The sequence below is a fragment of the Snodgrassella sp. B3837 genome (assembly GCF_026535955.1).
GTDB classification, from domain to species: Bacteria; Pseudomonadota; Gammaproteobacteria; order Burkholderiales; family Neisseriaceae; genus Snodgrassella; species Snodgrassella alvi_E.
In genome coordinates this window covers 1-45,983 of sequence record NZ_JAFNPI010000010.1, presented here as the reverse complement: position 1 = coordinate 45,983, position 45,983 = coordinate 1, and the positions used below count along the sequence as shown (strand labels likewise).

Annotated in this window: 38 protein-coding genes; 19 read left to right on the top strand and 19 right to left on the bottom strand. The window is 43.2% G+C overall.

Translation table 11 applies throughout. From position 1 onward, the window contains the following. The 3 genes from J3U67_RS03650 to J3U67_RS03640 form a co-directional block, all read right to left on the bottom strand. On the bottom strand, nt 1-376 hold a 376-nt coding region (locus J3U67_RS03650), incomplete at its 3' end, for a contact-dependent growth inhibition system immunity protein (protein ID WP_267403859.1). 322 nt (nt 377-698) lie between these two features. Beyond that, nucleotides 699-878, bottom strand: coding sequence for a hypothetical protein (locus J3U67_RS03645; protein ID WP_267403857.1), 180 nt, complete (start codon nt 876-878; stop codon nt 699-701). A gap of 494 nt (nt 879-1,372) precedes the next feature. Then, entirely contained in the window at nt 1,373-2,335 is a 963-nt protein-coding gene (locus tag J3U67_RS03640) for an urea transporter (RefSeq protein WP_267403855.1), read from the bottom strand. Between the two features lie 1,157 nt (nt 2,336-3,492). Here J3U67_RS03640 and J3U67_RS03635 point away from each other — a divergent pair. Next, nucleotides 3,493-4,473: a TerC family protein gene (locus J3U67_RS03635; RefSeq protein ID WP_323811377.1), complete on the top strand. Its 981-nt coding sequence runs from the start codon at nt 3,493-3,495 to the stop codon at nt 4,471-4,473. 115 nt (nt 4,474-4,588) lie between these two features. Here the strand turns inward: J3U67_RS03635 and J3U67_RS03630 are convergent, their stop codons facing one another. Further along, the gene (locus J3U67_RS03630; RefSeq protein WP_100140719.1) at nt 4,589-5,140 is read right to left on the bottom strand and encodes a flavodoxin family protein; all 552 of its coding nucleotides are present in this window, start codon (nt 5,138-5,140) and stop codon (nt 4,589-4,591) included. Between the two features lie 473 nt (nt 5,141-5,613). Between J3U67_RS03630 and J3U67_RS03625 the strand changes: the two genes are divergently transcribed. From J3U67_RS03625 to J3U67_RS03615, 3 genes are all read left to right on the top strand, one after another. Then, nucleotides 5,614-7,005 carry an NAD-dependent succinate-semialdehyde dehydrogenase gene (locus tag J3U67_RS03625; protein ID WP_100140785.1) on the top strand — a complete coding sequence of 464 codons (1,392 nt, stop codon included), beginning with the start codon at nt 5,614-5,616 and terminating at the stop codon, nt 7,003-7,005. A 306-nt stretch (nt 7,006-7,311) separates the two neighbouring features. Continuing rightward, entirely contained in the window at nt 7,312-8,100 is a 789-nt protein-coding gene (locus J3U67_RS03620) for a YaaA family protein (RefSeq protein ID WP_267403853.1), read from the top strand. A 113-nt stretch (nt 8,101-8,213) separates the two neighbouring features. After that, complete coding sequence (locus tag J3U67_RS03615; protein WP_267403851.1) at nt 8,214-8,549, top strand: zinc ribbon domain-containing protein YjdM; 336 nt, start codon at nt 8,214-8,216, stop codon at nt 8,547-8,549. 108 nt (nt 8,550-8,657) lie between these two features. On the opposite strand, the gene J3U67_RS03610 is transcribed toward J3U67_RS03615, so the two are convergent. Genes J3U67_RS03610 through hutW form a run of 3 tightly spaced genes read right to left on the bottom strand, consistent with a single transcriptional unit; the run spans nt 8,658 to nt 11,239 of the window. Then, nucleotides 8,658-9,302, bottom strand: a complete 645-nt coding sequence (locus J3U67_RS03610; RefSeq protein ID WP_267403849.1) for an NAD(P)H-binding protein — start codon at nt 9,300-9,302, stop codon at nt 8,658-8,660. Then, a complete protein-coding gene (hutX, locus tag J3U67_RS03605) occupies nt 9,302-9,814 on the bottom strand; it encodes a heme utilization cystosolic carrier protein HutX (RefSeq protein WP_267403847.1) in 513 nt (170 codons plus the stop codon). Before hutX ends, J3U67_RS03610 begins: the two co-directional genes overlap by 1 nt. A gap of 42 nt (nt 9,815-9,856) precedes the next feature. Beyond that, nucleotides 9,857-11,239 (bottom strand): heme anaerobic degradation radical SAM methyltransferase ChuW/HutW, encoded by a 1,383-nt coding sequence (gene hutW, locus J3U67_RS03600; RefSeq protein WP_267403845.1) that lies wholly within the window; start codon nt 11,237-11,239, stop codon nt 9,857-9,859. Nucleotides 11,240-12,253: 1,014 nt separating this feature from the next. Here hutW and J3U67_RS03595 point away from each other — a divergent pair. Together J3U67_RS03595 and J3U67_RS03590 are read left to right on the top strand one after the other, a co-directional pair. After that, nucleotides 12,254-12,622: a hypothetical protein gene (locus J3U67_RS03595; RefSeq protein WP_267403843.1), complete on the top strand. Its 369-nt coding sequence runs from the start codon at nt 12,254-12,256 to the stop codon at nt 12,620-12,622. A 201-nt stretch (nt 12,623-12,823) separates the two neighbouring features. Continuing rightward, complete coding sequence (locus J3U67_RS03590) at nt 12,824-16,561, top strand: hypothetical protein (protein WP_267403841.1); 3,738 nt, start codon at nt 12,824-12,826, stop codon at nt 16,559-16,561. A gap of 123 nt (nt 16,562-16,684) precedes the next feature. On the opposite strand, the gene glmS is transcribed toward J3U67_RS03590, so the two are convergent. The 7 genes from glmS to J3U67_RS03555 form a co-directional block, all read right to left on the bottom strand. Continuing rightward, on the bottom strand, nt 16,685-18,526 hold the full coding sequence (gene glmS / locus J3U67_RS03585) for a glutamine--fructose-6-phosphate transaminase (isomerizing) (RefSeq protein ID WP_267403839.1): 1,842 nt from the start codon (nt 18,524-18,526) through the stop codon (nt 16,685-16,687). A gap of 401 nt (nt 18,527-18,927) precedes the next feature. Beyond that, nucleotides 18,928-19,209, bottom strand: coding sequence for a FeoC-like transcriptional regulator (locus tag J3U67_RS03580; protein WP_267403837.1), 282 nt, complete (start codon nt 19,207-19,209; stop codon nt 18,928-18,930). Between the two features lie 133 nt (nt 19,210-19,342). Beyond that, nucleotides 19,343-21,667 (bottom strand): Fe(2+) transporter permease subunit FeoB, encoded by a 2,325-nt coding sequence (feoB, locus tag J3U67_RS03575; protein WP_267403835.1) that lies wholly within the window; start codon nt 21,665-21,667, stop codon nt 19,343-19,345. Beyond that, a complete protein-coding gene (locus J3U67_RS03570; RefSeq protein ID WP_100140709.1) occupies nt 21,667-21,906 on the bottom strand; it encodes a FeoA family protein in 240 nt (79 codons plus the stop codon). The genes feoB and J3U67_RS03570 overlap by 1 nt, the downstream gene beginning before the upstream one ends. A 331-nt stretch (nt 21,907-22,237) precedes the next feature. Beyond that, entirely contained in the window at nt 22,238-23,608 is a 1,371-nt protein-coding gene (gene glmU / locus J3U67_RS03565; RefSeq protein ID WP_267403833.1) for a bifunctional UDP-N-acetylglucosamine diphosphorylase/glucosamine-1-phosphate N-acetyltransferase GlmU, read from the bottom strand. An 81-nt stretch (nt 23,609-23,689) separates the two neighbouring features. Continuing rightward, a complete protein-coding gene (locus tag J3U67_RS03560; RefSeq protein WP_100140707.1) occupies nt 23,690-23,959 on the bottom strand; it encodes a spore cortex protein in 270 nt (89 codons plus the stop codon). Nucleotides 23,960-24,029: 70 nt separating this feature from the next. Next, on the bottom strand, nt 24,030-24,674 hold the full coding sequence (locus tag J3U67_RS03555) for a pyrimidine 5'-nucleotidase (protein ID WP_267391594.1): 645 nt from the start codon (nt 24,672-24,674) through the stop codon (nt 24,030-24,032). Nucleotides 24,675-24,768: 94 nt separating this feature from the next. On the opposite strand from J3U67_RS03555, the gene J3U67_RS03550 reads away from it, so the two are divergent. The 4 genes from J3U67_RS03550 to fba all read left to right on the top strand — a co-directional run bounded on the left by J3U67_RS03550 (nt 24,769) and on the right by fba (nt 29,582). Further along, nucleotides 24,769-25,776 carry a thiamine ABC transporter substrate-binding protein gene (locus J3U67_RS03550; RefSeq protein ID WP_267403831.1) on the top strand — a complete coding sequence of 336 codons (1,008 nt, stop codon included), beginning with the start codon at nt 24,769-24,771 and terminating at the stop codon, nt 25,774-25,776. 117 nt (nt 25,777-25,893) lie between these two features. After that, nucleotides 25,894-27,462, top strand: a complete 1,569-nt coding sequence (locus J3U67_RS03545) for an ABC transporter permease (RefSeq protein ID WP_267403829.1) — start codon at nt 25,894-25,896, stop codon at nt 27,460-27,462. Next, the gene (locus J3U67_RS03540; RefSeq protein ID WP_267403827.1) at nt 27,456-28,391 is read left to right on the top strand and encodes an ABC transporter ATP-binding protein; all 936 of its coding nucleotides are present in this window, start codon (nt 27,456-27,458) and stop codon (nt 28,389-28,391) included. The genes J3U67_RS03545 and J3U67_RS03540 overlap by 7 nt, the downstream gene beginning before the upstream one ends. Nucleotides 28,392-28,517: 126 nt before the next feature. After that, nucleotides 28,518-29,582 carry a class II fructose-bisphosphate aldolase gene (gene fba / locus J3U67_RS03535; RefSeq protein WP_100140702.1) on the top strand — a complete coding sequence of 355 codons (1,065 nt, stop codon included), beginning with the start codon at nt 28,518-28,520 and terminating at the stop codon, nt 29,580-29,582. 98 nt (nt 29,583-29,680) lie between these two features. On the opposite strand, the gene hpaC is transcribed toward fba, so the two are convergent. The 5 genes from hpaC to ffh all read right to left on the bottom strand — a co-directional run bounded on the left by hpaC (nt 29,681) and on the right by ffh (nt 36,462). After that, nucleotides 29,681-30,211, bottom strand: a complete 531-nt coding sequence (gene hpaC, locus J3U67_RS03530; protein WP_257388722.1) for a 4-hydroxyphenylacetate 3-monooxygenase, reductase component — start codon at nt 30,209-30,211, stop codon at nt 29,681-29,683. Between the two features lie 4 nt (nt 30,212-30,215). Continuing rightward, nucleotides 30,216-30,665 carry a homoprotocatechuate degradation operon regulator HpaR gene (hpaR, locus tag J3U67_RS03525; protein WP_100140701.1) on the bottom strand — a complete coding sequence of 150 codons (450 nt, stop codon included), beginning with the start codon at nt 30,663-30,665 and terminating at the stop codon, nt 30,216-30,218. Nucleotides 30,666-30,985: 320 nt separating this feature from the next. After that, nucleotides 30,986-33,832, bottom strand: a complete 2,847-nt coding sequence (locus J3U67_RS03520) for a valine--tRNA ligase (protein ID WP_267403825.1) — start codon at nt 33,830-33,832, stop codon at nt 30,986-30,988. Nucleotides 33,833-34,783: 951 nt separating this feature from the next. Then, the gene (locus J3U67_RS03515; RefSeq protein WP_267403823.1) at nt 34,784-34,948 is read right to left on the bottom strand and encodes an SEC-C metal-binding domain-containing protein; all 165 of its coding nucleotides are present in this window, start codon (nt 34,946-34,948) and stop codon (nt 34,784-34,786) included. Between the two features lie 155 nt (nt 34,949-35,103). Then, entirely contained in the window at nt 35,104-36,462 is a 1,359-nt protein-coding gene (gene ffh / locus J3U67_RS03510) for a signal recognition particle protein (protein ID WP_267403821.1), read from the bottom strand. 224 nt (nt 36,463-36,686) lie between these two features. Here ffh and J3U67_RS03505 point away from each other — a divergent pair, with 224 nt between their 5' ends. The 9 genes from J3U67_RS03505 to J3U67_RS03465 all read left to right on the top strand — a co-directional run bounded on the left by J3U67_RS03505 (nt 36,687) and on the right by J3U67_RS03465 (nt 45,226). Further along, nucleotides 36,687-37,487 (top strand): cytochrome C assembly family protein, encoded by an 801-nt coding sequence (locus J3U67_RS03505; protein ID WP_100140783.1) that lies wholly within the window; start codon nt 36,687-36,689, stop codon nt 37,485-37,487. Nucleotides 37,488-37,538: 51 nt separating this feature from the next. Next, the gene (locus J3U67_RS03500) at nt 37,539-38,924 is read left to right on the top strand and encodes an MFS transporter (RefSeq protein WP_100156567.1); all 1,386 of its coding nucleotides are present in this window, start codon (nt 37,539-37,541) and stop codon (nt 38,922-38,924) included. Between the two features lie 80 nt (nt 38,925-39,004). Next, nucleotides 39,005-39,997 carry a nucleoside hydrolase gene (locus tag J3U67_RS03495; protein ID WP_267391601.1) on the top strand — a complete coding sequence of 331 codons (993 nt, stop codon included), beginning with the start codon at nt 39,005-39,007 and terminating at the stop codon, nt 39,995-39,997. 242 nt (nt 39,998-40,239) lie between these two features. Beyond that, nucleotides 40,240-41,079 (top strand): MurR/RpiR family transcriptional regulator, encoded by an 840-nt coding sequence (locus tag J3U67_RS03490; RefSeq protein WP_100140695.1) that lies wholly within the window; start codon nt 40,240-40,242, stop codon nt 41,077-41,079. A 203-nt stretch (nt 41,080-41,282) separates the two neighbouring features. Further along, entirely contained in the window at nt 41,283-41,744 is a 462-nt protein-coding gene (locus tag J3U67_RS03485) for a hypothetical protein (protein ID WP_267391604.1), read from the top strand. Between the two features lie 99 nt (nt 41,745-41,843). Then, nucleotides 41,844-42,503 (top strand): YiiX/YebB-like N1pC/P60 family cysteine hydrolase, encoded by a 660-nt coding sequence (locus J3U67_RS03480; RefSeq protein ID WP_267403819.1) that lies wholly within the window; start codon nt 41,844-41,846, stop codon nt 42,501-42,503. Between the two features lie 826 nt (nt 42,504-43,329). Then, nucleotides 43,330-43,968 carry an AzlC family ABC transporter permease gene (locus tag J3U67_RS03475; RefSeq protein ID WP_416384674.1) on the top strand — a complete coding sequence of 213 codons (639 nt, stop codon included), beginning with the start codon at nt 43,330-43,332 and terminating at the stop codon, nt 43,966-43,968. Next, entirely contained in the window at nt 43,961-44,263 is a 303-nt protein-coding gene (locus J3U67_RS03470; protein WP_100140690.1) for an AzlD family protein, read from the top strand. The genes J3U67_RS03475 and J3U67_RS03470 overlap by 8 nt, the downstream gene beginning before the upstream one ends. 363 nt (nt 44,264-44,626) lie before the next feature. Then, a complete protein-coding gene (locus J3U67_RS03465) occupies nt 44,627-45,226 on the top strand; it encodes a nitroreductase family protein (protein ID WP_267391609.1) in 600 nt (199 codons plus the stop codon). Nucleotides 45,227-45,983 lie beyond the last annotated feature (757 nt).

The following is a 45,983-nucleotide window of genomic DNA, read 5'->3' as shown; positions in this document are numbered from 1 at the left end:
GTGAAAATCCGCCATCTTTACGGTCATACTCTGTTGGCGTAATCGTGATCACATTATTCGCCAATTTAATTATCACACAGGCAGTCTCTTTTTCCAGCCTTCTAAAATTTTTATAGCCAGCAAAGCTCAGAAAGGCCTTGTTATATGAATCTTCATCTTTTACCCATTCTTGAACGTCAATAAACTTAGAAGTATTGGTTATCTTTAATACAAGTTTACCTAACAATACCGGTATCAGCTCTTTTGAAATACGCGCTCTGACGTGAGAATGGACAAGACCAGGACCGTAATTATCATGAAAGAATCCTTGTATAATCACAGAATCGTCAGGTAGTATATATAAATTACATCCCTTTGCTTTCGGTTCGTGCAGCATTTTTCTACTCCTTAATTTATGGTATGGATTGTACTATTACAGAAATTCCTGACCAACGAAAAGCAGCCTATCGCTGAATTTGCTCACATAGTTAAGCCTGTTCTACATTTGCCGCATCATTTTCAGTTACACTAAGTAATATTTTTTTGCAGTGCACTAAGCGCATAATATGAATACTATTTCCATAGTGTTATTTCACTATCATCTAAACTTCTTTTTATTATTTCCTCGCTCCCATTTATAAACCATATGATATGGAAAATCTTTATCTCAAAGCACTTTAATCTTTTCTATTTTAAAACCTATTGCTCCGCTATAAGCATCATTTTCCTTTAAAATCATAGTTAATCCTGAATAATTGACGATCTCCAGACATTTCCACACCTGTACCAAAAATAGCTCCTGTTTCATTTTTTCCTGGTCCACCAAAACCAAATGATAGTTTTACAGGATGTCCGTTGACTTTATCTAAACGAAACTGAGATTGTGCCTGAGGTAACATTGTTGATTTATATAATATATATAATTTCAAATATTTAACGTTCAATTTTTGATATATATCCAGCACCCAACCTTGGTTTTCCTATAAGTTAATGCTTATGTTTCATACCTTATAAATTGAGTACCTGCATCAGAAAAATCAAATCTCTTGGAGGATCCTGAACTGGGAATTGTATTTTCCAATAGAGCATAGTTCCTCCAACAACACCAAGAATCATTCGAACAGTAAAGAATACATCTAAAACAGCATTAATTTTATGGTATACGTTAAGTATTCTTTAGGCTGTATTAAATGAATTCAAATTTAATTAAATATTAAGCCATGTCATAACATCGCTCAACCCTATATATCCGCTTGGATCGATTTTATTTACCGGATCTAAACTAGTATGAATATACTTATGCAGAGTACTAGGTGTTTTATTTTTACCCTCAAAATCATTCCTACTAATGAATCTTTTTATCATAAGAGAATGTTTTTATTTTTGCATTTAACTAGCGTTGATTTAGTGTCTGGTTAATCAGCAGCCATAACCAGCTGACCAGTACAAAAGGCATTGTCAGTACCGGAAGTGAATAGGGTTTCACAAGAGTAGTAAGGGCAGACTGAGTAAATACGGTGAGAATTATAGCCAGTAAAATATAGAAATTGGTTTTACTGTCTGGTGAATTGCTGAAGGTAATCAATGTAATAGCAGTTAATACCGCATTGAATGAATAAAGCCCCAGTGTAATAAACTCAAGTTGACCTCCGTACAGTAGGGCGATGCCGATGGCAAGGATTGAACCGATTATGGCATATAGGGTGATTCGGAGGGAATTAACAGCCAGAGCGATTAAAAATGTTATTCCTACCAGTATACTGTTGAATAAAAATACTTCAGCAATGCCAAGAATGCTGTTTGGCAGCAGGTGCAACAGTGTAAAGCTGGAGATGTGTGCTGTAGCGGTATCTGCCTGTACTCGTGACAGTGCTGAAAAAGAGGGAATTGCCAACAGAAATACCCAGGTAATCAGGATGAAGGGCATGGTCAGACAGGGTAGATACCATTGCTGTAATATAGTGCTTAGGGCTTTGGTAATGAATACCGAAAGTATGGATGCCAGCACGATAGTGCACCATAAATAGGGTGAATTTTCACAAAACGTAGCCAATGCAATGCCTGTCAGACAGGCATTAAAGCCATAGATTCCTTGCTGCCATGCTTTTTCATTAAGCTGATACACATAGGCCATGATGTTGGCACTGATTACGGCAACTAAACTGGCTACTCCTATAATTGGTTTGCCCGTAAAACATCCCCCCATCAGTACCCCTAGCAGAAAAATCAGTCCAGATAATGCATTGTTTTGGAGCATGACCTGACCGTAGCTGCGGAGAATCACATCCGTAAAGCGGACACAGTAGTTGTGGTTGCATAATTGATGCCATTGCGCTGCTACAGACATTTTTTTCATCCGTTTTCTCCTTTATTAATATTTCGGCTCAGTAGGTTAGACTGCTTTTATACTGTTTCTGCGTAGGTAAATGTTCTGGTAATGCGGGATGGAAATAAATATACGATATTTAATGCTGGTTGGGCGGAAAATTTTATTTTTTATGAGCTTGAAATATTTGATGATGAAAAGGTTCCTGCCAAATTGAGAGTATGCTTTTTCAGTGCTGTTGTTTAACTTTAGTTCTTTATTGTTTAGTTTGTTTTTTAATTTTTCATGTTTATAAGGTTTTTATTTGGGCAGATAAGTTGTGCTGAAACGTTTAAGAATCTGGAATTCAAAGCAAGTAAACATTGATTGGTTGGTAAAATCAAATACAGCTTAGGAAAGTTGATGTTTGTACTAAGTTTTCATTTTGAATAATTTTTGTAATATAAAAGAAGAAATAATTAAAATATTATTTTTAAATTTAATTAAATAGGGTAAATATGTGACTATTCTAAATCTGTATCTGGCCGTCAGGCTAGCAGTGAAACAGTACAATCTGAAAACAATTTTGCTCTGAGTAACGTGCAAGTTAATTAAATAAGCTAAACCAAGCAATATCTGCTTTCTAAAGTTGCTCTTATACTGAATTAATTGATATTAATAAAGAAAGGGCTCTTTCAATTATAAGTATGTGATCAGTGAAATTAAAGACAATCTGAATTTAACCAAAAGTAAAAAATGACGGCTGATATCCGAAGATTGTAGTGTTAGAACTGTCATCCCAGTTTTATTTTTCCATATTAATGTAGCGATGATTTTGTATTCTGAAACTTTCAGCATTATGCTTGGTATTGAGGAAGGTTGATAATAATTGAAATGTGCTGAAATGAGCTTAAATCGTTCTCCGTGGTAGGAGTGGGCTTTATTGTCGCTGTTTTGGGATAATATTTAAAACGCGGTTTTATTTCATAATGCATGTATTAGTCAGACCCTGGTTTTCTGCTTTGATCGTTATTGCAATGAATTATCCGTTTAATTGGAACCGGAAGAGTGTTTGTATATGCACAACTGTTGCCAGTAGTAGTTGTATCTATGTTATTGTTTGATACTGGCTCGTTTCTGATTTTGTTTAGAAGAGTGGCTTCTAGCAACGGGAATTGAATGATAAAAATATTAAGAAGAAAGAATTTATGCAGCCTCATTTGAATTCAGTGGGCACACCTTTATTTTATGGCGTATTTATCGTCATCATAATTGTAATGATAGCGATAGATATGCTCACGCTGAAAAAAGAAGGCGTACATCGCGTTAGCACTAAAGAAGCGCTGCTGTGGACATGCGTCTGGATTGCTGTTTCACTTGGTTTTGCTGTCTGGCTCTATTTTGAGCTGCTGCATAATCCGGTGCTGGGCAGTGAGGTGGCTGCTGATTCGGTGATGGATTTTCTTACTGGCTATGTGCTGGAAAAATCGTTATCGGTGGACAATATTTTTGTCTTCGTGCTGATATTTAGTTATTTTAAGGTGCCGGCAGAGTATCAACACCGAGTGTTATTGTACGGAGTATTGGGGGCAATTGTCCTACGTGCTGTGATGGTGGCTTTGGGTGCAGTTCTGGTCAGCCGCTTTGAGTGGGTGCTGTATCTGTTTGGTATATTCCTGCTTTATAGCGGGATTAAGCTGATGCTGCCGGAAAAAGATGAGAATAAAAGTTTGGCTGATAACCCACTGATAGGTTGGCTGCACCGCCATATGCGTGTAAGTGAGCAATTTAACCGTGAGAAATTTTTTACCATCGAAAACGGTCAGCGCATGGCCACGCCATTATTGCTTACATTGGTAGTGATTGAATTGAGTGATGTGGTTTTTGCTGTAGACAGTATACCGGCTGTCTTTGCTGTGACCACTGATCCATTTATTGTGTTTACTTCGAATATTTTCGCGGTGCTTGGTTTGCGTGCGATGTATTTTTTATTGGCCAATGTGGTTGAAAAATTTGTTTATCTCAAATATGGGTTGGCAGTGGTCCTGACTTTTATCGGTGCCAAAATGCTGGTGGCAAAATGGTGGCACATTCCTTCTTTTGCTTCACTGGCTGTGGTATTTACTGCTTTACTGCTGGCGATTCTGGCTTCATGGTGGAAAACCAGAAAGCAGCCGCATAATCTGTAGACGACAAAGGAATTTTTTCCCAACAGCCCGCTTCAGCTTATTTTGAATGTTAATACACACAATAATGGCTGGCGGGCTGATACTCTGTAAGTAAGCTAAAAACAGAATGAAAAGCTCAGGCCAATTTGTCTACAATTTCACTTACTCGAGCTACGTAGATTTTTACAGTTTCGATATCACCGGCTGGAATCTCATCGACACTGGCATCGGCTGGTGTCTGAACCATTGCTCCGATGGAACCTCCGAGTACATTTACATCATTGCGCGCTGCTTCTTTGGAGTTAGCCGGCAGTAGTCCGAGACTTACCCAGATGCCGCCATGCTGTGCTGCCAGTGTCTGCATCCAGATTAAGGTTACTTGTTTGTCGCCACTAAAACTGGCACTGTTGGTGAAGCCGCCAAACACTTTATTTTGCCATGCCCGCTCTGCCCACAGGCCGGATGTGGCGTCGGCTACTTTCTTAAACTGCCAAGGTACATTGCCCATATAGGTAGGTGCGGCAAAGATAATACCTTTGGCCTGATGCAACTGCTGCCACTGATCATCATCCAGCTCTCCATTGGCATCGATTTCTACCAGTACAGCATCGGTATCGGCTGCAGCTGCCTGAGCAATTTTAAGTGTATGGCCATAACCGGAAAATACCAAAATAGCTAGTTTACTCATGTATCTGTTCCTTATGATTGATTACCAAAACAGCTTAAGCGGGTGGCGCTACTATCGCAAGTATGATTCAGGAAATAAAAACGAGGATTATTGCCTGACAGTAAACTATCAATGCTTGGGTATAAAATTCTTTACAACCCAGTAATTGATCCAGAAACGACCCTTTGCAGACTCAGATGAAAGACTATATTGCACAGTTTAGTTGCATACTTGATAACGCAGTAAATAATTGTTAAACTGAATTAAATACATAATCATGTCTGAAACGTTTCAGGTATGAAAAGAAAACCTCGCCTGATTTCATCTGAAATATTGGTGTACAGAAGCGCGGTAGCATTCACATCAGGCACACAACCATTTCCAGATAGTTAAACACAAAAGATTGTCTCAAAACCTGCCCGAACTGCAGCCATTCATTTGTATGCTTAAGGGCAGCAAACGTGGTGTAACTTCTATAAATGAAAGGTAAATATATGGCGTACGCAAGTACCAATCCCTACACCGAGCAACAGGTAAAAGCATTTTCTGATACCACCGATGTTGAACTGGAAACTGCTTTGAATCATGCAGATGCTGCTTTTAAACAGTGGAAAAACACTACGTTTGCCCAGCGTGCGCGTGTTTTACAAAATGCTGCTGATATTCTTCGAGCCAATATTGATGAATATGCCCAGTTACTGACACTGGAAATGGGTAAACTATTTAGCGAAGCTAAAGCTGAAACCGAGCTTTCTGCGCAGATTTTTGAGTATTATGCTGTTCATGCTGAGCGTCAGCTTCAGCCGGAAGTGTTGCCAGTTACTTCCAACAAGGGCAACCGTGCTCGCATTGAGTTTGCTCCACAAGGTATTATTTTGGCAGTTGAGCCGTGGAACTTCCCATATTATCAGATTGCCCGTATTGCAGCCCCGCAGCTTGCTGCCGGTAATGTGGTTGTGCTGAAACATGCGTCCAATGTGCCGCAATGTGCCGCCAAAATGGCTGCCATGCTGTTACAGGCTGGTTTACTGGATGGTGCGTTTCAGAACCTGTACCCAACGCATGCACAACTGGCAAAAATCATTGCTGACCCGCGCGTGCGTGGTGTGGCCTTAACCGGTTCAGAAGGTGCTGGTGCTATTGTGGCTGCACAGGCTGGAGCAGCATTAAAAAAATGTACTCTTGAGCTTGGTGGCGCCGATGCATTTATCGTTCTGAATGATGCCGATATCGAAAAAGCAGCCAAATGGGCTGTATTTGGCCGTCACTGGAATGCAGGGCAGGTGTGTGTGAGTGCCAAACGCATTATTGTAGAAGAAGGTGTTTACGATCGTTTCCTGAATCTGTACCGCGAAGGAGTGCGTCAGCTGCGCATGGGTGACCCGATGGATGCCGCTACCACACTGGCACCGCTATCTTCTCGTTCTGCGGTGACTGGTTTGCAACAACAATTGGATGAAGCGGTAAAACTGGGCGCTCATGCTGAAGAAATTGCATTGGATATGCCGGCTCAAGGCTGTTTTTTCCGACCGGTTATCCTGACCAATATTCAGCCGGATAATCCGGCACGTCACTGGGAATTTTTTGGTCCGGTTTCTTCTATTTATCGCGCCAAAGATGCAGCTCATGCCATTGAAATCGCCAACGATACCCCATATGGCTTAGGAGGTTCTATCTTTACGTCTGATGAAGAACGCGGTGCCAAACTGGCTCAGCAGATTGATACGGGTATGGTCTTTATTAATCATCCCACCATGGTTAAAGCTGATTTGCCGTTTGGTGGAGTGAAACGCTCCGGCTTCGGACGCGAATTGCTTGATTTAGGATTAAAAGAATTCGTGAATGCTAAACTGGTAAGTATTGCAGACATCGACGCTGAATTCTAAATTTGTTTGAAAACTAACGGGGCTGCTGGACAAATAGCAGCCCCGTTTTTTATTTTTAAGATAATTCTTTCACAAATATTTTGTCTGAATAACATTGGGCCAACAGCCATCCAAACAGAAGTGTTTAAAAGATGAGACAGATAAATTACTGAAATGTAATATAAATGTAGCATTGTGGTAAAAGTCAGCCAACTTATCCTGCTCCAATCATTTTTCAGCTAAAGTAGTTTAATCAACTTCATGTGTACCATCATGTTGATAATAATTAGCTTTTTAAAGCGTGCCAGCAAATAGACAGGAGGCAGTATGCTAACCATAATCGCCGCACCCACCACTCAGGACTTTGCTAATCCGCGCCTGAGCGACACTTATAGCCAGCCGCAATTTCTGACACAGAGTGAACAGCTGGTACAGATCTGCCGCAAACTTAGCCTCAAACAATTAGAAGAAATTATGCACATTAGCCCGCATCTGGCTGAAGTGAATCAGCAACGCTTTCGCGATTGGAAGCCGCCATTTACCCTCAATAATGCTTTACAGGCTATCTTTGCCTATGGCGGTGATATTTACAATAGCATGCGCGTCAGTGAATTATCATTGCACGAACTAGACTACATGCAGAAAACGGTATCCATTCTTTCTGGACTTTATGGTTTACTGCGGCCACTGGATTTAATTCAACCGTATCGTCTGAGTATGAATGTGCGACTGGAAAATCCAAAGGGAATCAATTTGTATCATTTCTGGCATGACATTCTCACCAACCATCTGAATCAGATTGAAACCGATACCATCATCGACTTAGCCTTTGACAATTATTTCAAAGTAATTGATAGCGATAAACTGAAAGCCAAAGTAATTAAACCTGTATTTCTTGATGAAAAATCCGGTAAATACATGAATGTCAACGCCTATGATAAAGAAGCGATGGGTTTGATGACTCGCTTTATTGTGCGAAACAAACTTGAGTCGTCTAAAATGCTGCATGAATTCAGCGACCATGGTTACCAGTATTGCGCAAAAGAATCGAATGAACACGAGCTGGTGTTTAAACGTTCTGAAAAAACAGCGCAGCAGTATCAAAATCGGAATTAATTTCAGCATCCGGATACTAACGGCTGAAAAAGCGCGTAAGTTACACATAAAAATGTGGTGCTTGCAGTAGATTTCGGTACAATCCCCGCTTTAAACCATATAGAGATCTGACCATGTCTGAAACAACGCCGATTTGCCCGCAATGCGCTAGTGAACAAAATTACTTTGATGGCAATTTTACTGTTTGCCTCGAATGCGGGCATGAATGGGATGCTAATAGTACACCAGCCACACAGGAGCTGGATGTCAAAGACAGTAATGGCAATCCGTTAGCCAACGGTGATGATGTGATTCTGATTAAAGATCTCAAGCTCAAAGGCAGTAGCACCGTATTGAAAAAAGGTGCCAAAGCCAAAGGAATCCGTCTGGTTGAAGGTGACCACGAGATAGACTGTAAAGTAGACGGAATGAAAATCATGCTCAAAGCATGCTTTGTTAAAAAAGCCTAATACTCTGAACGATTGAAATACCGCCAATCTAAGTGCCTAAACAAAGCATTGTAGACTGGCGGTTTTTATATGTGGATCATTTAATTATCCACAAACTGTTATTACAGCTTAGTTATCCACAGTATCAAGCCCCAGATCAACTACAGCATACACACGGTTATCAAGCTTATCCGCACTGATTCTTTGTAAAATTATCCGCGCTAACTCTGCTCTATGAATATAACCCTGTACCTGCTGCTGATAAAAACACTTGCCAGTGCCAGTAGCTTCACCTTGCGCCAGACCACCCGGACGCAAAATCTCATAATTTAGCGTACTGGTTTGCAGCCACACCTCTGCTAGAGATTTTTCTCGCACTGCATGTCCGAAAGCTTTTTTTGCACGCTCTGACATTGTTGCCCAAGTATCACCACAGCCCAATGATGTCACCAGCAGCATCTGGCCGATACCACATAGCTCTGCCGTATCCATAATCAACCGCTGTGCCAGATAGTGCGCGCCTGCCGAACCACCCAAGGTAGATACAATCACAGTATCCTGACCAGCTAGCTTGCACACTTCGCGCACACTGGATTCATTCGTGGCATCTCCAACTATTGTTTCCACTCCTTGCTGTTGTAACTGGCGGGCAAAATCCTCATCCCGTACCAGTGCCACACAGCGCCAGCGACCGGTCTGCATTAAAGCCTGCTGCAATACCTGATAAGCTGTGCCCATTTTTGGGCTTACCCCGAACAACAGTAATGTTTTCATCATTGCTCCTGTGTGGTGGCAAAACGCTGTGTCAGTCTGCGGAACTTAGTTAATTGCTCCGCTTTCAGCTGCCGCTGCTCATCTCGCCCCACAAAAATTTTAAACATTGCGTCACCATGCTGGTTGAGAAAAATAATCGACGCCGTAGCCATTTGCATAAAACTGCGTTCTACAAAAGCAATCTGCGCACAGTTTTCTGCGCGAATATGGCCGCCGAACCCCTGCTGATGTTGCAGATTGAAATAACCGGCACCATATTTACCTGCTGGTAGTAAACCCGAAAATTCCGCAATAATATCTGCTGTATGCACCAGAAAAGTAATTTCTCCCCATGATTGCACATCTTGCCACACTGCATCAAAGTGGTTGCCAGCGGTTATCACCACATCCGGTATTGCCTTAATCACCTCAGCCAGTGTCACCTGATATTGTTGCGCAATCTGTTCCAGCGTCCCTTCTGGATTGCTACGCATAAATAGTTGCAGATTATTGTTTTGTGAATGTTTTGTCATCGTTTTCCCTTAATCAAGTCAATTGGACTAAACGTATTTTTGTCACGACGTTGTGGCAAAACGCTGTATTGGTTTGCCGGTGGGGTGGCGTTGCATCATTTTTTCCTGCCACTCAATATGTTCAGGATTATTTAAAGCCAGCAGTAACTGCTGCAATGCTTGCAACAGATTACTTGACCAAAAACGGCCAGACGGCGTTAAACGCACGTAGCCCCTTTCATTGACCAGCAGACCAGCCTGCTGCCACTGCATAAGTAGCGGTTCCAACAACTCCGCCTGAGACGTTAGCGCGGGTAAATTCACCCGTCCCACTTCAATCCCCGCCTGAAGCTGATGTAACCAGCTACCCAACAATGATTTATCCGTTAGCATCATCAAAGGCTTTTTACCTGACTGCATCTGTGTATAGTATTCAGTCAGATCACGATGCAGCATAAACGAATGCCCATTTAAACGCCCGCCTGCGCCGGAGCCAAAAGCAAAAAAATCTGCTCCCTGCTTAATCAACAGGTTATATAAATTTCGTTCACGTGTGGTTTTTGCCCAATGGCTGTTACTTAATTGCATCCAGCCCTGCTGGCGTAAAAACGCCGCACCTTGTAAATAAAATTCACATTTAGCTGCCACGGCAGGCAATTCAAGCTGTCCTTTATCTACTCGTCTAGCCAAAGGCGTAGTTGGCAGCAGATTCAATGCATACAAATCTAACCCGTCCAGCGGCAAAGCGGCTGCCAGCTCCAGATCAGGCTGCCAGCTTTGCACAGTTTGCCCCGGCAAACCGAACATCAAATCACACACCAGTGCTACACAGTCTAGCCTCCCAATACGCTCAAATGTCTCAACAATCTGCTCACGGCTGGATAACCGTCCCAGCTTCTGCCGGATATCCGTATCAAAAGTTTGCACACCGATAGAAAACCGATTCGCACCGGCGGCAATATAACTTTCTGTACGTGCCTCATCAAAATCGGAAATTCGCCCCTCAATCGTAATTTCACAATCTGGCGCCAGTGGCAAAGATTGTCTGAGTAGGCTGATAACCCGCGCCAGTTGACCTGCGGGTAGAGCAGATGGTGTACCGCCCCCAAAATAAATAGCGTGAATCGGTGCAGACTGCATCACTGGATTATTCATTTCCAGAGCAATCTCAGCTAGTAAAGTCGTTATATACTTATCCGTATCAAATCTGCGCAGCAGATTCTGGTAAAAACCACAAAACTGACAATGCGTTTCACAAAAAGGAATATGAATATAAATCAGCCTTTTATTGCCAGATATTGGCGATTGCTGCAATAAAGTCCATTGCTTTTCTATCTTTTCAGCTGCTAAAGGCAAACTGGCACGTAATGGCATCACCGCCCATCTATCCTGAAACGGCACCCCAGAAGAGGCGGCGTAAAAACGGCTTAAATCCAAAGAGTTCATAACACAGACATCAAATCAAAGTGTCAGGATTAAATAATAATTATTCTCATATGGCAATGGTTTTAAGCCAGCAAAATGCTACAACTTCCGCTTTATTGACACACATCAACTGACATAAAAAATGCCGGCAGAAAGGCCGATTTAGAACACACCAGTAGCGAAAAACCAGTTTAACCAAAGCAGCAACAGGCAAAAAACAGCAGCCAAATCAACCGACGTAACCCAAATGAAATCCACCACCAAATGCAATCTTCATCTACTAAAATAGCTTCAGAACCGCCATCTGAACAAACAAAGCAGCTCAACAAAAATTTGCTATAATCAATCTTCATATACGCAGCGTGCAGCCAGCTAGCGTCAGCACCTTAACGAATCGGTTTGTGACCTAATTTGCAGCTCACAGACCAACAGCAGCACAAACCAGCTTAGCGTCACCGATTAGCCAAGAACTATTACTACCCACATCTGCCCAGCCAGAGTACAGAAAGCCGTCTTATCTTTATTGCGCGTTGTGCTTTCCTGCGCTAGCTCAAATCAATCAGCATGCCCAGCTAAATAGAATAACTAAATCATCCGCAAAAAAAACTATAAAAAGTAGCAAGTGGACAGCAAGCTGAAATTTTGCCCAACACAAGCCACATGGTAGAGAGTAAAAAACTAGCGGCCACTAACACGACTTGGCCACACAACTACTAAACACAGCGCGGCTGAATTGACAAACACAACCACCCTTAGCATGATAAGCGCATGAGGTGTCGAAGTCTTCACAAAATAAAAATCGCAGCAAAATTGCAGTTTTTGAACATAAAAATTTATTTATGACAAATGAATATTTTTTTATGGACAAGAGGGCGTAAAATACATTACCAGCGAAAGAAATAATTTTAGCCTGCTTTGTTAAGTCTTCTAACCTCAGGGAATTTACAAGCTTAAAACAATCACACAACCAAGCGCAAATCAACGCGCTCAAGTTCGCAGCTGCACCTGCATCTGACATAGCCAAGGAGGTGCACTATGACCCGCGAACAGATCCTCACCACCGGCCTAAGCAATAGCATCGGCTTATTACTCGAACAGATAGCCGAACTGGCGAGTATTCAGCATCTACAGCTCAGCACAGAAGAAAAAGCGCAGCAGCTCAGCTGCCTTCACCTAAGCAGCATCATCGAATATTGCCAAGCCATCAACAGCCTCAGCAAACAAATAAACCAAACCCTGAGTAAACTGATGCTCGAACGCCAGTACGTATTCGCCAATACCCAACTGGTAAACGACGACGAAATGCTTCAGTTCAGCGGCATTTTCTCCACCCAGCTCGAAAGCCTCACCAGCAGCATCAAGCGCATCTACCAGCAAAGCTTAGCCATCAAACAAATTAACTAAGCAAAACTCATCGTTCACACAACCCGCCTTAGCCAACAGACTAGGGCAGGTTTTAGGTGTTTTATCATTTTCGTAACAGAATTATTTAAAAAATATATTATTGTCTTCTAATAAAAAAATTGATAATCTTATCTACACTTATTTATGTAAATTAATAATAAATTATATTTGTTAGAATAGTTTTATTAAAAGGAATAAATAATGGGAAGAAAAGCTCGATTAAAAAGAGAAAAAAGAGAAAATCAAAAAAAAATTTTTAATTCATTGGATTATCAAAATGATAATAGTAAATTCGAATCAAGTGTAAATCGTATTAAATTATTATTTAAAGAATATAAATTTTTAGATATAGCTTTGACGATTTGTGTTTCCGAATTGTGGCCGATGAATGTAGCTAGCCATGCTAAACATGCATTAGCCTGGTCAATTTTACTTGGTTTGTCAGAAGAAGATGAAAAGGCAAAATCTATCTCAAATTATAAAGAATTTAGCCTTTTTCTGAATAAACTATATTGTCTATGGCCTGAATTACCTTGCTTAGAAGATTATTCACCAGTTGCTGATTGGGGACAAATTAAGGTAGGACTTGACTCGGAATTTGTGCCTATATTTTATGGAAGTAATCTTGATCGTGTACCAGATTTTATTGAATCATTTCGAATCAAATATGCATCTAATCCTGTAGCGTTAGCTGATATGGATCTTATTATCGATATTCAAAGAAATATTATTAATTCTTTTGATGGTTTTGATAAAGAAAATATTTCAAATCCAACAAATGGATATGTAGAAGTTCCAACTGAAAAATTTTGGATTGCATGTATAAAAACTTTGATAAAAACTAAAGATTTGATATTTAAAAGATTGGATAAAAATAAAGAAAAATTAATTACACCAATTGGAGTTGGGAATAGTATCTATACACACAAGGAATTCATTAATAAATATCTAGAAAGTTATATTACTCCTCATGTATTTTTGTCTAAGAATGATTTACTAATTCCGATATCTGTACGTGAATTACCAGGAAAAATTATTAATTATTGGGCAAATAATAAAAATTTATATAATGAAAATATACCACATGCAAAAATAGCTGAATTTTTAAACAAACATTTTGAAAATGTATGTGGTTCTGGAGAACCTATTTATTTAGAAATTAATAATTCTATTTTTTCTAATTTAAGAATCACATGTTCAATAGCTGGAAAAGAGAGATTTCATTTAATTTGCTATTGTCAACTTGATTCATATAAAAATGCTCTAAATGAAACCAACTTGATTTATACACACTTACAGAAAGAATCTGAAATAGCTCTTTTATCACCATGTGGAAAAAAAAGGTTAGGGAGAAAAGATAAATCCAAGTTATGTAAAAATGATATACGTATTACACTTGTATTAGAAAATAATGCACTAGCCACTTCCTTATTAGAAATCCCTGAAGAGCCGGCACAATTTCTCACTTTAGCTGATTTTATTTCAATCTTTGATTCGATGGAAAATATAGATGAAATAGAAGAATTTGATCAGTATATGCAAGATGTAAATGATGAAACAAATCAGCATGATTTATTTTTTAATTTATATGCCTCTCCAGTAGATTGGTATGCTAGCTTTTGTGATTCAAAAGGTGTTTTATTTAATGGTTATTCTTCCCATGAAAAGATGGTATTTATTGATCCGCATTGGGGGGATATCTATCGTTTTAAGAAATTAAAAGAATTTTGGCATGATGCACCAGAAATATTTCCTGATAATGAAAAAACATGGAAAATTATTAAAACAGGTGCAATACAACATATGTATTCTATATGGAAGCCAATTAAAGCTTATTCAACAAAAGTTGGTAACTGTACCATACAGGCATTATACGATTATCAAGAAATACCAAATGAAGATAAAAATATTTTTGATAGTATGGTACAAATGATAATTGATTTAATTAATGAAAATAAACATTTATTGGTTAATATTCCTTTTATGAAAGAAAAGCATATTATATTTAATTGCACAATCAACAAAAATACCAAAATTGGATCAGAATCAAAAGGAATATTTATATCGAATATTTATTGCACAGAAAAAAATCATTATCATTTAACTTTAAATTATGAAAAAATTTTTGATTCATGTTCAAATAATAAGGACAATACTTATGAAAAAAAATTTTTATCGGAATTATTAATACTTTGCCATAGTATTAATAATGTGGAATTACCGAAAAACTTTATTAAATTGTTTACCGAACAAATCCCTTCTAAAAAACCAAGATTTTTATTTTACAAAGAAAAAAATTATGTAGACAGTCCTAAAACAGCAATGCCAATAATGGTTACTGAAAATGATTCTAAATTAGTTATTAAAGAAATCGCAATAGCTTTACATGATAGGAATATATATCCTGGAAAATATACTGTTGATGAAGCTAAATCTATAATAAAAGAAATTTCTTGTTTTTTTAAAATAAAGATTGAGTCGTTTTTAATTTCTTATAATAAAGAACAATTAATTGTTAGTTGTATTGAACAAATTAATGCTGCTTTGGTTAAGGAATATATCGACAATTTAAATATAAAACATAGTTTGGCACATGATGTAGATTATGATCGAGAGGAAGAAGTTAAAAATAGTAAAGAAAAAAACTCAATGATTATAAAATATTATCAATATTTATTAGAAAAAATAATAACTTTATCAATAAAAGGAGAGAATTCAGTTAATGATAAAGTATTAAGAAAACTATATTTTTATGTAAAATATTATTTTGATTTTAATAATGCAAGCGATATATTGCACTACGGAATTGCTATCGGAGGATTAGATATAAGTGAAAACTACATTCCACAAGTTTTTTATAATGATGAATTCGAAAATAATATTTCACGTTTTCAAAATAAATATTCAAAAAATATTTTAGGTATTGGTATAAATAAAGAAGATGAAATAAATAGTTTAAGTATTGGAATAAATTTATTAGAGAACAAACATTTTAATAATCTATTTCGAAAAGATTTAAATTTTGATTTTGTGCAACTAATAGATGCATTTCGAATTTTATACCAGCCAGTAGAATATGGTTTATCTAATAATATTTCATTATGCTATAGTGTAACTGAGGAAAAATTATTATCAGCTTTTTTAAATTTTATTAAATTCACTACAAAAGAAGAGGCAACTTATCTTTTAAAATTTTTGACTTTATCAGAATCTGGAATTCTTTGTTTAAGTGGTAAAGAACAAATTGAAACTGAAGTTCCTTATTGGGATCATTATAAGAGAATTTACCGATACAATTTGCGTCCGTTAATCAAATATAATAATAAATATTTTTGGGGCGCTGAACAAGCTTTTCGGAGCATGTTTATATGGCTAAGACAATTAAATAATGGTTATTTGCCAGCAGATTTTAACTGGCCTAATGTTGAACCTTATATTAAAAATATCAAGAAAGATTTAGAAGAAAAACTTGAAAAACAATCTCTTGATATATTCAAGAGATATACACCATATGTCGATAGTTTAGATTTTTACGATAAATATAAAAAGTATGAAAAATTTGATGATGTTGGTGACTTTGATGGGTTGGCATACTGGCCAGAAATAAATACTTTGATTTATGCTGAATGTAAATATAATAAACCAGCGTTTGTAATAAAAGATAGCCGCCGCTTACGTGATACAATATTTGGAAATAATCCTGAAGCGCATATGAAAAAGATTGCCAAAAGACGCGATTTTGTACTGAAAAATCGTCAACGTATGTTAGAAGTACTTGGATGGCCGCCCTCTGATAAACCAGAAATTAATTTAGAATTATATATTACAAAAGATTTACATTATTGGATGGTAGCACCTCCAAAAGATGTGCCAACCCAATTTGTCTGTATTGATAATTTAGATAACTGGTTGAAAAGTCATGTTCTAAAACAAGATTAAATCAGCAGATTATAAATTTAGACTATACTTATTATTTAAATATTTACAGGAAAAAATTAAAAAACCAGTGATGTTTCAAAGGCATCACTGGATATTTTTAATCAGTTTAGTTAAAAAGCTTATTTACTCCACCGTCACCGATTTTGCCAGATTACGCGGTTTATCCACATCGGTACCGCGTGCCAGTGCGGTGTGATACGCCAGTAGCTGTACCGGTATGGTGTGAACAATTGGCGACAGTACACCCATATGTCGCGGCGTGCGGATGACGTGTACGCCTTCGCCGGCGGTGAATTCGCTGTCTAAATCGGTAAATACAAACAGTTCGCCGCCGCGTGCTGCAACTTCCTGCATATTGGCTTTGACTTTCTCAAGTAAGCTGTCGTTGGGCGCGATAACCACTACCGGCATATTCTGGTCTACCAGTGCCAATGGCCCGTGTTTGAGTTCGCCGGCAGGATAAGCCTCTGCATGAATATAGGTGATTTCTTTCAGTTTCAGTGCACCTTCAAGGGCGATGGGGTAGTGGATGCCGCGGCCTAGAAACAGGGCGTTGTTTTTGGCGGCAAACTGGTTTGCCCAGCCGGCTATTTGCGGTTCCAGATTAAGTACATGCTGGATGCTGCCCGGTAGCAGGCGCAGTTCGCTGGTGTATTGCTCTTCTTCCTCAGGGGTAACCAGTCCGCGCATTTTGCCTAGGGTAACCGCCAGACCAAACAAGGCCACTAGCTGGGTGGTGAAGGCTTTAGTGGAAGCAACGCCGATTTCGGCACCGGCACGGGTATACAGTACCAGCTCGCTTTCGCGCGGCAGCGCAGATTCCATTACGTTGCAGATAGAGAGGCTGTGCTGCATGCCCAGTGATTGGGCATATTTGAGCGCCTCCATGGTGTCGAGGGTTTCGCCGGACTGGGAAATAGTAATCACCAGTTGTTCGGGGTCAGCAATCACTTTGCGGTAGCGGTATTCGCTGGCAATTTCCACATCGGTGGGTATCTGGGCGATGGCTTCGAGCCAGTAGCGTGCGGTTAGTGCGGCGTAGTAGGAGGTGCCGCAGGCAAGAATTTTGATGCTGCGAATGCGCTCAAAGATGGCGGCAGCATTAATGCCGAAGTTGGCCGGTTCGAAGCCGCCAACTAAAAATACTTCGGCGGTGTCGGTGATGGCTTTGGGCTGTTCGTGGATTTCTTTCTGCATAAAGTGGCTGTACAGGCCAAGTTCGAGCGAAGCGAGTGACAGTTCGGACATTTTGATTTCGCGTTCCACCGGTTGCTGGTGTTTGTCGAGCAGCAGGTCGATGCCGTCTGTGGATAACTGTACGATATCGCCATCTTCCAAGAATACCACGCGGCGTGTATAGGCAATTACAGCGGAGACATCCGAGGCGATAAAGCTTTCGTTTTCGCCCAGTGCCACTAAGAGCGGGCAGCCCATGCGGGCGGCTACCAGTTTTTCGGGGTTATCGCGAGCGATAACGCCGATGGCGTAGGCTCCTTGGAAACGCTGGCAGGCGTGTTGTACTGCTTGAAAAAGGTTGCCATTGCTGCTGTGGGTGTATTCGTAATGAATGCTGTGGGCAATCACTTCGGTATCGGTTTGTGAGGTGAACTGATAGCCCAGTGCTTCGAGGCGGTTGCGTTCGCTTTCGAAGTTTTCGATGATGCCGTTATGGACGATGGCTATCAGGTTATTGGAAATATGGGGATGGGCATTGGGTTCGGTAACACCGCCGTGTGTTGCCCATCGGGTATGGCCGATGCCAAGGCTGCCTTTTAGACCTGCGGCTTGTGCGGCTTCTTCCATCAGTTTAACGCGGCCGACGCGACGTACGCGCTCTATGCCATTGGATGTCCAGACGGCGATACCAGAGGAGTCGTAACCGCGATATTCCAGTCGTTCCAGACCGCTGGTGAGAAATTCTACTACGTTATTCTGAGCGCGAATGGCGCCAACTATGCCACACATGTTTTATCCTTTTGCTACAGGCTGGTTGCTGGTGTGGCTGCGCGTCTGAAAGGTAAGACTGGCCGCGGCTGTTGTGCATGAGAGATGAATGCAGCGGTTGATGTCTATTTGGTGCGCAGTGCCATGCCTGTTTATGCTGTTTTCAATTGTTTAAGAAGACGATTGTAATGGAAATAGGCGTTTTGCACAGTAATGTTTGCTGATGCAGGCAGCTGAGTGTTTGTTTATTCGGTAGGGATGTGGTTGGGATGTGTTAATGATTGAGAAAAATTTATTTTTATTTATCAATAATGTTGATTTTTTATACGCTGGTCGACGGCGGTTGTATTTACATGCGGTATGTTGCTGGTATTGATTTATACTGTCACTTTGCTAATCAATTTTGACTGAATCTGGCTTTTTTAGATGCTGTGTTGTGCGGAGGTGATGGGGATGGTTTTGCGGGGGCTGCTGATTACCTGATAAATTTTTTTGGCACCATCGGGACAGGCGAAGCAGTTGCTGCATTGGTTTGGACTACAACCGGGCTGAGTAAGACTAATTTGGCGTATGGTTCCTTTACGCAGCCAAAAGCTGAGCATTTGTTCCATAGCGCTTTCCTGTACTTGGAAATGGCGTGCTAAATCTTGCAGGCTGGCCTGTCCGATGCTGATAAGGTAATCGCGAATGGCAGTGATGAGCATTTTTTGTCTATCCTGTGCTGTTATGGTTCCTGTTGGTTAGGTATTTGAACGCAAACAGATAGTGACGATAGGGCAGATATCACTATCTGTTTGGGTAAATCTGTTTTAGCGGTTGGTAAAAATGTGCATCTGGTCAGTGGCAGCAGCTGCCTTTGCTATGTGGACAGGTTTTCATGGCTATCTGGCAGGTTTGGCGCCGGCTACCGATAATTTTCATGGCACAGATTACGAGGATCAGTAAAATAGCTACACCACCAATCCAGTAGGAGGCACTGGCCGAACGGCTGAGCTGGTGATACTGGTAGTAGACGGTGGCACAGCTCCAGCCAGTGAGGAATGTCCAGCCAGCAACAAATAGCATCCAGCGCCAGCCGGCTTCGCGGTAGATGGTACCAAGCGCAGCGGCACAGGGGGTGTAGAGCAAAATGAATATCAAATATGCCATGGCAGCGGCGCTGCCACCAAAGGAACTTTCAAGTTTAGTTATGGTACGGCTGCTGATGTCCATGTCCTGCTGGACGCTGGCTGTATTTTCGTCAAGGGCTCTGAAGCCGAGCGGGTCGAGAAATGAGCCTGCCATTTCGCTAAGGTTGGCAGGAATGGTTTTCAAAGCTTTGATGATGCCGGCTTGCAGATTGAATTCTTCCTCGCCACCGTCTTCTTCTGCTTTCATTGAGTAGAGGGAATTAAGCGTGGCGATAACGGCCTCTTTGGCAAAGATGCCGGTAAAGATGCCAACGGTGGCTGGCCAGTTTTGCTCGCTGATACCCATTGGGGTAAACACGGGTGTGATTTTTTGGCTGGCTACAGATAGTACAGACTGGCTGCTATCGGGGTGGCCAAATGAACCGTCGCTACCAAGGGAGTTGAGCAGGCTAAGAATAGTCACCATCAGCACGATGGCCTGTCCGGCACGGAAAATAAACCCTTTTAAGCGTGACCATGTGAGGTAGAGCATGCCACGTAGTGTTGGTAGGCGATAGGCGGGCATTTCCATGATAAATGGTGTGGTATCACCCGGTAGCAAAGTGTGTTTGAGTATCAGGCCGGTAAAGATGGCGACACCGATACCGAGTAAATACAAGATAAATACGACACTGGAAGCATTATTAGGAAAGAAGATAACGGCAAATAAGGTATAGACGGGTAATCTGGCGCCACAAGACATAAACGGAATCATGCTGATGGACATCAGACGGTCACGTGCGCAGTCTAGGGTGCGTGTGCCCATAATGGCTGGCACACCGCAGCCGAAACCAACGAGCATGGGAACGAACGCTTTACCCGGTAAACCGATGGCACGCATGCCTCTGTCTACAACCATGGCTGCTCGTGCCAGATAGCCGGAATCCTCGAGAAACGACAAACACAGAAACATGGCGGCAATGACAGGGATAAAGGTGGCTACAGTTTGGATGCCGCTACCGATGCCGTTAGCCAGTATAGCTATCAGCCATTCTGGTGAACCAATATGGGTAAGTAAGGTAGAAAAGCCATCAACAAATATTGTGCCAAAAAGAACATCGAAAAAGTCGATGAATACGGAGCCGAATTTTACTGCCAGCATAAACATAAGGTACATGACAAACAGAAAAAACGGTATGCCGGTATATCGGCCTAGGGTAAAACGGTCGATTTTGTCGGATAATGACTGGTTTGCTTCACGTGGTTTTTCGATAACCGTACGGCTTAGCTGGTCAATGGCATCGTAACGAGAGCTAGCCAGTGCGATGTCGATTTCATAGTTACACCAACTAGATAGTTCGTCACGACATTGCTGAACAATGTGCTCTTCGTCACTGCTAAGAGAAATAGAACTTTGTTTTAGCAGCAGTTCAATTAATGACCATTGATCGATTTGGTTTACTACACTGTCTGCCGGCAGTTGCGACAGATAGTGGCGGATGATATCACTTTGTTTTTTTCCGAGGGTGTCCAGTTGCGGGTCAGCAGCTACAGGCTGGCTGAAAGCTTTGCTGATTGCTTGCTGCAATTGTATTAAACCCATCTTTTTCGCTGCGGATATAGCTATGACAGGACAGCCAAGCTGCTGGGTAAGGGTACTGATATTGATGTTTTCGCCCATGTTTTGCAGGGCATCCATCATGTTGAGTACGACCAGCATTGGCTTTTTCAGATCAAGCAGCTGAAAGGTAAGGTACAGGCTGCGTTGCAGGTTGGTAGCATCGATTATATTGATAATTAGGGTGTCAGGTTCGTTGAGCACGAACTCGCGCGCTATCATTTCGTCCTGTGAGGCTGCCATGTCGAGGTTTTCGATGGCATAGGTACCGGGCAGGTCGACGATTTCTACTGACTGCCCATTTATCTGGGTACTGCCAATTTTGCGCTCTACAGTAACACCTGGCCAGTTGCCTACTTGCTGGCGAGAGCCGGTAAGGGCGTTAAATAATGTGCTTTTGCCGCTGTTGGGGTTGCCGATTAATGCTATTTTCATTACTCAGCCTCAACTACGCCAATAGCCTGTGCTTCGCTGCGGCGCAGGCACAGGTAAAAACCACGGGTTTTGATTTCCAGCGGGTCGCCCATGGGGGCGGTGCGGATAACAGTAACGTGGCTGCCGGGAGTGATGCCCATGGCTAACAAGCGGCGGCGAAATGGCATAGATTCGGGCAACAGTCGGGTAATAACTGCCGGTTGCCCGAACGGTAGTTGATCGAGAGTTAGTGTTGACACTGCGCTAAACCTTAGGTGGTAGATTTGGTTTGTTGTTTTTATTGGGAATCATTTTTATTGTGCATGATATTACTTTTACTTGTTAATTTGCATGCAAGGTTTGCTAAGGGAGTCGCTGTCGTTAAACAGTAATGTCAAGAAAGCGCTAGTATATGTGATGGTTTTGCAGATTATAATTCCGATGTGTTGAATTTACTGTTGCTTGTGTAAGGATATATACAGATTTTTAGTCAGTTTTGGGAAAGGTGCAAAAAGGAAGATAGGTGGTAGCGCTAGTTTCTCAGCACATCTGACTAAGCGAGATGTGCTGAGGCTGACAATGATGGCAGGATTATTCCTGTGGTTTTTTTTCAGGGCGCTGCCATTCGTTCAAGGTAGTTTGCCGGCTGCGGGCCAGAGTGAGCTTATCTGGCGGGCAGTTTCTGCTCAAAGTACTGCCGGCACCGGTGGTGGCACGGTCGCCAATGGTGATTGGCGCTACCAGCATGTTGCCGGAACCGATGCGTACTTGGTTGCCGATGACAGTACGGTATTTATTGACGCCGTCGTAGTTGCAAGTGATGGTGCCGGCACCGATATTGGTTTGTTCGCCAATGGTGGCATCGCCCAGATAGGTAAGGTGGTTAGCTTTGCTGCCATAGCCAATGGTGCTGTTTTTGACTTCAACAAAGTTGCCGATGTGTACGGCATCACCAATCTGTGCCTGTGGTCGCAGACGAGCAAACGGACCAATTTGCGCGTTGCTGCCGATAACGCAGTTGTCTAGGTGCGAGTTGGCTTGGATTACAGTACCTGCGCCGATGGTGGCGTTTTTTATGACGCAGTTGGCACCAATGCTGACGTTGTCGCCCAGTTCTATGTTGCCTTCAAGTACGACGTTTACATCGATGATGACGTCCTGTCCGTGTTTTAACTGGCCACGTAAGTCGAAGCGTGCCGGATCACGCAGGGTTACGCCGGCCTGAAGCAGGGCGTTGGCCTGTTGCTGTTGCAAAATCCTTTCTAGCTGCGCCAGTTGAAGCTTATTGTTGACACCCGCCGCTAGCCATGAGGCACGTACCTGTAGAGGGTGTACAGGGATTTTATCGTGTTGTGCTCGTGCGATTACGTCGGTTAGGTAGTATTCCTGCTGAGCGTTGTGGTTTTGCAAGGCATTGAGCCATTGAGCCAGTTTGCGGTTGGGCAAAACAAAGATGCCGGTGTTGGTTTCGCAAATGGCTTTTTCGGCAGCGCTGGCATCTTTTTCTTCAACAATGGCGACTACGTTGCCTTGCTGGCGGATGATGCGGCCATAGCCGGTGGGGTTGTCGAGAACGTCGGTAAGTAGAGCGACATCTTCACCAGCGATACTGAGTAAATCCGCTAATGTCTGCTGGTCTATTAAGGGCACGTCGCCATAGAGTATCAGGGTACGTCCGCTGTCAGCCAGATTGGGTAACGCCATTTTAACTGCATGGCCAGTGCCAAGCTGTTGGTCCTGTTCGACCCAGTGTACGTTCGCCTGAATGCGTTGCCTTACTAGCTCTTTACCATGGCCGATAACCACGCTTATGCTGTCAGGGTTCAGACTCTGTGCTGTGTGGATCACCCGTTCCAACATGCTGATGCCACCTATTTCATGCAGAACTTTAGGCAGACGTGAATACATGCGGGTGCCTTTACCAGCAGCGAGGATAACGATATTAAGGGATGAAGTAGCCATATATCTATATGTGTATGGATGTGAAAAGGGGCTGCAGGTAATCAAGTCTGATTCCGGCAGCCCTGTGTGTTTAAACGCAGTTTATTCAGCACTGCTTTCTGGCTGATCCCACTTGGTGTGAGCCGGCAGTTTTTCATTAACGTCGCCCACCCCGGGTTTCATAGCATGTGGTTCGGGGCGCATTTTGTTGTACAGCATGTTGTGGGAATAAGTGCCATCCTGATACACCACGCGTGTACCCGGTTCGTATTTCTGGCGCAATCTGGTCTGGCCGGTGGCATCCTGATAAGTTTCCCATGTACAGCCGCTGAGTGCCAGTATTGTGCATATCAAGCAGATTCCCGCACGCATGGTGTCATCCTTTGTGGTTGGTGATTTGTAGTCTGTTATTGTAGAGAATTTGTGTGCTGACGTATAGCTTTCACAATAAGGTAAGCGCAATGTCGCGCAGGCCTGCCATATCAGTAACTGCAGCATCAATATTTGCTCTTGGATAACTCTGTGGACCATACCATACAGTACGCATGCCCAGCATATGTGCAGTGTGCAGATTGGCTGGGCTGTCATCAACCATAATGCATTGCTGAGGATGAATATGTAGCTGCCGGCATAGGCTGTGATATGCATGGGGATGGGGTTTACAGTGCATTTCTACATTATCCGTTCCAATTACTGCATGAAAATATTGCTGGATTCCCATTGCTTTGATTAGTGCCTGTACATAGTGGCTGGGACCATTGGAAAAAACTATCTTGTGCCCATGTAGATAGGTCAGTGTCTGTGATAGCTCAGGCATGGGTTTAAGCAAAGGCAGAAGCTTTTCAAGTGGGTGGCAGGCAAGCAGAAATTCGTGCAGATTAATTTCAGGATGATTCAGCCCGATTCCGATAAGTGTAGCACCGTAATCGTCCCAATATTGCTGGCGTAGTTGTGAAGCGGCAATTTGATCAATGTGCAGTTGAGAAGCCAGAAAGTGTGTCATATTCTGATTAATGACGTTGAAGATGCCGGCATCTGCATAATGCAAGGTGTTGTCTAGGTCGAAAATCCAGTAATGAGTTGTCATGGTTTGTAAGATGGCGTCAGGTTTTTACTATATACGCGTAAAACAGGTATGATTGCAGGCACGATATAGATAATTTTAACAACTGGAGGCTGGAATGAAAGCGGGTAAGTGGTTAATCGGTACGTTGTGCATGCTGGCTGCGATATGGGCACATGCACAGACTGAGGTGCGTCTCGCGGTACATGATTCTTTTGCTTTACCGAAAAATGTTCTAGCCGGATTTGAGCAACAAAATCAGGTTAAGTTAACCTTAATTAAGGTAGGCAGCGGTAATGAGATGCTGAATAAGCTCATTCTTACCCGCGGCAAACCGATTGCCGATGCCGTATATGGTCTAGACAACAGCAATATCAGCAAGGCGCAACAATATCAGCTCTTTGCCACCACTCAGCCGGCCAGCCGTGCAGTGAATGTTGATTTGCCTCAGGCACTGGCTATCGATTACGGCTACATTACCATTAATTATGATAAGTCTTGGTTTCAGAAACATAAAAAACCCTTGCCTCGGTCTTTAGAAGATCTTGCCAGTCCGGCTTACAAAGATTTGCTGGTGATGCCGAGCCCTGCTACATCAACGGTGGGATTGGGGTTTTTGCTGGCGAATATCGGCGGTCTAGGGGAGCAGGCTACATGGCAGTGGTGGGCAAAAATGCGTCAAAATGGTGTCAAAGTGACTAAGGGCTGGAGTGAAGCCTACTACACTGATTTCACGCTGAATGGTGGCAGCCGACCGCTGGTCGTAAGCTATGCTTCCAGTCCCGTAGCTGAAGTATATTACGGTAAAGGGAAATATACTACGCCACCAACCGGAGATCTGCGCTTTAAAGGAGCGGTATTCCGCCAAATAGAAGGTGCGGCGGTATTGAATCATGCTAGCCAGCCGGCATTGGCGGCAAAATTGGTGCAGTATCTGCAAAGTAATCAGGTGCAAAGTGCCATACCGACATCTATGTGGGTTTATCCGGCCGTGAAGGGGGTGTCATTGCCACCGGTATACGCACACATCAGTATTCCCACTAAAGTTGTGCAGCCAACGATGGCAGATATGGCCGCCAAACAGCAAAGCTGGGTGAAACAATGGGTAAAGGTAGTGCAACGCTAAGAAGTTAGACCTGCGGTTAGGTCTGTGTGACATCAGACAGAACTTAATTAAACGGGGCATGCTAATGCCCTGTTTGATTTTGGTAAGCGTTAAGGTAAAGGTAATAAAACAGTGCATATGAAGCTGAACAGCCTGAAAGTCGGCGCCGGCAGAGTGGGAGGAAAGCTGCCATACTTGCTGTTATTGCTGCCGCTGGGGTTTTTGCTGGCTGTAGTAGTGTTGCCTCTGGGGGCGATGCTGCAACAAACTAATGCAACCAGTTTTCACATGGTGTGGCAGGACGAATATATGCGCCGTCTGCTCGGGTGGACAACTTTGCAGGCTGCCGGCAGTAGTTTGCTGACTTTGCTGTTGGGAGTGCCGGTGGCATGGGCGATTACGCGGTGGCAGTTTGCTGGCCGCAATCTGGTACTGCGGTTGGTCATGCTTCCGTTTGTAATGCCAACACTTGTGGCTGGTGTAGGAATTTTGTCGTTATTTGGGTCACAAGGTTTGCTTTGGCGTGGCTGGGAGGGTACGCCTTGGTTATTGTTGTACGGCAATGTGTTTTTTAATTTACCAGTAATGGTGCGTGCAGTCTATCAAGGCTTATGTCAAGTGCCGGCATCGCGTCTTTATGCAGCGCAAACGCTTGGTAGCAGTGTGTGGCAGCGCTTTATTCAAGTGGAGTTGCCGCAGTTGCTGCCATGGCTAGCTGGCGGTATGTGCATGGTGTTTTTATATTGTTTTTCGGGTTTTGGTCTAGCCTTATTGCTAGGCGGTGAGCATTACATTACGCTGGAAGTACAGATTTATCAGCTGATTGCCTATGAGCTGGATATGGCGCAGGCCGGTGTGCTGGTACTGTGGGTGCTGGCCAGTACGTTTGTATCGGGTATGGTATATGCGCTTGTAAGCCGGTTGAGCACACAGGCCAATATGGTACGGATGCTGCCACCACGGATACCAGTCAGATGGCAGAAATGGGCGCTGTTACTGGCTTTGTTGCTACTGCTAGGTTGCTGTGTACTGCCGCTTATGGCTGTTGCTTGGCGTGCCGTACTTGCTGGCAGCTCTTGGTTAGTGCTGTTGGATGGTAGTACATGGCAGGCACTGCTTAATACAGTACGATTTACTGTAATGGCCATGCTACTGGCACTGCTGCTGGGTATGACACATGCGGCGCTGGCTCATCGCTGGACATGGGTACGTAGTCTGACTTTTTTACCGTTCATGGTCTCACCTGTATGTGTGTCGTTCGGGCTGTTGTTATGCTATCCGGAATGGGCGGCTTCGCTGACCATGTTGATATGTACATATGCATTGCTTGCCTATCCGTTTATTACCAAAGATGTACTGTCCGCATGGGACAGCTTACCGCTCAGTTATATTCAGGCTGCGCGTACGTTGGGTGCCAGTAGCTTGCAGGTGATGCTGTATGTGATTTTGCCTTTGTTACGGCCGGCCTTGCAGCGGGGGCTGGCACTGGCGGCAGCAACCTGTGTGGGTGAATTCGCAGCCACACTTTTTCTATCACGGCCGGAATGGCAGACCCTAACTACCCTGATTTACCATTATCTAAGTACGGCCGGCCGGGATAATTATGACAGAGCAATGGTGCTGACCTTGCTGCTGATGTTGCTGGCCATGCTTTTTTTTGGGTTGCTAGAATGGAGTAAGAGCAAAAAGGAACAACACTTATGCTGAGTTGGCAGCAGGTTAACAAACAATTTGGTCACAAAGTAGTGGCTGCTGATTTAAGCCTGCACGTAGCTGATGGTGAGCTGGTGGCGGTACTGGGTGAGAGCGGCAGTGGTAAATCAACGTTGCTGAATATGGCAGCCGGTCTTGTGCAGCCGGATAGCGGACAAATCCTGATTGATGAAGCGGATATTACGTTTTTGCCAGCAGAGCAGCGCCGTATCGGGCTCATGTTTCAGGACTACGCTTTATTACCGCATTTGAATGTATGGCAGAACGTGGCTTTTGGTTTGCGCATGCATGGGGTCAGCAAGGCACAGGCAAAGCAGCAGGCGCAAGAGTTTCTGGCTGAAGTGGGTTTGGCTGACATGGCAATGCAGTCAGTTGAGTTGTTGTCTGGAGGTGAGCAGCAACGAGTAGCACTCATAAGGGCACTGATTTTGCAACCGCGGGCTTTGCTGCTGGATGAGCCTTTCTCTGCACTGGATACAACCTTGCGAGGTAGTTTGCAGCAATTAACCTTACGCCTATTGCGCCAGCAGCAATGTCCGGCCGTACTGGTCACTCACAGCCCGCAGGAAGCATTTGCGCTGGCCGACCGTATCTGCCTGTTGCGGCAAGGACGCTGGGTGCAGGAAGGCAATGCAGCAACACTGCTAGCGCGACCAACAGATGCATGGGCAGCACGTCTGTTAGGCTGTGATAATGTGACAGACCATTGCTATATTCCGCAGCAGGCTTTGTGTTATGACCTTGAAAACGGCGTGCAGGTACAGGTAACTGACGTTTGTCTGACCGCCAGAGCTTATGATGTACAGTTGCTGCATCCGCAATATGGATTATTACGCTGGTGGCTACCGCTGCATCGGACGGTGAATCGGGGAGACCAACTACCTTTAACTGTGCTGCAAGATCAAATCGTTTTTTTTCACTGACTCTTTCTTTCAGACCATATGCACACGCTGACACAACTCTGCATGTGATGCCTACAAACCAAGCGCAAGGTGGTATAATTGCGCCGAATTTTTACCCATTATTGCCAAGTACACACGGAGAACCTCATGGCTTTAGTTTCTATGCGCCAACTGCTCGACCATGCTGCTGAGAACAGTTATGGCTTGCCGGCGTTTAATGTCAATAATCTTGAACAAATGCGTGCGATTATGGAAGCGGCCGATGAAGTTAACGCTCCGGTGATTGTGCAGGCCAGCGCCGGTGCGCGTAAATATGCCGGTGCACCATTTTTGCGCCATCTGATTTTGGCAGCTGTAGAAGAATTTCCACATATTCCGGTAGTGATGCATCAGGATCATGGCGCTTCTCCGGAAGTGTGCCAGCGTTCTATTCAGCTGGGATTTTCATCTGTAATGATGGATGGTTCTTTGTTGAGCGATGCTAAAACACCTTCTACTTATGAATACAATGTAGATGTGACGCGTAAAACTGTATATATGGCGCATGCGTGCGGGGTGTCGGTTGAGGGAGAAATCGGTTGTCTGGGTAATCTGGAAACCGGTGATGCTGGTGAAGAAGATGGGGTCGGCGCCGCAGGCAAGCTCAGCCATGAACAGATGCTGACCAGTGTGGATGAAGCGGCACGTTTTGTCCAGGATACCGGTGTGGATGCATTGGCAATTGCCATTGGTACCAGCCACGGCGCTTATAAATTTACCCGCAAACCGACAGGCGATGTTTTGCGTATCGACCGCATCCGTGAAATCCACGAACGCCTGCCCAATACCCATCTGGTGATGCATGGTTCCAGCTCAGTGCCACAGGAATGGTTGCAGGTGATTAATGAGTATGGCGGCAAGATTCCGGAAACATATGGTGTACCGGTAGAAGAGATTGTCGAAGGGATTAAATACGGTGTGCGCAAGGTCAATATTGACACCGATTTGCGTTTGGCCAGCACCGGTGCCATTCGCCGTTTTCTGGCTACTCATCCGGCAGAATTTGACCCGCGCAAATACTTCACCGAAACCATTAAAGCAATGAAACAGGTGTGTATTGATCGTTATGTAGCGTTTGGTGCTGCTGGCCACGCTGGACAGATTAAACCGGTGTCACTGGAAAAAATGGCTAACCGTTATGCCGCTGGTGAGCTAGTACAGATTGTAAAATAAGTTTATCCGCTAGTGAAAACGGACTGTTCCTATAAGGGGCAGTCCGTTATTGTTTATCTGACGCGCTCTTTAATGCAGCAAAAGTGTGAAATATCTGCTTAGACGCAGCCTGCCTCACAAACGGGTACAGCGGTTTGCGTAAACTGGCGCTGAAAATACAGCAAACCCTGATTGTCCTGTTCATTAACATTGATGTACTCAATGGCCACATAAAATACACTGTGACTGCCCATATCATGGCTGTCAATAATACGGCCATGCAGATGAGCCAGTGCCCCCACCAATTGTGGCTGGGTTGTATGCTGGTGATTCTGCCAATCGTGTTGCAAAAACCGCTCATGAGCCGGAATTGAGGTCATACCTGCAAAATGTTCCGCCACATCTTGCTGAGAGGCTGCCAGAACATTTACGCATAATTGTCCGTTGGCGCGCAAAATCGGTTGAATACGAGCATTGCGATTGATGCAGAGTAATAGTGTAGGGGGAGAGTCGGTTACCGAAGCGACTGCGGTGAGGGTAATACCATAGCGTCCGGCTTCCCCTTCTGTAGTGATGACATGCACTGCTGCGGCAACTTTCGACATGGCTTCGCGATACAGTAAAGCCATGGCTGAAGGTGATTGGTTCATGTTGTCAGGGTTCTTTTTCTTCTTTATCAACAGCGATATTAGTAAATTCTTTCAGCAGAGTACCCAGTTGCTGTAGTTTTTCCTGAGTAAAACGCTGTTCCAACACTTTATAACGGGCATCTACCGCTACACAGAAATCTTCATATAGTTTCTCGCCTACTGGCGTTAGCTTCAGAAACACCCTGCGCTGGTCGTTGGACGGTTTCAGGCGTACTACATAATTGAGCCTTTCCAGTCGTGTCAGGATACCGGTGAGGCTGGGGCGCAGAATGCATGCCTGTCTAGCCAGCTCCTGAAAGTCCATAATACCATTTTCTGCCAGTAAGCGGATAATACGCCATTGCTGATCTGTAATTCCGATATCGTTCAGCATGGGGCGGAAATGGGAAAGTAATGCTTCACGAGTCTGAATCAAAATGATGTTGAGGGATGAGTATTTAGATGTGTTTGCCATCTGTTTGCTCCAATCTTTCAGTATATCTAGTTCATATGGCGTATGAATAATGAACCAAGGTATAAGACATTGTTCAGGAATTTTACAGAAGATTATTATAAAATTGAATAATTATGTGTAAATCAAATACAAAATAAAGACATTGTAGTTGTTTAATGGATTGTTTAATAATTAAATATTCTGATTTTGAAATTATGCACTATTCACAACAGCTATGAAGAAGCCACCAGATTTACAGTATAAGCACATTGTGGCGGATACCTATTTATGCTAATTATGCTGCCGGACTGGTGGCTATCGTAAGAATATAAATAATTTAATTAACGATATTTTTGCAATTGTAAGTGGATTTTGGCCATTCTGTCCTGCAATTGCGCCAGCTCACTGCGGTCTTTTTCAACCAGATGTGCCGGTGCCTTATCGGTATAGCCAGGTTTGGCCAGTTTGGCAGCTATCTTGTCGATGTTTTTCTGAAGTTTTTCAGCTTCTTTTTGCAGGCGTGCTGTTTCAGCTGCTTTATCGACTTCCACTTTCAGCATGAGGCGTGCGCCCTGACACACTGCTACGGGAGCATCGTCACTTTCTGGCAGATGTGACACCTGTGTGGCTTCACTCAGACGTGCCATCAGTGGCAAATAGGGCAGTAACGTGCTTAAATCAGCAGCACTTTCAAGTAACAGTGGCACTTTCACACTCATCGCCAGCCCCATTTCGCCGCGTAGATTGCGAACGGAATTAACCAGTTCCTGCAAATAATGCATCTGGTCTACAGCTTCGCTGTTAATCAAGCTACTATCAGGTTGTGGCCAATCTGCCAGCATAATGCTGTCGGTGTTTTTAGCATTAGCCAATGGTGCGATGGTTTGCCATAGCTCTTCTGTAATAAACGGCATAATCGGATGCAATAAGCGCAATACTGTTTCCAGTACCCGTACCAGGGTGCGTCGTGTAGCACGCTGCTGTGCTTCGTCACCGCGCTGAAGTTGAGTTTTAGCTAACTCCACGTACCAGTCGCAGTATTCATTCCAGATAAATTCATATAAAGTCTGTGCCGCCATGTCGAAGCGATATGTATCTAGTTCCTCGCTAACGGCAGAAATGGTTTGTTGCAAACGAGTCAGCAACCATTTATCCACAAAACTGTAGCTTAACGGCAGACTTTCATCCTGTCCGCAGTCGTGGTTTTCAATATTCATTAGCACAAAGCGGCTGGCATTCCACAATTTATTGCAGAAATTGCGATAGCCTTCAGCGCGTTTGAAATCAAAGTTGATACTGCGGCCAAGACTAGCATAGCTTGCCATGGTAAAGCGCAGTGCGTCGGCACCAAATACCGGTATGCCGTCTGGAAACAGCTTTTGAGTCGCTTTAATGACCTGAGGTGCTTTTTCCGGCCGGCGTAAACCAGTCGTGCGTTTAATGAGCAGGTTTTCCAAATCGATACCATCAATCAAATCCACTGGATCAATGACATTGCCTTCGGATTTGGACATTTTCTTGCCTTCATTGTCGCGCACGATACCGTGAATATACACATCGTGAAACGGCACTTTACCGGTAAAGTGAGTAGTCATCATAATCATGCGTGCTACCCAGAAGAAAATGATTTCATAGCCGGTTACCAGCACCTGAGAGGGCAGGAACGCCTTTAATTCATGTGTGTCTTCCGGCCAGCCCAGCGTAGAGAAAGGCACCAGTGCCGAAGAAAACCATGTATCCAGCACATCTTCATCACGTGTTAATACCGCATCCGTACCGGCCTGTGCCTGTGCTTCGGCGGCATTGCGTGCCACATACACGTGGCCGTTCTGGTCATACCATGCCGGTATCTGATGTCCCCACCATAGTTGGCGTGAGATACACCAATCCTGAATGTTATTCATCCATTGGTTATAGGTGTTGACCCAGTTTTCTGGAATAAAGCGTATTTGTCCGCTTTCCACTGCATGAATACATTTTTCGGTTAAGGATTTGCCTTTAAATTCCGATTCTGGTTCTGGATGCGCTACATCGTTGTTGGCGCTACGCGTCATGGCCACAAACCATTGGTTGGTCAGCATCGGTTCAATCACACTGCCAGTGCGGTCACCCTTAGGCGTCATCAGTTTGTGTTCTTCAACCTTAAGAAGTAGACCTTCTGCTTCTAAGTCGGCCACCATTTGTTTGCGCGCAGCAAAGCGGTCCAGACCAGCATATTTAGCTGGCAGCTCGATACCAGCTTGTTCTTGTCCCTGAAAATCAAATACTTCAGCCTGAGGAAGGATTTTTGCTTCCAGACTGAGGACATTAATCAGTGCCGTCTGATGGCGTTTGCCTACTTCATAGTCATTGAAGTCGTGTGCTGGTGTGATTTTCACACAGCCGGTACCAAATTCTTTATCCACATATTCATCGGCAATCACTGGAATAGTACGGCCGGATAAAGGCAATATCAGTTGTTTCCCGATAAAACCAGCATAACGTTCATCGTCAGGATGGACGGCTACTGCTACATCACCGAGCAAGGTTTCTGGGCGGGTAGTGGCCACAATCAAGCCATTATCTGGATCATCAGCCAGTGGATAACGGATGTGCCACATATGGCCGTTTTCTTCGATATTTTCCACTTCCAAATCAGATACCGCAGTACCCAATACTGGATCCCAGTTCACCAGCCGTTTACCACGGTAAATCAGCCCCTGCTCAAACAGCCGTACAAATACTTCGGTCACGACTTTTGCACGCTCATCATCCATGGTGAAATATTCACGGCTCCAGTCTACCGAACATCCTACACGGCGCATTTGTTCGGCCATGGTGCCGCCGGAAAATTTTTTCCAGTCCCATATTTTGGCGATAAATGCTTCTCGACCCAACTCATGACGGGAAATATTTTCCACAGCCAGCTGTCGTTCCACCACTATTTGCGTTGCAATACCAGCATGGTCTGAGCCAGGAATCCAGCACACATTTTCACCTTTCATGCGGTGATAACGGGTGAGTCCATCCATAATGGTCTGGTTGAATGCATGCCCCATATGCAGCGTACCAGTTACGTTCGGCGGGGGGAGCTGAATAGAGAACGACGGTTTGCTTAAATCCATTGACGGGGCAAAATAGCCGCGTTCTTCCCATTGCTGATACAAGCGGGTTTCAATTTCACTGGGAGAATATTGGGTGTTTAACATGGTTAATGAGTAGCAAAAAATCAAAAAATAAGAGTCTGATTATAACCCATGCGTAGAAGCATGGTTTAAGACGATGCACTTTTATCAGATTGTGAACAGAAACAATTAGCTTCTAAATTTTAATAGAATAATATTTAGCCATATGCTTCGTTACTTCTATAAGCTTTTCTAACCAGGACAGTATGCCTTACAAGCCTATGCGCTGAATACAGGCTGGCCAGCACAATTAGAACAGCAAGCAAAAAAGGTATTTTAGTGTCAAAATATTTATCTGATGCTGACATCAAATAAAATATTAGCACAGCCTCAATAAGTTGTTTTTTATGGCATATGTGCCAGCATTAAGCCGACGTAGCTGGGAAGGAAATTAAGTTTGTGGTTAAAAATAAATTTTGTTGAACATTGTACCGGAAAAGGTGACATATTTTGGCTGAGAAGAGGTAGGAGCATATATCTGTGCATGTAGTTTATAGTATGTCGTGATTGTGGGCTCGTTGCCTTCTGGTACTGTTGATAACATATTATTTCTATTTTTTTTTGTCATTCTAGAGATAGTGGCAGAACTAAGTTGAAACCATGTTTATAGTTGTTTTAGTTTAAGAATGGTACAAGCAGTAATTAAATTAATTTCATTAATGTCTAAAGTATTACAGCTTAAGGTGTGAACATAAGGAGTAATATTTTGCTAATGTATTAATTGGCTTGTGAAGTAGCCATAGTGCAAATGGCTTAGAATAGATAAATTAAAATCTGGAAATAGCTAAAAACAAAAATTTATGTCTGAATCTAAGTATAAATAATTCCCGCTGAATAATAGTGATTTACAGGCTTATTCAGGGGAAAGTTTTTAAAGGGTGATTAAATAATGTGTCCGTTTATCTGAGGATAATCAACGGTAATAATCATGTCTGTTACTGCCATCGAAAGCAGCCTGATTTCAGGCAACATTTCCTAAAAGCTGCGGCCAGAACCGCACGGGCAACGGTCATTGCGCCCGAGCTTTTCATGCAGAACTTTATCGCCATGCACAATCCGCACCAGACCACGCTTTACACTGGTTTCAGACGGGTAGCCTTTGCGGCGTTTGTTGGTTGGCTCAAAAAAAGCCTTTATCATTAATTTTACGCATCATTGTACTCCTTATTTTATATCGAAGTAATCAAGACAAATTTAATTGCCATAATCATTTTAGACTAAATGCATAATAATGTGCAGTGTCAGATAAAAAAACTGCCTGAATTAAAATTCAGGCAGTGCGTTAGGAGGAGAAATTATTGCGGCATAATACCTTTCATGCCTTTAGCTAGACGCATTAGCTTGCCCATGCCGCCTTTGGTAAATGATTTCATCATTTTCTGCGATTGTTCAAACTGGCGAAGCATTTTATTCACTTCCTGCACACTGACACCGGAGCCATTGGCAATACGGCGTTTGCGGCTGGCCTTAATCAACTGAGGGTTGGCGCGCTCTTTGGCCGTCATCGAATTAATAATGGCCTCCACTCGACCCATGGCTTTTTCAGCGGTGCCTTCCGGCACTTGCTTGGCCATTTGTCCCATGTCACCTGGCAGTTTGGACATAATCGATTCAATACCGCCCATTTTGCGCATCTGCTGAATCTGTGCTTTAAAGTCATTCAGGTCAAAACCTTTGCCTTTGTGCAGCTTTTTTGCCATCTGCTGCGCGGTTTTTTCATCAATGCCTTTCTGCACGTCTTCAATCAAAGACAGTACATCACCCATCCCCAGAATGCGCGAGGCTAGGCGGTCAGGATAGAATGGTTCAAGACCATTGATTTTTTCGCCTACACCGATAAATTTAATCGGCTTACCTGTTACATGGCGTACCGACAGCGCCGCACCGCCACGGGCATCACCGTCCATTTTGGTTAACACTACACCAGTCAGGGGTAGGGTATCATTAAATGCCTGTGCCGTATTTACCGCGTCCTGACCCTGCATGGCATCAACCACAAACAAAGTTTCCACCGGATGAATTGCGGCATGAATCTGTTGGATTTCATCCATCATTTTCTGGTCGATAGCCAGCCGGCCGGCGGTATCCACCATCAGCACATCATAAAAATGCTTTTTAGCGTGATCCAATGCATTCAAGGCTATGTTTACTGGTTGTTCACCTTCGTGTGACGGAAAAAAGTCCACTTCAACCTGCTGAGCCAGTAATTTTAATTGCTCAATCGCAGCTGGCCGGTACACGTCTGCAGAAACTACCAGCACTTTTTTCTTCTGGTCATTTTTCAGCAAGCGTGCCAGCTTACCGACAGTGGTGGTTTTACCGGCCCCCTGTAAACCGGCCATCAGAATTACTGCCGGAGGCACTGCTGCCAGATTCAGACTACTGTTCTGTGTGCCCATCAGCTCGGTGAGCGCATCATTTACCACCCCGATAAATGCTTGTCCGGGTGTCAGGCTGCCAATGACTTCTTGGCCCACCGCACGTTCTTTTACTGAAGCCATAAATTTTTTTACAACTGGCAGGGCAACATCGGCTTCTAATAATGCCATGCGTACTTCACGCAAAGCATCTTTGATATTGTCTTCATTCAAACGCGCTTGTCCGCGCAGGGTTTTCGCAATTTTACTAAAGCGATCTGATAGATTATCTAACATCGGAACCATCTCCGGCTAATTGTAAGCAGCCTGTATCTGTCGGGTGAAAATTGCCAGTTTCTGGTCAATTCACACAGTAAATGGGTAGGATAAGAAGCAATTTGGTTATAAAATGGCAACCTGTTGTGATGCCTGCTCAGTTTCTGAGCAGGCATCACAATAAATAAATGCCTATTTTACACTACGCGCGCCAAAATTTGGCGCGCTATTGCTGCGGAAAAATCATGAGCTTATTGCTGCTGGTGCTTATTTTTGCCTATGCCGCACTTTCGGTGCTGGCCTGGCGGTGTTGGCAACGTCATACTGCTGTGCCCTATCCGTTGCGAGGTGAGCAGCTCTTGTTGCTGTCAGTATTGCTGCTGCATACTTTTACAGTATGGCAGCCAATGTTGCAGCAACGGGTACTGTTGGTGGGATTTGGTCACGCACTCAATCTGATTACCTGGTTAATGGTGCTGCTGTATTGGGTGGGTAGTTTTCGCTATCGTTTACAGGGATTGCAGCTGGCGCTGTTTCCTTGTTCGGCAGCGGTGCTGCTGTTGGCCTGGCTGCTGCCTGGTCAGCCTACCGCTTATCCCATGCATAATAGCGCATTCATGATACATGTTTTGTCGGCATTGTTGGCGTATGCCCTATTTGGCATCACCACATTGCTGGCGGTGCTGATGCTGGTGCGTAACCATTATCTGCATCGACGCAAAACAGTACCTCAGCAATCTTTTCTGCCGCCATTGCTGTCCATTGAGAAATTAATGTTTCAGGGTCTGCAAGCAGGATTTGTGCTGCTGACTATTGCGGCAGTTAGTGGCACGGTGTTTTCCGAGGCCGTGTTTGGCGAGCCGGCACGCTTAACCCATAAAACGGTGTTTGGCGTGCTGTCGTGGCTAATCTATTTGGTTATCCTGCTCCGACACCATACACAGGCTTGGCGCGGAAAAAAAGTGGCATGGTGGGTCATTGTGTCATTTGTCAGCCTAATGCTGGCTTATTTTGGCAGCAAGTTTGTGCTGGAAATTTTGTTTTAGTCTTTTTGTTTTAACTAGTAACACCCTGATTTGTAACCATAGGATATTTGAATGAGTGACTTACAATCGTCAGTTGACAGCCATAAGAAGAGCGCAGCTGAACAACGTTTAGCCACACCTGAAGGACGACGAGAATTTATTAAGGCAACACTTTCCTGCTGGCTTGGTACCACCATGGAATATGTGGATTTTGCTTTATACGGCCTCGCCGCAGGCCTAGTATTTGGAGATGTGTTTTTCCCAGAATTAACCCAGACAATTGCTTTGCTTTCAAGTTTTGCCACTTATTCAGTAGGCTTTATTGCACGCCCAATTGGTGCCGTTTTCTTCGGGCGCATGGGTGACCGCAAAGGAAGAAAATTTGTACTGGTCACCACCATCGCTCTGATGGGCATTTCCACCACTCTGATTGGTTTTATTCCCAGCTATGCCACTATCGGACTATGGGCACCTCTGATGCTGGTGATATTGCGTTTTGTGCAAGGCTTTGGTGCCGGTGCTGAGCTTTCTGGTGCTACAGTTATGCTCGGAGAATATGCTCCGCCCAGACACCGCGGCCTGATTGCGTCTATTATTGGCATTGGTTCCAACAGTGGCACATTGGTGGCTTCTGCGGTATGGTTATTGGTGTTAATGCTTGATCCAGAAGATGTGAATAGCTGGGGCTGGCGTATTCCGTTTATTCTCAGTGCCCTGATTGCGGTTGCTGCCACACTTATCCGCCGCCATGTACGCGAAACACCCGTGTTTGAGCAGGAACAGAACGAATCAAAACAATCTGATTCACAAACTACTAATGCCAAACCGGCACCAGCTGCCAAAACTTCATTCCTGGCACGTAATAAAGCATTTTTTGTAATGCTAGGCTTGCGAATCGGCGAAAATGGCCCATCTTACCTCGCGCAAGGTTTCGTAATCGGCTATGTAGTTAAAATTCTGCATGTGAATAAAACTGTGGCTACCACTGCGGTATTTGTCGCCTCATTGCTAGGATTCTTTGTGATTCCTTTTGCTGGTTGGTTGTCTGACCGCTACGGACGCCGTATCGTTTATCGCTGGTTCTGCTTTCTGCTGATGCTGTATGCCGTGCCAGCTTATATGTTTTTGGAAACGCGGGATCCTTTTATCGTAGCTAGCATTATTGTTGTGGGTATGTGTCTGGCTTCATTGGGTATTTTTGGTGTGCAGGCAGCCTATGGCGTAGAATTGTTTGGCGTGCGCAACCGCTATTCCAAAATGGCATTGGCCAAAGAACTGGGTGGCATTCTATCTGGCGGTACCGCAGCCTTAGTTGCTTCAGCCTTGTTTGATCATTATAAAACTTGGTGGCCGATTGCCATATACTTTGTTTTAATGGCTGGTATTGGCTTTATCACTACATTCTTCGCTCCTGAAACTCGTGGTCGCGATCTGAATGCAGTGGAAGACGCCATTTAGAGCTTATACAATCTGATTGAAACATCTATAACGGAGTCAGAGCTACTGACTCCGTTGCAATTGAGGCATAGGTAATCCTTATGAAGCGCATCGTGATTGACTGTGATCCGGGTAATGGCATTGCAGGCGCAAATGTAGATGATGGTTTGGCATTGGCACTGGCACTGGCTGCAGACTCAATCAAACTCGAACTCATTACCATCGTAGCCGGTAATACTCCGCGCGACACCGGCTATCAGGTCGCTCGCCAACTGATGCAGGAACTAAATCAGAGTATTCCTGTCGTTAAAGGTGCCGCACAGGCACTGATAGAGCCTGCTGCTCCTTGGCGCGAACAGCTGGATAATAATGTACGTAAACAAGGATTGCTGTCACTGTGGGATAGTTTACCTCCGGTACTGCCACTCAATGATAACAGTGCACCACATGCAGCACAGGCGATTGGCGAGCTAGTGTGCAGCAATCCTGGTGAAATTACTGTGGTTGCAATCGGTCCGTTAACCAATATCGCTCACACAATTCAGCTTTATCCCGATTTTGCTCGTTCTGTGGCCGAAATTGTTATCATGGGTGGTGTTTTTAAAGTAGAAGGCTATTTGAAAGATACCAATTTTGCCGTTGATCCTGAAGCCGCCAAAATTGTGATTGAAAGTGGAGCCAATATCACCCTGGCACCACTGGATGCCACCACACAGACTATGCTCACACATCAGGATCTGGATAGGCTAGAAAAATTTGCTAATCCGCTTACTGACTTTATCGTCCGCACCTCACGTCCGTGGATGGACTATTCCATTCAAACTCGCCATCTGGCTGGTTGCTGGATTCACGACGTATTATGCGTTGCTAAACTGATAGACAGTAATGTTGCTACCTCGTCACCTTATATTGTAGATGTATCCACCACCCGCGACTGTACCCGTGCCAGCAGCCGGCGCTGGAAAGAAGGCACACTGCGACTCACTGTAGGCATGCCTGAAGTGAAACATAGTCCAATCAATGTAATGGAACACGTCGATAACCAGCGTTTACTGGAGATAATTTTCAACGCATTGGGTCAGTTCCGCTGCTGAAAAGCAAAGACAAGCCATACCAGTAGCTTAAAATTTTCATAAAGTCATTAATCACAATAAATCGGTTCTAATTAACCTGCCGTTGCCAGAACGCTAAATTGCAGTACAGATATTGCAATTGTTTAAGCGTATCGTTAGGATAAACGCGTAATACAAGAGAAATCAGCAGGTATTTATTGTGAACGTAATCATTACACATTATTCTTTTCCTGTTTTGTTGCGACACAAAACAGGAGAGTAGTATGTTAACCAAAATCAGCCAGAAGCTGCCTGAGTTATCAGCGGCTGAAAAACGCGTAGCCGAATGCGTACTGGCACAAACCAAATGGTTTGTGCATGCAGCCGTGGCTAATATTGCTAAAGAAGCACGTGTCAGCCAGCCTACCGTCATCCGTTTTTGCCGCAGCATGGGTTACAGCGGTCTACCCGAATTCAAGCTTAATCTCTCTGCTAGCATTGGCCACGAAGGCATGCCTTATGTGCATGAAGAACTCAACAGCACTGATTCCATGCAGGATGTGCTGAACAAGGTTATTGCCAATACGGCTGCTACTGTGCTCGGTAGCCGCAAATCTCTGAACGCTTCCGAACTGGATACCGCTGTCAGAATGATGGCTACAGCACGGCGCATCGAATTTTATGGCGCTGGCAATTCCGGTATCGTGGCTATGGATGCACAGCACAAACTGTTTCGCTTTGGACTTTCCACCGTGGCGTATACCGACAGTCACGTACAACTGATGGCAGCAGCTGTATTGTCACCGCAGGATGTGCTGGTGGTGATTTCCCATTCCGGTTCTTCACGTGATTTATTAGACGCCATTAAAATTGCCAAAGGCAATGGTGCCCGAATTATCGGCCTTACCCGTGCCGGTTCACCGGTAGCGCAGGTCTGCGACTGCGTTATTAGCGTGGTTACTCCTGAAGACAGTGAAAAATACACTCCCATGATTTCACGCTTGTTGCAGCTAATGGTTATCGACATGCTTACCATCGGGCTGGCATTACATCTGGGTGAGAACGTTAGTGAAATGCTGGCCAAAACCAAAGCCGGCGTTAAGCTGAAATTTCTGCAACACTGATGACAATAGTGGCATAAGTACCCGTCTGATTTATCTGAAGCATTACAACAATTAACCGTATTGAAGCAGCTTCAGGTATGATTCAACCTCAAAATCTTTGGTAATCCTGCTATTCAAACCGAAACTAAACTGGCTGCACGATACAGCCACTTGGATTATAGCCGGATTAAAAACTTAAATTGGTCGCCATGGAATAAGCGCAAGTGAGTAATAAAACCCGACAAATCAAACGTCAAGCCGAACAACAATCTGCCAAAAAAAACACTACTGCAACAGCCGCTGAGCAAAAACGAGGTTCTGCTGTACTGGTAGGCATAGTAGGTGCCTGTCTGCTGGCTGGTGGTCTTTATATTGGCGGCTGGTTTAATCTGGTAACACCAGCACAAATTCAGCGGTGCGAAACTGAAGTGAGACAAACTTATCCACAGTTAGCTGACCAGCAGGCTTTGCTGCCCAAATGTAATAACCGCCATATGATTGAAGGTATGAGTAGTCCGGCTAGCCAGAAACTGAGTGCCAAACAAGTATTAGACAGTCTGGATGTAGGCAAAACTGTTGATCTGGTTTCTATGTTTATCGGAGGTGCGCTGATTGGAGCCGCCATCGCCGCCTTTGCTGCCAGCTACCGCATTTTTCAGCGCAAGCGTGGCAAAAGCGTGGACTGACACAGCTTAATTTATTTCAACCCAGCATGTAAATTCTTACTGGGCTAAATAAATACTGTATCATTAACCATTATTTACCAATTATTCTAAAATGCAGACATGAGTAAAAAACTTATCCGAACATGGTTTACCGCTGTTGTTTTCCTGTTGTTCAGCCTGAATGCCTATGCACAGAAACCTTTTCATCTGCAAAACGGCGACCTGATATTTATAGAAGAATGTGATGGCGGTATGAATAGCGCCATCAAAGCGGCTACAAGTGGGCTTGATGGCTATAACTTTACCCATGTTGGCATCGTCTGGCAGAAAAAAAATGGTCAGAATAGCATCATTGAGGCCACTCCGCCTAAAGTCAGAATTACCCCAGTGCAAACCTATTTGCATCCGAAAAACCAACAATGTACACCACGTGCAGTGGTTGGCAGATTAAAAGCCCAATATCAGCCTCTGATCCCTTCTGCCATTACTTTTGCCAAACAGAAAGTGGGCAAACTGTACGATAATGCCTTTAATATTCACAACGACCAATATTACTGCTCCGAATTAATCTATCAGATTTTCAAAGAAGCCAATCATGGTAAAGAAGTATTTCCATTGCGCGCCATGACCTTCAAATCAAAGGAAACCGGCGAATTTCCAGTTTACTGGGTAGAACATTTCAAAAAAATGGGCATTCCTATTCCTGAAGGAGAACAAGGAAACAATCCCGGAGATATGTCTCGTTCAGATTTAATTGATATTGTGCATTTTTATCAGTAATTAACGTATAAAACAGGACTTCTTTATTCTGCCTATCTGGCAAATTGGATAAAAAGTCCTGATATAAAATCAGCTATTTATATTGTAATCATTAACTCACTGTATTCTATTTAGTCCGTTTAAATAAAACACAGCTCTTGCTTTTAAAAAATCCAGTAGAGAAAAAATGTAATCTCTCTAATCAATCTAAGAGAGATTTGTTTTCCAATTGCTGAAAATAATTATTAATTTATATGATATTGTCTCGGATTTTCCGATATCAGATAATCGATAAAGTGGAAATAAATTCTGCAACAGTCTCTTAGGCTAAACAATGGCAAAAACTTGCCAAATAGAAGCTATGGATATTAGTTTTGAATGAAGGCAAATCGAAAGTAAAACATAGCTTACTATCAGCATCATTACTGACTTGGTGCTAAATATTTTATTTTTGACCCGAATAATAAATATAGGTAATTAGTCGTTTAAAAAATCAATTAAAATTTTTCGCCGCATGAGCAAGAAGCTTGGGCTAACCTGATACCTGTTTTACTGGCATGGCAACGCTGTTGAGTCTCAAGCATTTTAAGCTATTTTTATTATTTCACTGTTGAATATACTTAGATTATTATTGAATAAGCTTACATTTCTCAATTATAATGTTGCTTTCATTATTATCTGTAAAGATATGCTATTTACTGTTCTGAAATCGGTTTTTGGCGTGAATAAAAATATATTCTGTCTCTAATTTATTGTGTTAAATCGGAATTTTTGATAAGTGTCTACAGCTAGCGTACCCTCACCAGTACAGGAAATCAAAAGGGGGCTTATTACCGCTCTGCCTCTTATGCTCAGCTTTATTCCATTCGCAATGGTATTGGGTGCACAGGCTATCCAAAAGGGCATGAGTACAGGCGAAATATCACTGCTTACTGCTCTGAACTTTGCTGGTGGTTCTGAATTCGTTGCCGTAAATTTATGGACATCCCCGCCGCATATGCTCCTCATTGCTCTGATGACTTTACTCGTCAATAGCCGTCATATTCTTATGAGTGCAGCACTTACCCCTTACCTAAGCGCATTGAGTAAACGTAAAGTACTTGCCTCCCTCTTTTTTATGTGTGATGAAAGCTGGGCACTGACTTTTACCGATATTAGAAAATCTCCAGCGCAGACATTCAGTTATTACTTTTTTCTTGGTAGTGGCGTTGGCCTCTATCTGTCCTGGGTGGGTTTCACTACCTTAGGTGCTCTGATAGGACCGCTTATTGGAGATGTCTCCCATTATGGTTTTGATATGGCCTTTGTTGCCGTCTTTCTGGTTTTAATCAAGGGCATGTGGAAAGGGATTAAAGCTGCTATCCCATGGGTAGTAAGTTTGTTAGTAGCGATCGTTACTTACAATTTGCTGCCAGGTGCTTGGTATGTATTGCTGGGTACACTGGCAGGTCTGGCACTGGCATTTATTATGGCGGCGTATGATTGATTTATCGGCTTTATGTACCATTTTGGCCATGGCGGCAGTAACGTACATTACAAGAATAAGTGGCTATCTATTACTCCGTAGACGAAAACTGAGTCCCCGTCTCACTCGCGTACTGGAATCCATTCCTGGCTGTGTACTGATCGCGGTGATTGCACCGGCTTTTGCTACAACTCAGCCAGCCAATCTATTAGCAGTAATCATCACCCTACTGCTGGCGTGGCGATTTTCTCTATTGCCCACCGTTATTTTAAGTGTCGGCATTACTGCTGTATTGCGCCATTTACTGCTTTATTAAATCAGACTGTTTCATCCGATAATCGCCCTATATTGGATGAAATTATATTTCTATAAATAAAAAATAATGTAAAAACAATTTGTTTGTTCATATCATTCAGTTGCCCCAATCAGAATAAATAAATCAATTCCTGATAAGAAATGCTGAGTAACCAGCACTTAAACACACTGTTTTTCAGGCAAATTAAAATTGTTTTTAGTTGTTAATTATTGTTTTACAAATAATAAAATTATTTTTAACCATCATTTAAATTAAACTTGTATTCGCCGCAAGGGGTGGGAATACTGTTTTTTTTCCGTTAACATGGTAATAGATGTTGTTTCGCAATTCATAATTTAATTACAGAATGATAAAGGAACTAAAATGAGCAATGCATTGATTGAAGCCATTGAAAAACGTCGTACCCAATATGCACTTGGCAAGAATATTACTCAGGAGCAGGAAGAAATCACAGCATTGGTAGAACAAGCTGTAAAGCTGTCACCATCTGCTTTTAATTCACAAAGTTCACGCGTTGTGATTCTATTTAATCAGCAAAGTGAAAAGTTTTGGCATATCGTTATGAATGAATTGCGTGCCATCGTACCTACCGACAAATTTGCGCCTACCGAAGCCAAAATCAACGGCTTTGCCGCAGGTATTGGTACCATATTGTTTTACGAAGATCAGCAAACCATTGCCGGCCTGCAACAGCAATATCCGAGTTATGCTGAGCAGTTCCCGATTTGGTCAGAGCAGGGAAGCGGTATAGCTCAGTTTGCGGTATGGACAGCACTAGCCAATGCCGGAATCGGTGCCAGCCTGCAACATTATAACCCGTTGCCAGATGCAGCTGCCGCCAAAGAATGGCAAATACCCGATAGTTGGAAACTACGCGCAATGATGCCTTTTGGTTCCAATGAAGCACCTTTCCCTGAGAAAACCTTTATAGACGATACCGAACGCTTCAAAGTTTTTTATTAAATAAAATGCTAAATATTTGCCGTGAATGAAAAGAGAAATTATCCGGCCGGATTGATTATCAATCCGGCTTTCTTTTAATGAGTGACAGAGATGCAATATCTTATTTAATTATTCAGAAAAATAGCTTAACTTTCTCAAAAAATGCGATAAGCAGCAAAATATGTGTAAGTTATTTCAAAATATTGATTCTAAACAAAAATATTATTTTTTTACTAATTAAAAACCTTTAATTTATATTGGTATTTATATTATTTAAATAAAAATACCAAATAAATACATAAAATAGCAATTTATCATTAATAAGTATTGATAATCGCAATAAAATGCTAATATAGAGTTTATTAATTTTTAATGTATACTGATTTAGGAATATATTCAATATCAGTAATTTTATTTTATATTTATCTTAAAATCAATTAGATATATCATAATAATGATATTTTTTTGTACCTAAATTTCTTAAAATATAAACACTATTTTTCTTGATATGATGTTCCATTTCATTATCTGATAATAATCAACTCAGTTGTAATTATCGCAATCTAACTTTAGAATTAACCAACTTTAACATTCAATAAGCATTAAATGAAATGCGTTTAAAAAAAATTGTCGTGCTTGTATGGCTGCTGAGCAATGGAATGGCAACTGCTTACGCCTCGCCGGTAACAGAAGTAACTTCCCAGCTAGACCGTCAGCAGCAACAGCAAATCATTCGCGAACAGCAGCGTCAGCAGCAGTTTCAACAGCAAATGCAGCC

Excerpts from the sequence above, each read along its gene's own strand:
- J3U67_RS03645 (WP_267403857.1), bottom strand. The coding sequence starts at position 878 with ATGTTACCTCAGGCACAATCTCAGTTTCGTTTAGATAAAGTCAACGGA.
- J3U67_RS03640 (WP_267403855.1), bottom strand. The coding sequence starts at position 2,335 with ATGAAAAAAATGTCTGTAGCAGCGCAATGGCATCAATTATGCAACCAC.
- J3U67_RS03635 (WP_323811377.1), top strand. The coding sequence starts at position 3,493 with ATGCAGCCTCATTTGAATTCAGTGGGCACACCTTTATTTTATGGCGTA.
- J3U67_RS03630 (WP_100140719.1), bottom strand. The coding sequence starts at position 5,140 with ATGAGTAAACTAGCTATTTTGGTATTTTCCGGTTATGGCCATACACTT.
- J3U67_RS03625 (WP_100140785.1), top strand. The coding sequence starts at position 5,614 with ATGGCGTACGCAAGTACCAATCCCTACACCGAGCAACAGGTAAAAGCA.
- J3U67_RS03620 (WP_267403853.1), top strand. The coding sequence starts at position 7,312 with ATGCTAACCATAATCGCCGCACCCACCACTCAGGACTTTGCTAATCCG.
- J3U67_RS03615 (WP_267403851.1), top strand. The coding sequence starts at position 8,214 with ATGTCTGAAACAACGCCGATTTGCCCGCAATGCGCTAGTGAACAAAAT.
- J3U67_RS03610 (WP_267403849.1), bottom strand. The coding sequence starts at position 9,302 with ATGAAAACATTACTGTTGTTCGGGGTAAGCCCAAAAATGGGCACAGCT.
- hutX (WP_267403847.1), bottom strand. The coding sequence starts at position 9,814 with ATGACAAAACATTCACAAAACAATAATCTGCAACTATTTATGCGTAGC.
- hutW (WP_267403845.1), bottom strand. The coding sequence starts at position 11,239 with ATGAACTCTTTGGATTTAAGCCGTTTTTACGCCGCCTCTTCTGGGGTG.
- J3U67_RS03595 (WP_267403843.1), top strand. The coding sequence starts at position 12,254 with ATGACCCGCGAACAGATCCTCACCACCGGCCTAAGCAATAGCATCGGC.
- J3U67_RS03590 (WP_267403841.1), top strand. The coding sequence starts at position 12,824 with ATGGGAAGAAAAGCTCGATTAAAAAGAGAAAAAAGAGAAAATCAAAAA.
- glmS (WP_267403839.1), bottom strand. The coding sequence starts at position 18,526 with ATGTGTGGCATAGTTGGCGCCATTCGCGCTCAGAATAACGTAGTAGAA.
- J3U67_RS03580 (WP_267403837.1), bottom strand. The coding sequence starts at position 19,209 with ATGCTCATCACTGCCATTCGCGATTACCTTATCAGCATCGGACAGGCC.
- feoB (WP_267403835.1), bottom strand. The coding sequence starts at position 21,667 with ATGAAAATAGCATTAATCGGCAACCCCAACAGCGGCAAAAGCACATTA.
- glmU (WP_267403833.1), bottom strand. The coding sequence starts at position 23,608 with ATGGCTACTTCATCCCTTAATATCGTTATCCTCGCTGCTGGTAAAGGC.
- J3U67_RS03560 (WP_100140707.1), bottom strand. The coding sequence starts at position 23,959 with ATGCGTGCGGGAATCTGCTTGATATGCACAATACTGGCACTCAGCGGC.
- J3U67_RS03555 (WP_267391594.1), bottom strand. The coding sequence starts at position 24,674 with ATGACAACTCATTACTGGATTTTCGACCTAGACAACACCTTGCATTAT.
- J3U67_RS03550 (WP_267403831.1), top strand. The coding sequence starts at position 24,769 with ATGAAAGCGGGTAAGTGGTTAATCGGTACGTTGTGCATGCTGGCTGCG.
- J3U67_RS03545 (WP_267403829.1), top strand. The coding sequence starts at position 25,894 with ATGAAGCTGAACAGCCTGAAAGTCGGCGCCGGCAGAGTGGGAGGAAAG.
- J3U67_RS03540 (WP_267403827.1), top strand. The coding sequence starts at position 27,456 with ATGCTGAGTTGGCAGCAGGTTAACAAACAATTTGGTCACAAAGTAGTG.
- fba (WP_100140702.1), top strand. The coding sequence starts at position 28,518 with ATGGCTTTAGTTTCTATGCGCCAACTGCTCGACCATGCTGCTGAGAAC.
- hpaC (WP_257388722.1), bottom strand. The coding sequence starts at position 30,211 with ATGAACCAATCACCTTCAGCCATGGCTTTACTGTATCGCGAAGCCATG.
- hpaR (WP_100140701.1), bottom strand. The coding sequence starts at position 30,665 with ATGGCAAACACATCTAAATACTCATCCCTCAACATCATTTTGATTCAG.
- J3U67_RS03520 (WP_267403825.1), bottom strand. The coding sequence starts at position 33,832 with ATGTTAAACACCCAATATTCTCCCAGTGAAATTGAAACCCGCTTGTAT.
- J3U67_RS03515 (WP_267403823.1), bottom strand. The coding sequence starts at position 34,948 with ATGATAAAGGCTTTTTTTGAGCCAACCAACAAACGCCGCAAAGGCTAC.
- ffh (WP_267403821.1), bottom strand. The coding sequence starts at position 36,462 with ATGTTAGATAATCTATCAGATCGCTTTAGTAAAATTGCGAAAACCCTG.
- J3U67_RS03505 (WP_100140783.1), top strand. The coding sequence starts at position 36,687 with ATGAGCTTATTGCTGCTGGTGCTTATTTTTGCCTATGCCGCACTTTCG.
- J3U67_RS03500 (WP_100156567.1), top strand. The coding sequence starts at position 37,539 with ATGAGTGACTTACAATCGTCAGTTGACAGCCATAAGAAGAGCGCAGCT.
- J3U67_RS03495 (WP_267391601.1), top strand. The coding sequence starts at position 39,005 with ATGAAGCGCATCGTGATTGACTGTGATCCGGGTAATGGCATTGCAGGC.
- J3U67_RS03490 (WP_100140695.1), top strand. The coding sequence starts at position 40,240 with ATGTTAACCAAAATCAGCCAGAAGCTGCCTGAGTTATCAGCGGCTGAA.
- J3U67_RS03480 (WP_267403819.1), top strand. The coding sequence starts at position 41,844 with ATGAGTAAAAAACTTATCCGAACATGGTTTACCGCTGTTGTTTTCCTG.
- J3U67_RS03475 (WP_416384674.1), top strand. The coding sequence starts at position 43,330 with ATGCTCAGCTTTATTCCATTCGCAATGGTATTGGGTGCACAGGCTATC.
- J3U67_RS03470 (WP_100140690.1), top strand. The coding sequence starts at position 43,961 with ATGATTGATTTATCGGCTTTATGTACCATTTTGGCCATGGCGGCAGTA.
- J3U67_RS03465 (WP_267391609.1), top strand. The coding sequence starts at position 44,627 with ATGAGCAATGCATTGATTGAAGCCATTGAAAAACGTCGTACCCAATAT.